The sequence below is a fragment of the Isoptericola sp. AK164 genome, assembly GCF_029643425.1.
Taxonomy (GTDB): Bacteria; Actinomycetota; Actinomycetes; order Actinomycetales; family Cellulomonadaceae; genus Isoptericola; species Isoptericola haloaureus.
Genome location: NZ_CP119106.1, coordinates 2,905,624 through 2,962,558, shown reverse-complemented (window position 1 = coordinate 2,962,558; position 56,935 = coordinate 2,905,624). Strand labels below are relative to the sequence as shown.

General features: G+C 72.9%; 53 protein-coding genes and 1 tRNA gene (2 of these 54 running past the window's edge). 35 read left to right on the top strand and 19 right to left on the bottom strand.

Annotated elements, in window-relative coordinates:
* From mshA to PO879_RS13610, 3 genes are all read left to right on the top strand, one after another.
* A protein-coding gene (gene mshA, locus PO879_RS13620) for a D-inositol-3-phosphate glycosyltransferase (RefSeq protein ID WP_278237548.1) crosses the window boundary here: on the top strand, window positions 1-1,251 show its 3' portion. The gene continues 39 nt to the left of window position 1, outside the view; 1,251 of the gene's 1,290 nt are visible here — the last part of the coding sequence; its start codon lies beyond the left edge, outside the window; the stop codon is at window positions 1,249-1,251.
* A 152-nt stretch (window positions 1,252-1,403) separates the two neighbouring features.
* The gene (locus PO879_RS13615) at window positions 1,404-1,838 is read left to right on the top strand and encodes a nitroreductase family deazaflavin-dependent oxidoreductase (protein ID WP_278235412.1); all 435 of its coding nucleotides are present in this window, start codon (window positions 1,404-1,406) and stop codon (window positions 1,836-1,838) included.
* 186 nt (window positions 1,839-2,024) lie between these two features.
* On the top strand, window positions 2,025-2,765 hold the full coding sequence (locus PO879_RS13610; protein WP_278235411.1) for a phosphoglyceromutase: 741 nt from the start codon (window positions 2,025-2,027) through the stop codon (window positions 2,763-2,765).
* Window positions 2,766-2,884: 119 nt separating this feature from the next.
* Here PO879_RS13610 and phoU read toward each other — a convergent pair whose 3' ends face one another.
* On the bottom strand, window positions 2,885-3,553 hold the full coding sequence (phoU, locus tag PO879_RS13605; protein ID WP_278235410.1) for a phosphate signaling complex protein PhoU: 669 nt from the start codon (window positions 3,551-3,553) through the stop codon (window positions 2,885-2,887).
* A gap of 158 nt (window positions 3,554-3,711) precedes the next feature.
* On the opposite strand from phoU, the gene PO879_RS13600 reads away from it, so the two are divergent.
* From PO879_RS13600 to pstB, 6 genes are all read left to right on the top strand, one after another.
* Window positions 3,712-5,028 carry an ATP-binding protein gene (locus PO879_RS13600; protein ID WP_278235409.1) on the top strand — a complete coding sequence of 439 codons (1,317 nt, stop codon included), beginning with the start codon at window positions 3,712-3,714 and terminating at the stop codon, window positions 5,026-5,028.
* Complete coding sequence (locus PO879_RS13595; RefSeq protein WP_278235408.1) at window positions 5,025-5,735, top strand: response regulator transcription factor; 711 nt, start codon at window positions 5,025-5,027, stop codon at window positions 5,733-5,735. The genes PO879_RS13600 and PO879_RS13595 overlap by 4 nt, the downstream gene beginning before the upstream one ends.
* A 275-nt stretch (window positions 5,736-6,010) precedes the next feature.
* Complete coding sequence (gene pstS / locus PO879_RS13590) at window positions 6,011-7,153, top strand: phosphate ABC transporter substrate-binding protein PstS (protein WP_278235407.1); 1,143 nt, start codon at window positions 6,011-6,013, stop codon at window positions 7,151-7,153.
* Between the two features lie 136 nt (window positions 7,154-7,289).
* A complete protein-coding gene (pstC, locus tag PO879_RS13585) occupies window positions 7,290-8,273 on the top strand; it encodes a phosphate ABC transporter permease subunit PstC (RefSeq protein ID WP_278235406.1) in 984 nt (327 codons plus the stop codon).
* A complete protein-coding gene (gene pstA, locus PO879_RS13580; RefSeq protein WP_278235405.1) occupies window positions 8,273-9,232 on the top strand; it encodes a phosphate ABC transporter permease PstA in 960 nt (319 codons plus the stop codon). The genes pstC and pstA overlap by 1 nt, the downstream gene beginning before the upstream one ends.
* A gap of 44 nt (window positions 9,233-9,276) precedes the next feature.
* A complete protein-coding gene (pstB, locus tag PO879_RS13575) occupies window positions 9,277-10,056 on the top strand; it encodes a phosphate ABC transporter ATP-binding protein PstB (RefSeq protein ID WP_278235404.1) in 780 nt (259 codons plus the stop codon).
* Between the two features lie 137 nt (window positions 10,057-10,193).
* On the opposite strand, the gene PO879_RS13570 is transcribed toward pstB, so the two are convergent.
* Entirely contained in the window at window positions 10,194-10,658 is a 465-nt protein-coding gene (locus PO879_RS13570; RefSeq protein ID WP_278235403.1) for a hypothetical protein, read from the bottom strand.
* A gap of 245 nt (window positions 10,659-10,903) precedes the next feature.
* Here PO879_RS13570 and PO879_RS13565 point away from each other — a divergent pair, with 245 nt between their 5' ends.
* The 3 genes from PO879_RS13565 to ispF are packed head-to-tail and all read left to right on the top strand — an operon-like array spanning window position 10,904 to window position 12,599.
* Window positions 10,904-11,386: a CarD family transcriptional regulator gene (locus tag PO879_RS13565; protein ID WP_171247024.1), complete on the top strand. Its 483-nt coding sequence runs from the start codon at window positions 10,904-10,906 to the stop codon at window positions 11,384-11,386.
* Window positions 11,383-12,120 carry a 2-C-methyl-D-erythritol 4-phosphate cytidylyltransferase gene (gene ispD / locus PO879_RS13560; RefSeq protein ID WP_278237547.1) on the top strand — a complete coding sequence of 246 codons (738 nt, stop codon included), beginning with the start codon at window positions 11,383-11,385 and terminating at the stop codon, window positions 12,118-12,120. Before PO879_RS13565 ends, ispD begins: the two co-directional genes overlap by 4 nt.
* Window positions 12,117-12,599: a 2-C-methyl-D-erythritol 2,4-cyclodiphosphate synthase gene (ispF, locus tag PO879_RS13555; protein ID WP_278235402.1), complete on the top strand. Its 483-nt coding sequence runs from the start codon at window positions 12,117-12,119 to the stop codon at window positions 12,597-12,599. Before ispD ends, ispF begins: the two co-directional genes overlap by 4 nt.
* Window positions 12,600-12,721: 122 nt before the next feature.
* Here the strand turns inward: ispF and PO879_RS13550 are convergent, their stop codons facing one another.
* Complete coding sequence (locus PO879_RS13550) at window positions 12,722-14,089, bottom strand: D-arabinono-1,4-lactone oxidase (RefSeq protein WP_278235401.1); 1,368 nt, start codon at window positions 14,087-14,089, stop codon at window positions 12,722-12,724.
* 45 nt (window positions 14,090-14,134) lie between these two features.
* Here PO879_RS13550 and PO879_RS13545 point away from each other — a divergent pair, with 45 nt between their 5' ends.
* Genes PO879_RS13545 through rlmB form a run of 3 tightly spaced genes read left to right on the top strand, consistent with a single transcriptional unit; the run spans window position 14,135 to window position 17,778 of the window.
* Window positions 14,135-15,319 carry an alanine racemase gene (locus PO879_RS13545; RefSeq protein ID WP_278235400.1) on the top strand — a complete coding sequence of 395 codons (1,185 nt, stop codon included), beginning with the start codon at window positions 14,135-14,137 and terminating at the stop codon, window positions 15,317-15,319.
* Between the two features lie 42 nt (window positions 15,320-15,361).
* On the top strand, window positions 15,362-16,792 hold the full coding sequence (gene cysS / locus PO879_RS13540) for a cysteine--tRNA ligase (protein WP_278235399.1): 1,431 nt from the start codon (window positions 15,362-15,364) through the stop codon (window positions 16,790-16,792).
* A complete protein-coding gene (rlmB, locus tag PO879_RS13535) occupies window positions 16,792-17,778 on the top strand; it encodes a 23S rRNA (guanosine(2251)-2'-O)-methyltransferase RlmB (protein ID WP_278237546.1) in 987 nt (328 codons plus the stop codon). Before cysS ends, rlmB begins: the two co-directional genes overlap by 1 nt.
* A 160-nt stretch (window positions 17,779-17,938) precedes the next feature.
* Here rlmB and PO879_RS13530 read toward each other — a convergent pair whose 3' ends face one another.
* From PO879_RS13530 to PO879_RS13515, 4 genes are all read right to left on the bottom strand, one after another.
* Window positions 17,939-19,225: a DUF4032 domain-containing protein gene (locus tag PO879_RS13530; RefSeq protein ID WP_278235398.1), complete on the bottom strand. Its 1,287-nt coding sequence runs from the start codon at window positions 19,223-19,225 to the stop codon at window positions 17,939-17,941.
* Window positions 19,226-19,387: 162 nt separating this feature from the next.
* Window positions 19,388-20,509 (bottom strand): sn-glycerol-3-phosphate ABC transporter ATP-binding protein UgpC, encoded by a 1,122-nt coding sequence (gene ugpC / locus PO879_RS13525; RefSeq protein ID WP_278235397.1) that lies wholly within the window; start codon window positions 20,507-20,509, stop codon window positions 19,388-19,390.
* A gap of 214 nt (window positions 20,510-20,723) precedes the next feature.
* Window positions 20,724-21,527 (bottom strand): trehalose-phosphatase, encoded by an 804-nt coding sequence (gene otsB / locus PO879_RS13520; protein WP_278235396.1) that lies wholly within the window; start codon window positions 21,525-21,527, stop codon window positions 20,724-20,726.
* 16 nt (window positions 21,528-21,543) lie between these two features.
* Complete coding sequence (locus tag PO879_RS13515; protein WP_278235395.1) at window positions 21,544-23,016, bottom strand: trehalose-6-phosphate synthase; 1,473 nt, start codon at window positions 23,014-23,016, stop codon at window positions 21,544-21,546.
* A gap of 154 nt (window positions 23,017-23,170) precedes the next feature.
* On the opposite strand from PO879_RS13515, the gene PO879_RS13510 reads away from it, so the two are divergent.
* The 3 genes from PO879_RS13510 to PO879_RS13500 all read left to right on the top strand — a co-directional run bounded on the left by PO879_RS13510 (window position 23,171) and on the right by PO879_RS13500 (window position 26,253).
* Window positions 23,171-25,048 (top strand): serine/threonine-protein kinase, encoded by a 1,878-nt coding sequence (locus PO879_RS13510; protein WP_278235394.1) that lies wholly within the window; start codon window positions 23,171-23,173, stop codon window positions 25,046-25,048.
* Between the two features lie 148 nt (window positions 25,049-25,196).
* Complete coding sequence (locus PO879_RS13505; RefSeq protein WP_278235393.1) at window positions 25,197-26,066, top strand: thioredoxin domain-containing protein; 870 nt, start codon at window positions 25,197-25,199, stop codon at window positions 26,064-26,066.
* Between the two features lie 111 nt (window positions 26,067-26,177).
* A tRNA-Thr gene (locus tag PO879_RS13500) sits at window positions 26,178-26,253 on the top strand.
* A 51-nt stretch (window positions 26,254-26,304) separates the two neighbouring features.
* Here the strand turns inward: PO879_RS13500 and PO879_RS13495 are convergent.
* Both PO879_RS13495 and PO879_RS13490 read right to left on the bottom strand, forming a co-directional pair.
* Window positions 26,305-27,138 carry an SGNH/GDSL hydrolase family protein gene (locus PO879_RS13495; RefSeq protein WP_278235392.1) on the bottom strand — a complete coding sequence of 278 codons (834 nt, stop codon included), beginning with the start codon at window positions 27,136-27,138 and terminating at the stop codon, window positions 26,305-26,307.
* A 35-nt stretch (window positions 27,139-27,173) separates the two neighbouring features.
* Complete coding sequence (locus PO879_RS13490) at window positions 27,174-27,836, bottom strand: uracil-DNA glycosylase (RefSeq protein WP_278237545.1); 663 nt, start codon at window positions 27,834-27,836, stop codon at window positions 27,174-27,176.
* A 202-nt stretch (window positions 27,837-28,038) separates the two neighbouring features.
* Between PO879_RS13490 and PO879_RS13485 the strand changes: the two genes are divergently transcribed.
* The 3 genes from PO879_RS13485 (at window position 28,039) to groL (ending at window position 31,023) form a co-directional block, all read left to right on the top strand.
* Window positions 28,039-28,344, top strand: coding sequence for a DUF3263 domain-containing protein (locus tag PO879_RS13485; RefSeq protein ID WP_278237544.1), 306 nt, complete (start codon window positions 28,039-28,041; stop codon window positions 28,342-28,344).
* Between the two features lie 81 nt (window positions 28,345-28,425).
* Window positions 28,426-29,085 carry a LytR C-terminal domain-containing protein gene (locus PO879_RS13480; RefSeq protein WP_278235391.1) on the top strand — a complete coding sequence of 220 codons (660 nt, stop codon included), beginning with the start codon at window positions 28,426-28,428 and terminating at the stop codon, window positions 29,083-29,085.
* Window positions 29,086-29,391: 306 nt separating this feature from the next.
* On the top strand, window positions 29,392-31,023 hold the full coding sequence (groL, locus tag PO879_RS13475) for a chaperonin GroEL (protein WP_278235390.1): 1,632 nt from the start codon (window positions 29,392-29,394) through the stop codon (window positions 31,021-31,023).
* 107 nt (window positions 31,024-31,130) lie between these two features.
* On the opposite strand, the gene PO879_RS13470 is transcribed toward groL, so the two are convergent.
* The 4 genes from PO879_RS13470 to PO879_RS13455 form a co-directional block, all read right to left on the bottom strand.
* Window positions 31,131-31,421 (bottom strand): WXG100 family type VII secretion target, encoded by a 291-nt coding sequence (locus tag PO879_RS13470; RefSeq protein ID WP_278235389.1) that lies wholly within the window; start codon window positions 31,419-31,421, stop codon window positions 31,131-31,133.
* Between the two features lie 210 nt (window positions 31,422-31,631).
* Window positions 31,632-32,360, bottom strand: a complete 729-nt coding sequence (locus tag PO879_RS13465) for a hypothetical protein (RefSeq protein WP_278235388.1) — start codon at window positions 32,358-32,360, stop codon at window positions 31,632-31,634.
* 103 nt (window positions 32,361-32,463) lie between these two features.
* Window positions 32,464-33,957: a HAMP domain-containing sensor histidine kinase gene (locus PO879_RS13460; protein WP_278235387.1), complete on the bottom strand. Its 1,494-nt coding sequence runs from the start codon at window positions 33,955-33,957 to the stop codon at window positions 32,464-32,466.
* Entirely contained in the window at window positions 33,954-34,700 is a 747-nt protein-coding gene (locus PO879_RS13455) for a response regulator transcription factor (protein ID WP_278235386.1), read from the bottom strand. Before PO879_RS13455 ends, PO879_RS13460 begins: the two co-directional genes overlap by 4 nt.
* Window positions 34,701-34,832: 132 nt before the next feature.
* Between PO879_RS13455 and PO879_RS13450 the strand changes: the two genes are divergently transcribed.
* Window positions 34,833-36,224, top strand: a complete 1,392-nt coding sequence (locus tag PO879_RS13450; RefSeq protein WP_278235385.1) for a hypothetical protein — start codon at window positions 34,833-34,835, stop codon at window positions 36,222-36,224.
* Window positions 36,225-36,312: 88 nt separating this feature from the next.
* Here PO879_RS13450 and PO879_RS13445 read toward each other — a convergent pair whose 3' ends face one another.
* Window positions 36,313-36,915, bottom strand: coding sequence for an NYN domain-containing protein (locus PO879_RS13445; protein WP_278235384.1), 603 nt, complete (start codon window positions 36,913-36,915; stop codon window positions 36,313-36,315).
* Window positions 36,916-36,985: 70 nt separating this feature from the next.
* Here PO879_RS13445 and PO879_RS13440 point away from each other — a divergent pair, with 70 nt between their 5' ends.
* A complete protein-coding gene (locus PO879_RS13440; RefSeq protein ID WP_278235383.1) occupies window positions 36,986-37,837 on the top strand; it encodes a type 1 glutamine amidotransferase in 852 nt (283 codons plus the stop codon).
* Between the two features lie 310 nt (window positions 37,838-38,147).
* On the opposite strand, the gene PO879_RS13435 is transcribed toward PO879_RS13440, so the two are convergent.
* The gene (locus tag PO879_RS13435; RefSeq protein ID WP_278235382.1) at window positions 38,148-38,888 is read right to left on the bottom strand and encodes a PspA/IM30 family protein; all 741 of its coding nucleotides are present in this window, start codon (window positions 38,886-38,888) and stop codon (window positions 38,148-38,150) included.
* Between the two features lie 79 nt (window positions 38,889-38,967).
* On the bottom strand, window positions 38,968-41,115 hold the full coding sequence (locus PO879_RS13430; protein WP_278235381.1) for a TPM domain-containing protein: 2,148 nt from the start codon (window positions 41,113-41,115) through the stop codon (window positions 38,968-38,970).
* A 157-nt stretch (window positions 41,116-41,272) separates the two neighbouring features.
* Between PO879_RS13430 and PO879_RS13425 the strand changes: the two genes are divergently transcribed.
* Window positions 41,273-42,052, top strand: a complete 780-nt coding sequence (locus PO879_RS13425; RefSeq protein WP_278235380.1) for a hypothetical protein — start codon at window positions 41,273-41,275, stop codon at window positions 42,050-42,052.
* Between the two features lie 18 nt (window positions 42,053-42,070).
* On the opposite strand, the gene PO879_RS13420 is transcribed toward PO879_RS13425, so the two are convergent.
* Window positions 42,071-43,324, bottom strand: coding sequence for an AI-2E family transporter (locus PO879_RS13420; RefSeq protein ID WP_278235379.1), 1,254 nt, complete (start codon window positions 43,322-43,324; stop codon window positions 42,071-42,073).
* Between the two features lie 138 nt (window positions 43,325-43,462).
* Window positions 43,463-45,142, bottom strand: coding sequence for a DNA repair helicase XPB (locus tag PO879_RS13415; RefSeq protein WP_278235378.1), 1,680 nt, complete (start codon window positions 45,140-45,142; stop codon window positions 43,463-43,465).
* Between the two features lie 217 nt (window positions 45,143-45,359).
* On the opposite strand from PO879_RS13415, the gene PO879_RS13410 reads away from it, so the two are divergent.
* Window positions 45,360-47,036 (top strand): tannase/feruloyl esterase family alpha/beta hydrolase, encoded by a 1,677-nt coding sequence (locus PO879_RS13410; protein WP_278235377.1) that lies wholly within the window; start codon window positions 45,360-45,362, stop codon window positions 47,034-47,036.
* Window positions 47,037-47,125: 89 nt separating this feature from the next.
* On the opposite strand, the gene PO879_RS13405 is transcribed toward PO879_RS13410, so the two are convergent.
* Entirely contained in the window at window positions 47,126-47,896 is a 771-nt protein-coding gene (locus tag PO879_RS13405) for an IclR family transcriptional regulator (protein ID WP_278235376.1), read from the bottom strand.
* A gap of 235 nt (window positions 47,897-48,131) precedes the next feature.
* Here PO879_RS13405 and PO879_RS13400 point away from each other — a divergent pair, with 235 nt between their 5' ends.
* The 10 genes in view from PO879_RS13400 to PO879_RS13355 are tightly spaced (at most 41 nt apart) and all read left to right on the top strand, a layout consistent with a single transcriptional unit that may run on beyond the window.
* Window positions 48,132-49,391 carry an ABC transporter substrate-binding protein gene (locus PO879_RS13400; RefSeq protein ID WP_278235375.1) on the top strand — a complete coding sequence of 420 codons (1,260 nt, stop codon included), beginning with the start codon at window positions 48,132-48,134 and terminating at the stop codon, window positions 49,389-49,391.
* 41 nt (window positions 49,392-49,432) lie between these two features.
* On the top strand, window positions 49,433-50,437 hold the full coding sequence (locus tag PO879_RS13395; protein WP_278235374.1) for a branched-chain amino acid ABC transporter permease: 1,005 nt from the start codon (window positions 49,433-49,435) through the stop codon (window positions 50,435-50,437).
* The gene (locus PO879_RS13390; protein WP_278235373.1) at window positions 50,434-51,504 is read left to right on the top strand and encodes a branched-chain amino acid ABC transporter permease; all 1,071 of its coding nucleotides are present in this window, start codon (window positions 50,434-50,436) and stop codon (window positions 51,502-51,504) included. Before PO879_RS13395 ends, PO879_RS13390 begins: the two co-directional genes overlap by 4 nt.
* Window positions 51,501-52,232: an ABC transporter ATP-binding protein gene (locus PO879_RS13385; protein ID WP_278235372.1), complete on the top strand. Its 732-nt coding sequence runs from the start codon at window positions 51,501-51,503 to the stop codon at window positions 52,230-52,232. The genes PO879_RS13390 and PO879_RS13385 overlap by 4 nt, the downstream gene beginning before the upstream one ends.
* Window positions 52,225-52,923: an ABC transporter ATP-binding protein gene (locus PO879_RS13380; RefSeq protein ID WP_278235371.1), complete on the top strand. Its 699-nt coding sequence runs from the start codon at window positions 52,225-52,227 to the stop codon at window positions 52,921-52,923. Before PO879_RS13385 ends, PO879_RS13380 begins: the two co-directional genes overlap by 8 nt.
* 1 nt (window position 52,924) lies before the next feature.
* A complete protein-coding gene (locus PO879_RS13375) occupies window positions 52,925-54,265 on the top strand; it encodes an MmgE/PrpD family protein (protein WP_278235370.1) in 1,341 nt (446 codons plus the stop codon).
* Window positions 54,262-54,939 (top strand): isochorismatase family protein, encoded by a 678-nt coding sequence (locus PO879_RS13370; RefSeq protein WP_278235369.1) that lies wholly within the window; start codon window positions 54,262-54,264, stop codon window positions 54,937-54,939. Before PO879_RS13375 ends, PO879_RS13370 begins: the two co-directional genes overlap by 4 nt.
* Window positions 54,936-55,877, top strand: a complete 942-nt coding sequence (locus PO879_RS13365) for a polysaccharide deacetylase family protein (RefSeq protein WP_278235368.1) — start codon at window positions 54,936-54,938, stop codon at window positions 55,875-55,877. The genes PO879_RS13370 and PO879_RS13365 overlap by 4 nt, the downstream gene beginning before the upstream one ends.
* Window positions 55,874-56,788, top strand: coding sequence for a hypothetical protein (locus tag PO879_RS13360; protein ID WP_278235367.1), 915 nt, complete (start codon window positions 55,874-55,876; stop codon window positions 56,786-56,788). Before PO879_RS13365 ends, PO879_RS13360 begins: the two co-directional genes overlap by 4 nt.
* Window positions 56,785-56,935 carry the 5' end (the start) of an MFS transporter gene (locus PO879_RS13355; protein WP_278235366.1) on the top strand. Its footprint extends 1,232 nt past the window's final position, so 151 of the gene's 1,383 nt are visible here — the first part of the coding sequence; the start codon lies at window positions 56,785-56,787; its stop codon lies beyond the right edge, outside the window. Before PO879_RS13360 ends, PO879_RS13355 begins: the two co-directional genes overlap by 4 nt.

Below are 56,935 nucleotides of genomic sequence, written 5' to 3'. Positions count from 1 at the left end.
ACCGGGGACGCCGGCGGGATGAACGTCTACGTCCTCGAGCTGTCCCGGGCCCTGGCCCGCCGCGGGGCCGAGGTGGAGATCTACACGCGCGCCACGTCGTCGGCGCAGCCCAAGGTGGTCCAGGCGGAGCCGGGCATCCGCGTCGTGCACGTCGCCGCGGGACCGTACGAGGGCCTGGACAAGAACGACCTGCCGGCGCAGCTGTGCTTCTTCAGCGCCGGGGTGCTGCGGGCCGAGGCGCACCGCCCCGCCGGCTGGTACGACGTCGTGCACTCGCACTACTGGCTGTCGGGGCAGGTGGGCTGGCTCGGCGCCGACCGCTGGGACGTGCCGCTGGTGCACACGATGCACACGATGGCGCGGGTCAAGAACGCCGCGCTGGCCCCGGGGGACACCCCCGAGCCGCACAGCCGCGTCATCGGCGAGGAGCAGGTCGTCGCCGAGTCCGACGCGCTGGTCGCCTCCACGACCGAGGAGGCCGAGGACCTGGTGGGCCACTACGGCGCCGACCCGGACCGCGTGCACGTCGTGGCCCCGGGCGTCGACCTGGCCACCTACGCCCCGCTGGAACCTGGTCCGGGGGAGACGACGGCGCAGGCGCGGCGGGCGCTGCGCGAGCGGCTCGGGCTGCCCACGGACCGTCCCGTGGTGCTGTTCGCGGGCCGTGTTCAGCTCCTCAAGGGTCCGGACGTGCTGGTGCGCGCCCTGGGCGTGATGGCCGACCACGCCGCGACCGTCGCCGACCCGGACGCCCTGCGCGACGGCGGGGGGTCGCGGGTGCCGACCCTGGCGGTGCTGGGCGGTGCCAGCGGACGTCCGACGGCGGTGCGCGAGCTGGAGGCGCTGGCCCACCAGATGGGCGTGACGGACCACGTCGTCGTGCGACCGCCGGTCTCGCGGGCGGAGCTGGCCGACTGGTACCGGGCGGCCGACGTCGTGGCGGTGCCGTCGCACAACGAGTCCTTCGGGCTGGTGGCGGCCGAGGCGCAGGCCTGCGGTACGCCGGTCGTGGCGGCGGCCGTGGGCGGGCTGCGGACCGTGGTGATCGACGACGTCTCCGGGGTGCTGGTCGACGACCACAGCCCGTGGACGTGGGCGGCCGAGCTCGGCGCGCTGCTGGGCGACGAGGCGCGGCGCGAGCGGCTCGCGGCCGGAGCCCGGCGGGCGAGCGAGCGGTTCTCCTGGGACCGTGCAGCGGCGGCGATGCTGGACGTGTACTCCCAGGCCGCGAAGGTCCGCCGCGCCCGCTGAGGGAGGCAACCCTCCGCCGAGGTAGGCAACCTCCCGGCGAGGTAGGCAACTCTCAGCCCAGGTAGGCAACGTTCTGCCGAGGTAGGCAACGTCGGGCCGTCGGGAGGGGCCCGGCGGGAATGCCCGCGCCCGGCACCGATGTTGCCCCGGGCATGGCGATCACCGGAGAGTACGTCCCCAGCCCGTCCGAGTTCGTGGCGAACCACGTCGAGACCTACGAGGCCTCGGGAGGCACCGAGGGCACCACGATGCGCGACAAGCCGGTCATCATCCTCACGACCGTCGGCGCGAAGTCCGGCAAGGTGCGCAAGATCCCGCTGATGCGGGTCGAGCACGACGGTGCCTACGCCGTCGTCGCCTCGATGGGCGGCGCCCCGCAGCACCCCGTGTGGTTCCACAACATCGTGGCGAACCCCCGCGTGGAGCTCCAGGACGGTCCGGAGAAGCACACCTACGTGGCCCGGGAGGTCACCGGCGACGAGAAGGCCGTCTGGTGGGAGCGGGCCGTCGAGGCGTGGCCCGACTACGCGGACTACCAGCGCAAGACCGACCGCGAGATCCCCGTCTTCGTCCTCGAGCGCGACTGACCGGACGACGGGCCGCGCTGTCATGACGTGCGGCCCGTCGTCGCGGGTGCGTCAAGACGGGCGGAGCCCGGCGGGGCGGACGTCAGAACACGCGTGGCGAACACCACGCCCTGTGGTGCGACCACATCCGGGTCCGCATCGCGGCCCGTGGTGCACACGGGCGCCCCGGCAGGGCAGGATGGGGCCATGACCTACACCCTCGTGCTGCTCCGCCACGGCGAGAGCGAGTGGAACGCGAAGAACCTCTTCACCGGCTGGGTCGACGTGCCCCTGTCGGAGAAGGGCACCGAGGAGGCGAAGCGTGGTGGTGAGCTCCTGAAGGACGCCGGCGTGACGCCGGACATCCTGCACACCTCGCTGCTGCGCCGCGCGATCATGACGGCGAACCTCGCCCTCGACACCGCCGACCGGCACTGGATCCCGGTCAAGCGCAGCTGGCGTCTCAACGAGCGTCACTACGGCGACCTGCAGGGCAAGGACAAGAAGCAGGTCCGCGACCAGTACGGCGAGGAGCAGTTCATGCTCTGGCGCCGTTCCTACGACGTGCCGCCGCCCGAGATCGAGCTGGGCTCGGAGTTCTCCCAGGACGCCGACGTGCGCTACGCCGGCGAGCCGATCCCGCGGACCGAGGCGCTCAAGCAGGTCCTCGAGCGGGCGCTGCCGTACTGGGAGTCGGCGATCGTGCCGGACCTGCAGGACGGCAAGACCGTCCTGGTCGCCGCGCACGGCAACTCGCTGCGCGCGCTGGTCAAGCACCTCGACGGCATCGACGACGAGACCATCGCCGGCCTCAACATCCCCACGGGCATCCCGCTGGTCTACGAGCTGGACCCGGAGACGCTGAAGCCGACCAACCCGGGCGGCACCTACCTCGACCCGGAGGCGGCCAAGGACGCGATCGCGGCCGTGGCCAGCCAGGGCAAGTAGCCGCTCGCCCGCCGGACGCACGAAGGGGCCCTTCCCACCGCGGGAAGGGCCCCTTCGTGCGTCCGGGCCGGTGCCGACCTCTCGGTCGGACGCCGGTCGGACGCCGGTCGGACGCCGGGTCAGACGTCGGCGGGAGCGTGCTGCTCCGCCTCGAAGTCGCCGGTCACCAGGTAGGTGATGCGGCGCGCGACCGACACGCCGTGGTCGCCGAACCGCTCGTAGTAGCGGGCCAGCAGCGTGACGTCGATCGTCTCCTGGGAGGTGCCGCTCCAGTCCGGCGACAGCGTCGCGGCGAAGGTGTCCTGGTGCAGGCGGTCGATGACGTCGTCGCCCCGCTCGATCTCCTCGGCCAGCGCGACGTCCCGCGTGGCGAGCAGCTCGCTGGTGCGACGGGCGACGAGCGCGGCCGACTGGTTGATCTCCACGAAGGTCTCGCGGGCCGCGTCCGGCACGGCGAGCGCCGGGTACCGGCCGCGCGCCACCTCGGCCACGTGCCGCGCCAGGTCGCCCATCCGCTCCAGCGTGGAGCTGATGCGCAGCGCGGTGATGACCACCCGCAGGTCGGTGGCGACCGGTGCCTGCTGGGCGAGCACGTGCACGCACCGCTCGTCCAGCTCGCGCTCGAGCCGGTCGATCTCGTGGTCGGAGGCGATGACGTCCTGTGCGAGCTGGTGCTCGCCGTCGAGCAGGGCCGCGCCGGCCCGCGTGATCGCGGACTCGACGAGCCGGCTCATCTCGACCAGACCGTCGCCGATCTGCTTCAGCTCGGCGTCGAAGATCTCTCGCATGGGTGTCCTCTCGAAAATCGGTGCTGACCAAGTTTCACAGGCGGCCCAGGCGGTCAGGTGAACTCGACGCGGTCACGAGGTGAACACTGGGCGACGCGTCAGGGAGCAATTGCCGCCGTGGCACGGCAGAGAGTCGTCCGCAACCTAGGCTGACACCTGTGGAAGGAATCATCCAGGGTGTGACGGCCGTCGTCGCCGGAGGTCTCGGCGTCGTGGTCGGAGTCGTCGCTGCCCTGGCCTTCCGCCTCTCCGACCGCGCCCAGCAGCGGGAGGCCGAGACGGACTCGGCCGAGCTCGACCAGGGCCTGGTGCGCGTGCTCTCCGTGCTGCGCTCCGCCGCCGTCGTGATCGACGACGACGACGAGGTCGTGCGGGCCTCCCCGCCCGCGTACGCCCTGGGGGTGGTGCGCAACGACGCGCTGGCGCACGCCGCCGTCGTGGACCTCGTGCACGAGGTGCGGCGCGACGGCGTCATCCGTGAGCGTGAGCTGGAGCTGCCCCGCGGCCCCATCGGGTCGGGGACGGTGCTGCTGCAGGTCCGCGCGGCGCCGCTGGGGATGGACAAGCTGCTGGTCCTCGCCGAGGACCGGACGGAGGCGCGTCGCGTGGAGGCGATCCGTCGCGACTTCGTCGTCAACGTCTCGCACGAGCTCAAGACGCCGGTCGGTGCGCTGGCGCTGCTGGCCGAGACGGTCCAGGACGCCGCCGACGACCCGGAGGCCGTGCGCCGGTTCACCGAGCGGATGCAGGCGGAGGCCACCCGGCTCTCGGCGCTGGTGCACGAGATCATCGAGCTCTCCCGGCTCCAGGTGGCCGGCGCGCTGCAGGAGATCCGTCCGGTCGCGGTGCGCGACGTCGTCGACGAGGCGGTCGACCGCGCCCAAACCAAGGCGCAGGCGAAGAACATCGCGATCACGGTGGGCGGGGGGACCGACAGCATCGTCTTCGGCGACCACAACCTGCTCGTCACCGCGGTCCGCAACCTGCTGGACAACGCCGTGTCGTACTCGGGGGAGAACACCCGCGTCGGCCTCGGCGTCCACGAGCGGGACGGCCTGGTCGAGATCGACGTCGTCGACCAGGGCGTCGGCATCTCCACGGAGGCCCAGCAGCGCGTGTTCGAGCGCTTCTACCGCGTGGACCCGGCCCGGTCGCGCGACACGGGCGGGACCGGCCTGGGCCTGAGCATCGTCAAGCACGTGGCTGCCGACCACGGCGGCGACGTGCGGGTCTGGTCCCAGCCCGGCAAGGGCTCCACCTTCACCTTGCGCATCCCGGCCGCGGACCTCGCGGCGGGTGCGCTGGACGCCTCGGCCTCGACCCCCGACGGGGGCCCGGCCGACGGCGGTCCGGACGACGGCGTCCCGTCCGACGATCCGGACGGCGACGTGTCCGCCGGGCCGCGAGACGGCCGGGGCGGACGCCCACAGCACGGTGCCGGAGACGGCCCGAGGAACGAGGAGGTAGGCGCGTGACGCGCATCCTGGTGGTCGAGGACGAGGAGTCGTACCGCGACCCGCTGACGTATCAGCTGACCCGCGAGGGTTACGACGTCGTCGCGACGTCGAACGGTCACGACGCGCTCGAGCGGTTCGACGACGGCGGGGCGGACCTGGTGCTGCTCGACCTGATGCTTCCCGGCCTCAGCGGCACGGAGGTCTGCCGCGAGCTGCGCCAGCGCGGCGAGGTGCCGATCATCATGCTCACGGCGAAGGACTCCGAGATCGACAAGGTCGTGGGGCTCGAGCTGGGGGCGGACGACTACGTCACCAAGCCGTACTCGTTCCGCGAGCTCCTCGCGCGCATGCGCGCGGTGATGCGTCGCCGTGGTCCCGCGGGGGACGTCGGCAGCAGCCCGGACGACGACGGCGAGTCCGTCCTCGAGGTCGGCCCGGTGCGCATGGACGTCGAGCGCCACACCGTGGCCGTGCGCGGCGACTCGGTCTCGCTGCCGCTGAAGGAGTTCGACCTGCTCGAGCTGCTGCTGCGCAACGCCGGTCGCGTGCTGACCCGCGGTCAGCTCATCGACCGCGTCTGGGGCGCCGACTACGTCGGTGACACCAAGACGCTGGACGTCCACGTCAAGCGCATCCGGTCCAAGATCGAGCCCGACCCCGGGGCGCCGAGCCTGCTGCTGACGGTGCGCGGGCTCGGCTACAAGTTCGCCGACACCGAGGGCTGAGCCGGAGCGAGCGTGCGAGTGCAGGCGCGGCTCGGTCGTCGGTCCTGTGGGCTGAGCCGGAGCGGGCGTGCGAGCGCAGGCGCGGCCCGACCCCTGGTCCGGCAGGGCCGTGCAGTGCGGGCGCACCGGCGTGACCGCACCGTGATCTGGACCTTGCTGAGGGTCCGATCGCTGTTCATCGTTCGTTCACCTGCTCCTGGCCGACGGGCCACCTGGCGTCCCTAACGTTCCCACCGAACGCCGGCACCCGCCGGTGCCACCAACGTGTGAACAGGATGGAACGACTCGTGAACCTCAGCCGATTCACCCGTGCCGGATCTGCCGTCGCCGTCGGCGCGCTGGCCTTCAGCCTCGCCGCCTGCGGCTCGGACCCGGAGCCCGCGGGCTCCTCCGGCGACGAGACCACCGAGGCGTCGGAGGAGTCCGGCGACGACATGGAGGGCGGCCTGTCGGGCACGGTCTCCGGCGGCGGCGCCTCCTCGCAGGAGGCCGCCATGAACGCCTGGCGCGCCGGCTTCCAGGAGGCCAACCCCGAGGCGACCGTGAACTACGACCCCGTCGGTTCCGGCGGCGGCCGCACCGGCTTCGGCGACGGCTCCTACAAGTTCGCCGGTTCGGACGCCCCGCTGGACGACGAGGAGATGGCCGCCGCGGAGTCCCAGTGCGGCGAGGGTGGCGTCATCGAGTTCCCGGGATACGTCTCCCCGGTCGCCGTCGCCTTCAACCTCGACGGTGTCGACTCGCTGAACATGGCCCCCGAGACGATCGCCAACGTCTTCCTCGGCGAGATCACCTCCTGGGACGACGAGGCGATTGCCGCGGACAACCCGGACGCCGACCTGCCGAGCACCGACATCACGGTCGTGCACCGTTCCGACGAGTCGGGCACCACCGAGAACTTCGAGGAGTACCTCTACGCCGCGGCACCGGACGTCTGGACGGCGGAGCCGTCCGGCGTGTGGCCGGTGGACGGCCAGGAGTCGGCGCAGGGCAACTCCGGCGTCGTGGGCGCGGTCCAGGCCGGCCAGGGCACCATCACCTACGCCGACGCCTCGCAGGTCGGCGACCTCGGCTCCGTCGCGGTCGGCGTCGGTGGGGAGTTCATCGAGTACTCCGCCGAGGCGGCGGCCGAGGTCGTGGCCCAGTCGCCGCGGACCGAGGGCACCAGCGAGTACGTCTACACGATCGAGCTCGAGCGTGACATCCCGGGTACCTACCCCATCGCTCTGGTCTCCTACTCGCTGGCCTGCACCACCTACGCCGACGAGCAGACCGCCGAGCTCGTCAAGGGCTTCCTGTCCTACCTCGTCTCCGAGGAGGGCCAGCAGGCCGCCTCGGAGGCCGCCGGCTCCGCGCCGCTGTCGGACACCATCCGCGAGGCCGTCCTGCCCGGCATCGAGTCGATCTCCGCGGGCTGATCCGAGTCGTCGACCGACCGGCCACCGGCGGTCGGTCGGGACGCTCACCGCAGCGTCCCGACCGGCCGCCGGTACCGGCCGTCCGGCGCCCGACACCGAGCCGAGTCCCGTGCCCGAGCACCAACGAGGGGTCCTTGTGAGTACCACCGTCAGTCCACCCGCCCAGGGTTCCCGGCGACGCCGCAGCGGCAACACCGACCGGGGTTTCAACCGCGTCTTCCGATGGATCGCCGTCGGGGCCGGAGCCACGATCCTGGCGGTCCTGGCCGCGGTCGCGCTCTTCCTGGTCTCCGAGGCCTGGCCGGCCATCATGGCCAGCCCCGAGGAGCTCGCCGAGGGCGTCCCGCGCTACCCGGAGGACACCTCCCTGCTGGCCTACCTCGGGCCGCTGATCTACGGGACGATCCTCGCCGCGGTGCTGGCGCTGTTCCTCGCGGTGCCGATCTCGATGGGCATCGCGCTGTTCATCTCGCACTACGCGCCGCGCCGGCTCTCCCAGCTCCTCGGTGCCCTGGTCGACCTGCTGGCCGCGATCCCCTCGGTGATCTACGGCCTGTGGGGCTTCTTCACGCTGGCGCCCGTGCTGACGCCGATCTGGATGTGGCTCAACGACAACCTCGGCTGGATCCCCCTCTGGGGCGGGAACGCCTCGCCGACGGGCCGGTCCATGGCCACGGTCGGCGTCGTCCTGGCGATCATGATCCTGCCGATCATCACCGCCGTCTCGCGCGAGGTCTTCCTGCAGACGCCGAAGCTGCACGAGGAGGCGGCGCTGGCCCTCGGCGCCACCCGCTGGGAGGTCGTCAAGACCGCCGTGCTGCCGTTCGGCCGCTCGGGCGTCATCTCCGCGTCGATGCTCGGCCTGGGCCGCGCGCTCGGCGAGACGATGGCGGTGCTGATGATCCTGTCGCCGGGATTCACGTACAGCCTCGACATCCTGGCCGCCGGCCAGCACCAGACCATCGCGGCCTACATCGCGGCCGACTTCCCGGAGTCGACCGGGCTCGGTGTCAACACGCTGATCGCCGCCGGCCTCGCCCTGTTCGTGATCACGCTGGCCGTCAACATGGCCGCGCGCTGGGTCGTGGCCCGCCGCAAGGACTTCTCGGGAGCCAACTGATGAGTGCCGCTACTGACCACACCTCCCCGGGCGGCAGCTCCGAGACCGCCCGGCTGCTCTCCACCGTCGACACGGGACGTCGTCGCACCGACCGTGCCATGCAGGTGCTGATCTACATCGCCTTCGCGCTGGCGATGATCCCGCTCGGCTGGCTGATCTTCACGGTCGTCGCCCAGGGTGGTGACCGGATCAGCATGGACTTCCTGATGCAGTCGATGCGCAACATCTTCGGCGGTGACCCGCGCGGCGGGATCTACCACGCGATCCTCGGCACCGTCGTCATCACGGCGCTGGCCACGGTCATCTCCGTGCCGATCGGCATCCTGACCGCGATCTACCTGGTGGAGTACGGCAAGGGCTGGCTGGCCCGCGCGGTGACGTTCTTCGTCGACGTCATGACGGGCATCCCGTCGATCGTCGCCGGTCTGTTCGCTTTCTCGCTCTTCGCGCTGATCTTCGGGCCCGCGGTCCGCATCGGGATCATGGGCGCGGTGGCCCTGTCGGTGCTGATGATCCCGGTCGTCGTGCGCTCCTGCGAGGAGATGCTCAAGCTCGTGCCGAACGAGCTCCGCGAGGCCTCCTACGCGCTGGGCGTCCCGAAGTGGCTGACCATCATCAAGGTGGTGCTGCGCACCTCGGTCGCCGGGCTGACCACCGGCGTGCTGCTCGCGGTCGCCCGCGTCATCGGTGAGACGGCCCCGCTGCTGGTCACCGTCGGCGTCACCGACTCGATCAACGCCAACCCGTTCGACGGCCGCATGATGACGCTGCCGGTGTTCGCCTATCGTCAGTACTCGCAGGGTGACGCACCCTGCCCCGGGGGAGACTCCGCGACCTGTGTCGCCGACATCGCCTCGCAGAACGCCTGGGGCGCGGCACTCGTGCTGATCGTCATGGTCCTGGCACTCAACCTGATCGGCCGCCTGATCACTCGCTGGTTCGCCCCCAAGCTGGGCTGACGCGCAGCCGACGATCAGCCACACTCACGAAGGAAGAAACGACGATGGCACAGCGCATCGACACCAAGGATCTGAACATCTACTACGGCGACTTCCTCGCCGTGCAGGACGTCAACATGACGATCGAGCCCAAGTCGGTCACGGCGCTCATCGGGCCGTCCGGCTGCGGCAAGTCGACCTTCCTGCGCACGCTCAACCGCATGCACGAGGTCATCCCGGGCGCCCGGGTCGAGGGCCGTGTCGAGATGGACGGCGTGGACCTGTACGGCCCGAACGTCGACCCGGTCGCCGTGCGCAAGAACGTCGGCATGGTCTTCCAGCGCCCCAACCCGTTCCCGACGATGTCCATCCGGGACAACGTCCTGGCCGGGGTGAAGCTGAACAACAAGCGCATCTCGAAGGCGGAGGCCGACGACCTCGTCGAGTCCTCGCTGCACGGCGCGAACCTGTGGAACGAGGTCAAGGACCGGCTCGACAAGCCGGGTTCGGGCCTCTCCGGCGGTCAGCAGCAGCGGCTGTGCATCGCCCGCGCGATCGCGATCAAGCCCCAGGTGCTGCTCATGGACGAGCCCTGCTCGGCGCTCGACCCGATCTCGACCATCGCGATCGAGGACCTGATCGGTGAGCTCAAGCAGGAGTACACGATCGTCATCGTGACCCACAACATGCAGCAGGCGGCGCGCGTGAGCGACCGGACCGGCTTCTTCAACATCGCGGGCACCGGCAAGCCGGGCAAGCTGATCGAGATGGACGACACGGCGACGATCTTCTCCGCGCCGGCCGAGAAGGCCACCGAGGACTACGTCTCCGGCCGCTTCGGGTGATCCGTCGTCCGGTCGCCCCGGCGGGGCGGCCGGACCCGCACGACGAAGGCCCCTGCGCTCCTGAGGGAGCGCAGGGGCCTTCGTGCTGCCTGACGGCGGCTGCCGGGGCGGGTGGGCCCGCCGGCCGACGCCGGGGCTCAGGGCAGGTAGTCGGCGTACTCCGGCAGCGTGCCGTCGAACACGGGCAGGTAGAACGGCTCGCTCTGGCCGGCGACCTCGAGGGTGGCCTCGAGGTTCCCGCCGGGGATCGTGGCGACCGGGCTGAGCAGGGTCTCCTCGCCGTCGGTGCCCAGGTAGACCGTCTCCTCGGCGGGCACCGCGACCGTGACGGGCGCCGCACCGCTGGCGGTCAGGGTGAACTCGACGTCCTCGCCGCTGTTGTTGGCCAGCGCGCCCAGCAGGTTGCCGTCGCCACCTTCCTCGGTGGCGATGACCAGCAGGTTCAGCCCGCGCACCTCCGGGTCGTCGAAGTCGACCCGGGTGCCGTCCGACGGAGCATAGGGCAGCTCGGTGGTGATCGGTGCGCAGGCGCCGAGCGTCAGCGCCCCGACGGCGACGCCGGCGGCGAGTGCGGTACGGGCGGTGCGGGCGGAGCGAGCCACGTGCTCTCCTTCTGCTGGAGCGGTGCGGCGGAGTCGGACCCGCTCGCACGAGGTGTCACAGGGTGCAGGACGCGACGCGCCCCGCCCCATCTTAGTGGGGCCCGGGGGCGCAGACCCAGCCGTCTCGCGTCACCGCTCTGACCTGCGAAAACAGGGTGTGGGGGAGTGTGGCGGGCGCCCGGGGGCCCACGGTGGGCGGCACCCTCCGTGATAGACTCGGCCACTGGGAAAGGGGACATCTGAAGATGACGTTCACAGTAGGCGAGACGGTTGTCTACCCTCATCACGGCGCCGCGCTGATCGAAGAGGTCAAGACCCGGAAGATCCGTGGCGAAGAGAAGATGTACCTCAAGCTCAAGGTCGCCCAGGGCGACCTGACGATCGAGGTCCCGGCGGACAACGTCGACCTCGTCGGGGTGCGTGACGTGGTGGACCAGGAGGGCCTGGACAAGGTGTTCGACGTGCTGCGCGCGCCGTACACCGAGGAGCCCACGAACTGGTCGCGCCGGTACAAGGCCAACCTGGAGAAGCTGGCGTCGGGCGACGTCATCAAGGTGGGCGAGGTCGTGCGCGACCTGTCCCGCCGCGACTCCGACCGTGGCCTGAGCGCCGGCGAGAAGCGCATGCTGGCCAAGGCCCGCCAGATCCTCGAGTCCGAGGTCGCCCTCGCCGAGGGCGTGGACGAGGAGAAGGCCGGCGCCATCATCGACGAGGTGCTCGCCTCCTGACGACCCTCGCGATCCTCACCGCGGCCGGTTCCGGCACGCGGCTCGGGCGGGAGATCCCCAAGGCGTTCGTCGACGTCGGTGGCGTGCCCATGATCGCCCTGGCGGCGCGTGGCCTCGCGGCCTCCGGCGTCGTCGACGCGGTGGTGATCACCGCGCCGCCCGGACGGTCCGCGGACATGGTCGCCGCCGTCGGCCCTCTCTCGGTCCCCTGCGACGTCGTCGAGGGCGGCGCCACCCGGCAGGCGTCCGTCGCGGCCGGTCTCGACCGCGCCGACGCCGCCACCGACGTCGTCCTCGTGCACGACGCCGCCCGCCCGCTCGCCCCGCCGGCGCTGGTCGAGCGGGTCGTCACCGCGGTGCGCAGCGGCCGGTCCGCCGTCGTCCCCGGTCTGCCCGTGACGGACACGATCAAGCGCGTGGTGCCCGACGGCGGCAGCCCGGCCGCACCCGGCGGGGAGTCCGCCCAGCCGGTCGAGCGCGTCGTCGACACCCTCGACCGGACGGCGCTGAGGGCCGTGCAGACCCCTCAGGGCTTCGACCGCGAGCTGCTGCAGCGCGCGCACGCCGAGGGGGCGGCCCGGGCGGCTGCCGAGCACCTGGCGGCGACCGACGACGCCGGGCTGGTCGAGGCGCTCGGCGTCCCGGTGCACATGGTGCGGGGCGACGCCGCCGCCCTGAAGATCACCACCGCGCACGACCTGGCGGTGGCCGAGCTGCTGCTGGAGGGCCGATGATCCTGCCGCGTACCGGGATCGGTGTCGACGTGCACGCCGTCGCCCCCGAGGGCTCCGACCGCGAGCTGTGGGTCGCCGGGCTGCGCTGGCCGGGGGAGCGGGGCCTGGAGGGGCACTCCGACGCCGACGTGGCCGCGCACGCCGCCGCCGACGCGCTCTTCTCGGCGGCCGGTCTCGGCGGGCTGGGCACGCACTTCGGCACCAGCGAGCCCGAGTGGGCCGGGGCGAGCGGCGCCGTGCTGCTCGCGGAGGCCGCGCGACGGGTGCGCGAGGCCGGGTTCGAGATCGGCAACGTCGCCGTCCAGGTCGTCGGCAACCGACCGAAGATCGAACCGCGGCGCACCGAGGCCGAGGCGGCGCTGAGCGAGGCCGCCGGGGCGCCGGTCGCCGTCAGCGCGACCACCACCGACGGGCTGGGCCTGACCGGCCGCGGCGAGGGGATCGCCGCGATCGCCACGGCCCTCGTCGTCCCCCGCTGACCCCGCCCCTGTCGTTGTGGGCATGAAATCTGCCGTCTGCGACGGGGTCGGGGCTGCAGATTTCACGCCCACAACGTCGGTGGGGTGCGTCGGTGGGGCGCGACCGCGGCGGCACGAGGCAGTCAGCCGGGGACGCCGAGCACCCGGTCGGTGTAGTCGTTGCGCAGCACCCCGCCCGGGTCGACGGCGGCCCGCACCCGCGCGACGTCGTCCAGCGGGTAGTGGTCGGCCAGGTCCGCTGCCGTGCGCGTGTGCAGCTTGCCCCAGTGCGGGCGCCCGCCGGCCGCGACGAAGATCTCCTCCGCCGCCCGGAAGTACCTCTCGCGCGGCATCCGGTGGTACTGGTGCACCGCCACGTAGGCGGTGTCCCGGCCCCGGGCGGTGGACAGCCACACGTCGTCCGCCGCCGTGCAGCGCACCTCGACCGGGAACGGCACCGGCTCGCCCGAGGCCCGCAGCCAGCGGTCCAGCTCGCGTAGCACCTCGGCCAGCGCGGCGCGCGGCAGGGCGTACTCCATCTCCGCGAACCGCACCCGTCGGCGCGTCACCATGACCCGGTCCGACGGCGCCACGTGGGTCCGGTCGCCGAGGACCGCCGCGCACGCGGCGTTGAGCCGGGGCACCGTGCCCGGAGCGGCGGCCGCCACCTGCATGACCCCGCCGAGGACCCCGTTGGCCAGCACCTCGTCGTCGAGGAAGGACCGTGCGGCGGCCCCGGCCGTCCGGAGCGCACCGGTCGGCCCGCGGCGGGAGGCCTCGTGCTCGGCCCGGTCGGCGGCGGAGACGCGGTCGTGGCTCCAGGTGAGCATCCGGTCGGTGCCCGGGAACCAGTAGGCGTCGAACCGGTCGTGGCCGTCGAACAGCGCGTCGATGCCGCCGACCACCTCGTCCCACGGGCGCACCCGCTCGGTCGAGCGCAGCAGATAGGCCGGCACGACCTCGAGCGTCACCGCCGACAGGATCCCGACCGAGCCCAGCCCGAGCCGCGCGACCTCGAACAGCTCGCGGTCGGGCGACCCCGGGGCGTCGCCGTCGGACACCGACCGCACCGACCCGTCCGGCAGCACCAGGCGCACCCCGCGCACCTGCGTGGCGAGCCCGCCGAGACGTGCGCCGGTGCCGTGCGTGCCGGTGGAGATCGCCCCCGCGATCGACTGGCGGTCGATGTCGCCGAGGTTGCGCATCGCCAGTCCCCACGACGCGAGCAGCCGGTTGAGCCGGTGCAGCCGCGTACCGGCGCCGACGGTGACGAGGGCGGTGCCGTCCGGCCGCCGCTGCAGGGACTCCAGCCCGCTGAGGTGGTCGAGTCCGAGCATCAGACCGTCGGTGACGGCGGCGTCCGTGAACGAGTGGCCGGCGCCGACCGCCCGGACGCGCAGCCCGTCCGCGGCGGCGCGGGCGACGAGGGCGCGCAGCTCGGCCTCGACCTGCGGTTCCGCGTGCCGGGCGGGTGCGGCGGCGTAGGTGCGACCCCAGGTGGTGAAGTTCACAGCGGACACTCTGCCACGGCCGGACGCCCGTGTACGGTGACGGCCATGAGGCTGACGGACCGGCTGTCCCGCGCCACCGCCGGGCTGCCCGGACCGCTCGCCGTCGTCGACCTGGACACCTTCGACGTCAACGCGGCCGACCTGCTGCGGCGGGCCGCCGGCACCCCCGTACGCGTGGCCGCGAAGTCCGTGCGCGTGCGCGCCCTCCTCGACCGCGCGGGGGAGGCCGGGTTCACCGGTGTCATGGCCTTCTCCCTCGCCGAGGCGCTCTGGCTGGTCGGCGGCGGCACCCGGGACGTCCTCGTCGGCTACCCGACCGTCGACACCGACGCCCTCGCCCGGTGGGCGGCCGACCCCGTCGCCCGTCGCGAGATCACCCTCATGGCCGACGACGTCGCCCAGGTCGCGCTCGCGTCCGCGGCCCTGCGCGACGCCCCCGCCGCCGGACCGGCGGGCTCGGTCTGCCTCGACGTCGACTGCTCGCTCCGGCTCGGCGTCGGGCGGTGGCGGGCGCACCTGGGCACCCGCCGCTCGCCGCTGCGGACGGCCGAGCAGGTCGCGGACCTGGCCGGCGCCGTCGAGTCCACCGACGGGCTGCGCGTGCGCGGGCTGATGTTCTACGAGGCCCAGGTCGCCGGGCTGCCCGACGAGAGCCCGGCGGTGCGGGCCGTGAAGCGGCTGTCGGTCCCCGACGTCGACCGTCGCCGACGTGACGTGCTCGCCGCCGTGCGGACCGCCGTCGGCCGGGACGTCGAGCTCGTCAACGCCGGGGGCACGGGGTCGCTGGAGTCCTCCGCCGCCGGCACCGGGGTCACCGAGGTGAGCGCCGGGTCGGGCCTGTTCGTCCCCGGCACGTTCGACCACTACCGGTCCTTCGAGGCGCGTCCGGCCGCGTTCTTCGGCCTCGACGTGGTGCGCACCCCCGGACCGGGCTGGGCGACGGCGTTCGGCGGCGGGTACGTCGCCTCCGGCCCCGCCGGGCCGTCCCGCCTGCCCCGGGTGGCCACGCCCGGCTGGGCGCTGACGCGCCGCGAGGGCGCCGGCGAGGTGCAGACGCCGCTGCGGCTCCGGCGCGGCGGGCGCGACCTGCGCGTCGGGGACCGGGTCTGGTTCCGGCACGCCAAGGCCGGCGAGCTGATGGAGCGGTTCGCGACGGTGCACCTCGTGCGCGGCGACGAGGTCGTCGGCACCGTCCCGACCTACCGCGGCGAAGGACAGGCCTTCGGCTGAGCCGGAGCAGGTCCTCGAGGACCTGACCGGTACCCTGGACCGGTGACCTTGCAGCTTTTCGACACCGCCACGCGCTCCGTGCGCGAGTTCGCACCTCGGACACCCGGCAAGGTCGGCATCTACCTCTGTGGCGCCACCGTCCAGTCGGCGCCCCACGTGGGCCACCTGCGCCCCGCCGTCGCCTTCGACGTGCTGCGCCGCTGGCTGACCCGGTCGGGGCTCGACGTGACCCTGATCCGGAACGTCACCGACATCGACGACAAGATCCTCGCCAAGGCCGAGGCCGCCGGCGTGGAGTGGTGGGCGCACGCCGCCACCTACGAGCGCGCGTTCACCGCCGCCTACGACGCCCTCGGCGTGCTGCCGCCCACCTACGAGCCCCGCGCCACCGGCCACGTGCCGCAGATGGTCGCGCTCATGCAGCGGCTCGTCGAGCGGGGGCACGCCTACAGCAGCAGCCCCGGCAACGTCTGGTTCGACGTCCGTTCCTGGCCCGCCTACGGCGAGCTGACCACCCAGCGGCTCGAGGACCTCAACCCCGAGGGCGGGGACGACGCCGTCACGTCCGAGAAGCGCGACCCGCACGACTTCGCGCTCTGGAAGGCCTCCCGCCCCGGCGAGCCCGAGACCGCCGCCTGGGACACGCCCTTCGGGCGCGGACGTCCCGGCTGGCACCTGGAGTGCTCGGCCATGGCGCACCGCTACCTCGGCGAGGCGTTCGACATCCACGGCGGCGGCCTCGACCTGCGCTTCCCGCACCACGAGAACGAGCAGGCGCAGTCCCGTGCCGCCGGGTACGGGTTCGCGGACCGCTGGATGCACTCCGCCTGGGTCACCCAGCAGGGCGTGAAGATGAGCAAGTCGCTCGGCAACGGGCTGCTCATGAGCGAGCTGCTCACCCAGGTCCCGGCCGCCGTCGTGCGCTACGCCCTCGTGGCCGTGCAGTACCGCTCCATGCTCGAGTGGAGCCCGGACACGCTCGACGAGGCCCGGGCCACGTGGGAGCGGCTGACCGGGTTCGTCGCCCGGGCGGGCGAGCGCGTCGGGGAGGTCCCGCGGGCGGAGGTCCTCGCCGCCGACCTGCCCGCCGGGTTCGTCACCGCGATGGACGACGACCTCAACGTGCCCGCGGCGCTCGCCGTCGTGCACGAGACGCTCAAGGCGGGCAACTCGGCGCTCGCCTCCTCCGACGACTCCGCGGCGCGCGACGCGCTCGTCGCGCTGCGGGGGATGCTGGACGTGCTCGGGCTCGACCCGGCCGACCCGCAGTGGGCCAGCGCCGCCGACACGCGCGTGGCCGACGCGCTCGACGCCGTCGTGCAGGCCGAGCTCGACGCACGCTCCGCGGCCCGGGCCGCCAAGGACTACGCCACGAGCGACGCGATCCGGGACCGCCTCGCGGCGGCCGGCGTCGTCGTGCAGGACTCACCGGACGGCGCCCGCTGGACGCTGGCCGACGCGAAGGGGGAATGATGGCGGGGAACTCGCAGCGACCCGGTGCCAAGCGCAAGGCGGGCACCAAGAAGGGCGCGCAGGTCGGCAGCGGCGGTCAGCGCCGCAAGGGCCTGCAGGGCAAGGGGCCGACGCCGAAGGCCGAGGAGCGCACGTACCACCCGGCGTACAAGCGCAAGGTCGCGGCCGAGAAACGTGCCGCGGCGCAGGCGCCCACGGGTGCCCGCAAGGGCGTGGCCCGGGGCACGCGCAAGGCTACCGGCGGCGCGGAGGTCGTGGCCGGCCGCAACGCCGTGCTCGAGGCGCTGCGCTCCCAGGTGCCGGTGACCGCCGTCCACCTGGCCGAGCGCATCGACCACGACGACCGCACCCGGGAGATCCTCGAGCTCGCCTCGATCCAGGGCGCCCAGGTGCTGGAGAGCTCGCGCGGCGCGCTCGACCAGCTCACCGAGGGGTCCGTGCACCAGGGTGTCGCCCTGGAGGTGCCGCCGTACGACTACGCGTCGGTGGACGACCTCCTGGACGCCGCGGCGCAGGCGGGCGAGCCGCCGCTGATCGTGGCGCTCGACTCGATCACCGACCCGCGCAACCTGGGGGCCGTGCTGCGGTCCGCCGGGGCGTTCGGTGCGCACGGCGTCCTGGTGCCGTCGCGGCGCACGGCCTCGGTGACGGCGTCGGCGTGGAAGGTGTCCGCCGGTGCCGCCGCACGGGTGCCGGTCGCCAAGGAGACCAACCTGTCGCGCACGCTCGCCGACCTGAAGAAGTCCGGCCTGTTCGTCGTCGGGCTCGACGCCGGCGGTGACGTCGCCGTGCGCGACCTGGCGTTCGCCACGGACCCGCTGGTGGTCGTGGTCGGGTCCGAGGGCAAGGGGCTCTCGCGCCTGGTGCGCGAGACGTGCGACGCCGTGGCGTCGATCCCGATCTCGTCGGACGTGGAGTCGCTCAACGCCGGTGTCGCGGCCGGGATCACGCTGTACGAGGTCGCACAGGCCCGCGCCGCGAAGTAGGCGACCTTCCGCCGAGGTAGGCAAGGTTCCCGCGAGGTAGGCAAGGTTCCCGCGAGGTAGGTAACGCCCCTCCGTCGGCCGGAGTGTGCCTACCTGGCTGAGATCTTGCCTACCTCGGCAGAAACTTGCCTACCTCGGCTGAGAGTTGCCTACCTCGCGATCAGTCGCGGTCGCCCGGCTCGGCCGCGGCGTAGTGGAAGTAGTCCGCCTCCGGCCCCTCGGGCTCGTCGCCCGGCTCCATGCCGAGGATCGCCTTCTCGTCCGGGCGGTAGCGCAGGACGTTCTTCACGTACGACGCCACCGTCTCCGGCATCGGGACGTCGTGCCCGGACTGCTCGGAGATGAACCAGCGGTGGTCGAGGATCTCGTGGTACAGCTGCGCCGGCTCGAGCTTGCGCCGCAGCTCGCGGGGGACCGCCCGGACCGTGGGGTGGAAGACGTTCTGCAGCCAGTCGTGGGCGACGAGCTGGGGGTCGTCCTCCTGCCGGTCCGTCGCCGCCTGGTACGAGTCCAGGTCGTTGAGCAGCCGCCGCGCCTGGTTGTCCTGCACGTCCAGCCCGGTCAGCTTCAGCAGCCGGCGGGAGTGGTGACCGGCGTCGACCACCTGGGGCTGGATGCGCACCGTCGTGCCGTCGATGTCCGTGGTGATGTCGAGCTCGCCGACGTCGAACCCGAGGGCGTTGAGCCGCTCGATGCGGGCGGCGACGCGCCACCGCTCGTCGGACGCGAAGGCCTCGACGCCGGTCAGGGCCTCCCACAGGTCGCGGTAGCGGTCGACCAGGGAGTTGCCGAAGGCCACCTCGTCGATCTCGCTGTCGAGCAGCTCGCCGGCCGCCAGGTCCATGAGCTCGCCGATGATGTTGACGCGGGCGATCTCGAGGTCGTGCTCGCGCTGGCCCCGCGTGAGCTCGCGGTGCAGGGCACCGGTCTCGGCGTCGACGAGGTAGGCGGCGAACTGCTCGGCGTCGCGGCGGAACAGCGTGTTGGACAGCGAGACGTCGCCCCAGAAGAAGCCCGCGAGGTGCAGGCGCACGATCAGGACGGCGAGCGCGTCGATGAGCCGGTTCGCGGTCTCGTCGCGCAGCCACTGGCTGAACACCGACCGGTACGGCAACGAGAACGCCAGGTGCTCGGTGACCAGGGCGGCCTCGAGCGGCTCACCGCTGTCGGAGGTCCGACCGGTGACGACCCCGACGGGGCGCACGGACGGGATCTCGAGCTTGCGCAGCTGTCGCAGCATCCCGTACTCGCGGAAGGCGACGTCCTGGCTGATCTCCTTGATCGCCAGCACGCGGCCGTCGAGCCGGACGAAGCGGACCACGTGCCGCGAGATGCCTCGCGGGAGCGCCGCGAGGACGTCGGACGGCCAGTCGATCAGCGGGAGGCGCCACGGCAGGTCCAGCAGCGCGGAGTTCGGGGTCGCGGAGGTGATCTTGAGCTGCTCCACGGCACCTCCAGGTCTGTTGCGGGTCGGGGACGTCGCCGCGTCGCGGCGGACCCTGAACGTTCCCCGCCACCAGCGACGAGGGACGGGCTGTCAGCCTAGACGACGACGGGGCGGGCCCGGCGCACCGGCCGGACCCGCCCCGTCGTGTCAGAGGTCAGCAGCTCACTTGCTGAGGCGAGCACCCGTCGACGGCGCGAAGACGTGCTCCTGGCCCTGCTTGATGGTGACGTGGATGGTGTCACCCTTCATCGGGACCTCGCGCGGGTCGATGCGCACGATGACCTGGTCCGAGGAACCGGAGTGCAGGTCGCCGGCCGAACCGTCCGACAGCAGCTCGCCGTAGACGAACGCGTCGGAGCCGAGCTCCTCGACGAGGTTGACCTTCACCTGGAAGGCGTCCTGCGAGTCGTCGTGCGCGATGTCGAGGGACTCGGGACGGAAGCCCACGACGACCTTGCCGTTGTCGGCGTCGGAGAGCTGGTCGAGCACGTCGCGCTCGAGCGCCACCGCGGCGTGACCGACGACCGCCTTGCCGTCGCGGACCTCGAAGGTGCCGATGTTCATCGCCGGGGAGCCGATGAAGCCCGCCACGAAGGTGTTCGCCGGGGTGTCGTACATCTCGCGCGGGGTGCCGACCTGCTGCAGCAGACCGTCCTTGAGCACCGCGATGCGGTCGCCCATGGTCAGGGCCTCGGTCTGGTCGTGCGTCACGTAGACGGTGGTGACGCCGAGGCGGCGCTGCAGCGAGGCGATCTGCGTACGGGTCTGGACACGCAGCTTGGCGTCCAGGTTCGACAGCGGCTCGTCCATGAGGAACACCTGCGGCTGACGCACGATGGCGCGGCCCATGGCGACACGCTGGCGCTGACCGCCGGAGAGCGCCTTCGGCTTGCGGTCGAGGTACTCGGTGAGATCGAGGATCTTGGCGGCTTCCTCGACGCGCTGGCGGATCTCCGCCTTCGGGGTGCCGGCGATCTTCAGCGCGAAGCCCATGTTGTCGGCGACCGACATGTGCGGGTACAGCGCGTAGTTCTGGAAGACCATCGCGATGTCGCGGTCCTTGGGCTGCACGTCGGTGACGTCGCGGTCACCGATGTAGATGTGCCCGCCGTTGACGTCCTCGAGGCCCGCCAGCATGCGCAGCGAGGTGGACTTGCCGCAGCCCGAGGGGCCGACGAGGACGAGGAACTCGCCGTCCTCGACCTGCAGGTTGAGCTGGTCCACGGCCGGGCGCTCCGTGCCCGGGTAGACGCGCGTCGCGTGGTCATAGGTGACCGAAGCCATGATGATTCCCTCCACCGGCAGGTACGTGCCGGACGATCCGTTGTGGTCGGGTGTGCTGCGTTCACGACTGGCGTGTCAGCGGCGACACATTGTGTTGTGTGCGCGGCTTCGCCGGACCGTTCCGGCGGCGTCGCGCGGATTGATAGTACACGGCCGTGACCCGGATCACGCCATCGTGCAGGTCACACGTCCGGCGTCTCGGTGCCCGGACGGGTCAGCGCGCCGCGAACGACGCGCGCAGCCGGTCCAGCACCGCGGCGACGTCGTCGGCCCCTGCGACGCGGTGCGGCGCGAGGGTGTCCCCGTCACCGACCTTGAGCGCCAGGTCCCCGGCCTCCAGCACGGCGAAGGCCTTCTCGTCGGTGGTGTCGTCCCCCGCGTACAGCACGCGCACGCGGTCGGTGCCGACGTCGTGCCCGACGACGTCGCGCAGCCGTTCCAGCGCCTCGCCCTTGGACGTGTGCAGCACCGCGATCTCGACGACGTCCTTGCCGTGCATGGCCTCCAGCCCGAGCCGGGCGGCGGCCGCGTCCGCGGCCTCGACCGCGGCCCCGGTGTCCTGCGGGCCGGCCAGGCGGGTGTGCAGGACGGCGGCGCTCGGCTTGTGCTGCACCCAGGCGCCCTCGCGGCCGGACACCGCCTCGTCCAGGGCGGCCCGCAGCGCGGTGAGCGTCTCGTGCTCCTCGGCCGTGAGCTCCAGGGGCACCGCCTCGAGCCCGTCGGGTGTCGCGTGCCCCGTCTGGGCGCCGTGGCTGCCCACCAGGTAGGAGCCGACCGGGGGAGCGGCGCGCAGCGCGAGGTCCTCCAGGTCCCGTCCGGAGACGAACGCCAGGCGCACCCGCTCCGCGGCCGTCGCCCCGAGGGCGTCGACGGCGTCCCGGGCGGCCGGGGTCATGCGCGAGGCCGTCGGGTCGTCCACCAGCGGGGCGAGCGTGCCGTCGAAGTCGAGGGCGACGAGCAGGGCCGCGCCGTCGTCGACGGCGAAGCGGTCGAGCGCGCCGAGCAGGGTCTCCGCCAAGTCCTGGTCGTGCCGATCAGACATAGGTGTCGCGGGCGGGGACGGCGGTGAGCACCCCGAGGAACGACTTCGACCACTTGGCGACGTCGTCGCCCATGACCTTGCGGCGCAGGTTCCGCATGCGGCGACGCTTCTCCTTGGCCGGCATCTCGGCCGCGGCGACGATGATGTTCTTCATCCCGTCGATGTCGTGGGGGTTGCACAGCAGCGGCCCGGGGGCGAGCTGGTCGGCGGCGCCCGTGAACTCGCTGAGCACCAGCACGCCGCCCAGGTCGGAGCGGGCCGCGATGTACTCCTTGGCGACGAGGTTCATGCCGTCGCGCAGCGAGGTGACGAGCATGACGTCGGCGGCCAGGTACAGCGCCGCCATCTCCTCGGGCGGGTAGGAGTGGTGCAGGTAGTGGATGGCCGAGTGGCCCAGCTCGCCGAACTCGCCGTTGACGCGGCCGACGAGGATCTCCACGTGCTGGCGCAGCTCCTGGTAGGCGCCGACGTTCTCCCGCGACGGGCTCGCGACCTGCACCAGCGTGGTGTTCGCGGCGTCGATGCGGCCGTCCTGGAGGATCTCGCCGTAGGCCTTGATCCGGTGCCGGATGCCCTTGGTGTAGTCGAGCCGGTCCACGCCCAGCATGACGACCTCGGGGTCGCCCAGGTCGGCGCGGATCTCCTTGGCCCGGGCCTGGATCTCCGGCTTGCGGGCGAGCTCGTCGAAGTGCTGGGTGTCGATCGAGATGGGGAACGAGGCCGCCCGGACGCGCCGGCCCGGCGTCGCGTCGTCGGACCCCATCGAGATGATCGAGCCGCGGGTCGGGTGGTCGGTGAGCCGGCGCACGGCGCGCACGAAGTTCGAGGCGTCCCCGCCGCGCTGGAAGCCGATGAGGTCCGCGCCGAGGAGGCCCTCGACGATGTTCTTGCGCCAGGGGAGCTGCTGGAAGAGCTCCACGGCGGGGAAGGGGATGTGGTCGAAGAACCCGATGCGCAGGTCGGGGCGCAGCTCGCGCAGCATCTTCGGCACGAGCTGGAGCTGGTAGTCGTGCACCCACACCACGCCGCCGCGCGCCGCCTGGGCGGCGGCGGCCTCGGCGAAGCGCTGGTTGACCTTGCGGTAGGCGTCCCACCACTGCCGGTGGTAGGTCGGCGGAGCGATGACGTCGTGGTACAGGGGCCAGAGGGTGTCGTTCGAGAACCCCTCGTAGTACTTGCTGATCTCGCTGGCCGACAGCGTCACCGGGACCAGCAGCATGCCGTCGGCCTCGAAGGGCTCGTGCGCCAGGTCCGGGGCGCCGGACCAGCCGACCCACGCGCCGTCGTTCTCCCGCATCACCGGCTCGAGGGCGGTGACCAGACCGCCGGGCGACCGCTTCCAGTCGAGGTTCCCGTGGTCGTCGACGGCGAAGTCCACGGGGAGCCGGTTCGCGACGACGACGAGGTCGTAGCCGGGCGACTCGGTGCTGCCGGTCGTGCTGCTGGACGATCCCTGACCTGTCAAAGGTGTTCTCTCCCAAGGTTGGTGGACGCCGACCCGATGCACAGGGTAGTGCGGAGTCCTGGGCGCACCTTATCCAGGCTCTCGCGGCGACGCGCGGGGTGAACCGCGGCGGGCCGGGGCGCGCGGCCGGTGGCGCGACGCTACGGTGTCCGTCATGGCTGTGGGTGACGACGCGGAGGTACTGACCCAGGAGACGGCCGCGCCCGGACCGGACGGTGGTCTGGCCCCGGGGACGGACGTCGGCGGGTACACCGTCGTCGCCGCGCTCGGCCGCGGTGCCATGGGCGCCGTCTACGAGGCCCGGGACGGCGCGGGCGAACGGGTGGCCCTGAAGGTCCTGCACGCCCACGTCGACGCCGATCCGGCCGGACGCCAGCGGCTGCGCCGCGAGGTCGCCGCCCTGCAGCGCCTGCGGCACCCGGCCGTGGCCCAGGTGCTCGACGCCGAGTTCGAGGGGCCGCACGCGTTCGTCGTCACCGAGCTCGTCGAGGGGCTCACCCTCGAGGAGGAGATCGACGCCCGCGGCCCGCTGGACGTGTCCGACCTGTTCTCCCTGGCCGACCAGCTCGCCGACGCCCTGGAGTCCGTGCACGCCGCCGGGGTCGTGCACCGGGACCTGAAGCCCTCCAACGTGATGGTCACGGGGGACGGGCCCAGCCTCATCGACTTCGGGATCTCGCAGAGTTCCGGCGACACCCGGACCACGATGACCGGCTTCGTCATGGGGACTCCCGGCTACATCGCCCCCGAGCTGCTCGACGGCGGCGACCCGGTCCCCGAGACGGACTGGTGGAGCTGGGCAGCCCTGCTCGCGTTCGCCGCGACGGGCCGGTCGCCGTTCGGGGTGCGGCCCACCGACGTCGTGCTGCAGCGGTCCCGGCAGGGTCGCGCGGACCTCGTCGGGGTGCCGGCCCGCACGGCCCGCGCGCTGGCGGGGGCCCTGCAGCCCGACCCGGCTCAGCGGTGGGGTCCGACCGACGTGGTGCGGGCGATCCGCCGCGACCTCGAGGAGGGGGCCGGGGAGGTCGTCGACATCGAGGCGGACCCGCAGGCCACGCAGCGGATCGTCGTCGCGGCCGGTGCCGCGACGGCGGCGACGGCGGCCGGCGCCCTCGGCAGCGCCGGCACGCCGGAGGAGGGGTCGCCCGGGGCGGGCTCGCCGACCGCGTCGCCCGCACCCGACGAGACCGCCGTCGTCGGCCCGCCCGTGCCGCCGGCGGAGGCGCCGGCCGGCACCGCGCAGACCATGACCTCCGAGGAGCGGGCCCGCGCCGGGGCGCAGGACGGCGCCACGCGCGCGATCCCGCTCGGCGAGGTGCGGTACCGGACGTACGAGGAGATCGCGGACGCGGCCGAGGACGTCGACCCCACCCCCGAGGAACCGCAGGGCCCCTACGTCCCGCCGGTCCACCGGCGGCGGTGGGGCACCGTGCTCGCGCTCGGGGTGCCGTTCGTGGTGCTCGCGGCCTTCTACCCGCTGGTGGCGTTCGGGGCCCTGTGCGGGGTGACCGTGCTGTGCCGGATCGTGGGGACGTCGTCCCAGCGGTTCCACGAGCGGCGCGAGCGGCGCGGGGTGCGGTCCTCCGACGGCTGGGTGGCCGGCCTGCTGCTGCCGTACCACGCCGTGATCGGCGCCCTCGGGGTCATCCCCGCGGCGGTGGTCGGCGGCTGCGTCGGCCTGCTGGCGATGATGGGCGGCTACTGGCTGTTCGGGGACGGCAACTGGATCGTGGCGCCACTGGAGGACGTCGAGTCCCGGTCCGTCGGCGGACGCAACGCTCCCATCGTCTTCGCCGGGGTGCTCGCGGGGGCCATGCTGCTCGCCGTCGTGGCGACCTGGTTCGGACCGGCCGGTCGCACCGCCCGCGACGGCGCCCGGCGGCTGCTCAACAACCTCGCTCCCGGGCTGGTGGGGGCCGTCGTCGTGATCGCGATCTGCCTGGTCGGCTCGTGGGTGCTGTACTCCGAGCTGCTCACCGACCCCGTCGAGATCGTCTGGTGGCCGATGAACGGGCCGCCGTCACTGTTCTGAGACCTGTTTCCCAGGTTCCGTCCAGGTTCTCTCCCTAGCGTCGTGGCGCGGGCAGTGCCCGCGAGCGCCCCGGTCACCCTCCCGGCCGCACCGGTAGGCTGGCCGCCGGATCGCCCCGCCCGTCACGACCCGAAGGACCCGCACCGAGATGTCCAACAAGCAGAACAAGGCGCAGCGCCGTGACGAGGCCCGTGCCCAGGCGCTCGCCATCCAGCAGCAGCAGGCGCAGCGCGACCGCCGCAACCGGCTGATCGTCTTCGGCGCGCTCGGCGTGGCCGTCGCGGCGCTGGTCGCCGTCGCCGTCTTCATCCTCATGAACGAGGCGGAGCGGACGGCCGTGGACGACGTCCCGCTCGCCGAGGTCGAGAACGTGCCCGCGACGGCGCTCGAGGGCGGCGGCATCCCCGTCGGCGCGGATCTCGTGGCCGGCGGCGAGAACGAGGGCGTGCCCGTCGTCGACGAGTACCTCGACTACATGTGCCCCATCTGCGGCCAGTTCGAGGACATCAACGGCGCCGACGTCGAGACCATGCTCACCGAGGGTGACGCGACCGTCGTCTTCCACCCGGTGTCGATCCTGGACCGGATGTCCAGCGGGTCGGACTTCTCGACGCGCTCGGCCTCGGCGGCGTACTGGGTGGCCGACCGCGCGCCGGAGTCCTTCTACGCCTTCAACGAGGCGCTGTTCGCCAACCAGCCGTCGGAGAACACCTCCGGGCTGAGCGACGACGAGATGGCCGCGATCGCCGAGCAGGCCGGCGTCCCGGCCGACGTCGCCGCCGGCATCGCCGACGGGACGGCCCGCGCCACCTTCGGCCAGTACGTGTTCTCGCTGACGAACGAGGCCTCGGCGAACGAGGACCTGTGGAACGCCAACGGCGGCTTCGGCACGCCGACCATCCTGGTGGACGGCGAGCGCTTCGAGACCTGGAACCAGCCCGGTGCGCTGCTCGCGGCGGTGCAGGGCGGCGGTGCCGCGGGCGACACGGCGACCGAGGACGAGTCCGCCGACGAGTAACCCCTTCGCTGTGGGTATGAAATATGCAGCCTGAGCGCGAGCCGGGCTGCATATTTCATGCCCACAGCGCTTCGGCGGGGCCGTCGTGCTCGGTACGATGGGTCCCGCCCCGCCGCCTTAGCTCAGCTGGTAGAGCTCCCGTCTTGTAAACGGAAGGTCGTCGGTTCGAACCCGACAGGCGGCTCCACCCCTCCCCGCGCCACGCGGGTCCCCGTCCCGGACGGGTCCTGCGCCGGGCTCAGCGCTCCGACGGGGGCCACGGCAGCGGCGTCGGCCACTTCGGCGTCCGGCCGTCGCCGCTGGACGTCCCGCGCAGCCGCCGCTGCACCCACGGCATCACGTGCGCCCGCGCCCACTGGGCGTCCTCCCGGGCGCGCTCGCGCAGGCGCCGCGCCGTGGCCGCCGGCAGCACGTCGTCGAAGGTGTCGTCGTCCGGCGCGAGGCCGAGCCCGACCAGGGCGGCGTTCGCCACGCGGCGGTGCCCCTCGTCGGTCAGGTGGATGCGGTCGTCGGACCACAGGCGCCAGTCGTGCAGCGCGCCGAGGCCCCAGTTGTCCAGCACGTACGCGCCGTGGCGCCGCGCGATCGACCAGATCGTGGCGTTGTACTGCCCGACCCGTCCGCTGGTGAGGCTCAGGGCGCCGCCGGCCCGGAAGCCGGTGCCCATCAGCACGTCCGCCCCGGACGCGCGCAGGCGGGCCACGGCGTCCTCCAGGGTCGCCGTCAGGCCGTCGATGTCCGCCTGAGGGCGCAGGATGTCGTTGCCGCCGCCGACGATCGAGACGAGGTCCGGCTGCATCGCGAGGGCGACGTCGAGCTGCTCGTCGACGATCTGGCGCAGCTTCTTGCCGCGGATCGCGAGGTTGGCGTACTCCAGACCCTCGTCGCCCCGGCGCTCGGCCAGGTGGTCGGCGAGCCGGTCCGTCCAGCCGCGCTGCACCGCGGTCGTCTCGGTGCCGGCGGGGGCGCGGGTGCCGTCGTCGTACGGGTACGGGTCCCACAGGCCCTCGGAGAACGAGTCGCCGATCGCGACGTAGCGGGACCACGGGGGGATGCTGTCGTGCGAAGCCACGCGACCATTCTGCACCCGTTCGTGCCGACGGTTGCTCAGGGCAGTCGCCAGTCCACGGGTGTCCCGCCCTGCTGCTCGAGCAGGGCGTTGACGCGCGAGAACGGCTTCGAGCCGAAGAACCCGCGGTAGGCCGCCAGCGGGCTGGGGTGCGCCGACTCCACGGTCGGGGTGCCGCCGAGCCAGGGTGTGAGCGACGCCGCATCGCGGCCCCACAGGATGGCCACCAGGGGGCCGCCGCGGGCCACCAGCGCCTTGATCGCCGCCTCGGTGACCTGTTCCCAGCCCTGGCCCCGGTGCGATGCCGGCCGGCCCGGCTGCACCGTCAGCACCCGGTTGAGCATCATCACGCCCTGGTCCGCCCACGGGCTCAGGTCGCCGGTGCTCGGTGCCGGTGCGCCGACGTCGTCGGCGAGCTCGGTGAAGATGTTGACCAGCGACTTCGGCAGCGGTCGCACGTCCGGCTGGACCGAGAACGACAGTCCCATGGGGTGGCCGGGCGTGGGGTACGGGTCCTGGCCCACCACCAGCACCCTGACGTCCGCGAGCGGGCGCCGGAACGCCGCGAAGACGTCGCCCGGGGCCGGCAGGTACTGGCGGCCGGCGGCGACCTCGGCGCGCAGGAAGTCGCCCATGGCGTGGATCTGCGGCTCGACGTCGGCCAGGGCGGCGGCCCAGTCGGGCGCCATGACCTGGTCCAGCGGCGGGCGGCCCGACGGCGGGGCCCCGGGGGCGGGGGTGCCCGACGGCGGCGCCGCGGGGGGCGCGGGCGGTGCGGTGGCGGCAGGGTCCGGCGTCGTCTCCACGACGGCGACGCTAGCAGGGCCCGGGGGAGGGGCGACGCGCGGGCCGGGCTCCCCGGGACGGCGTCCGAAGTGCCCCATACTGGGGCGCATGAGCGAGATGCTGGTCCACGAGGTCGACTCCACGCAGGCTCCGTCGTCGGACGCCGCCGAGGCGCTGTCCGACCGCGACCGCGAGATCCTCGCCTTCGAGAAGCAGTGGTGGAAGTACGCCGGCTCCAAGGAGCAGGCGGTGCGCGAGCTGTTCGACCTGTCCGCGACGCGCTACTACCAGGTGCTCAACGCGCTGATCGACACCCCCGAGGCGCTCGCCCACGACCCGATGCTGGTCAAGCGGCTGCGCCGCATGCGGTCGACCCGTCAGCGCGCCCGCAGCTCGCGTCGCCTCGACGGCACGCGGGGCTGATGCCACGGCGCTGAACAGGTTTGGCACCGTGCTGAACAAGCTCTGTACTCGTGCCCATCTCGACCCGCTACCCTGTGCGGCGTGACGAAGAGCCACTACCCGTACCCGCCCGACGAGTTCGACGTCCGCGGTCCCGAGGGGTCGCCCGTGGGCGTGCACCGCGAGCCCCGCAGCGGGTGGAGCTCTGCCTGGCCGTTCCTGCTGGTCGCCGTCGTCTTCGCCGGGCTGGCGGTCGGCATCGTGTCCTTCCTGTCCGACGGCCGGGGCACCGACAACCCGCCGGCCGCGCAGCAGGAGTCGGCCGCGCCGGAGACCTCCGCCAGCCCGGAGGCGTCCGAGGGCGACGGCGGCGAGGCCTCCGGCGACGGGTCGACCGAGGGGTCCGGTGAGGGCGAGTCCACCGAGGAGCCCACCGAGGAGCCCACGGAGGAGCCGACGGAGGAACCGGCCCCCGAGCCGAACTACGACGCGTTCGTGCGGGTGCTCAACGCGGCCGGCACCCCGGGCCTGGCCGGCGCCAACGCCGACGTCCTCGCCGGTGAGGGGTACACCAACGTCTCGCCGGAGGACTACCCGGAGGGCCAGACGCCGCCCGAGGTCGACACGATCTGGTACGCGACGGCCGAGGACGAGGACACGGCGCTCGCGGTGGCGAGCTCCTTCGGCATCCCCGCCGAGAACGTCACGGAGGTCGCCGTGGCCAGCGGTGACGTGCTCGCCATCCTGCACGAGATGCCGTAGCACCCACGCGTCCCCCGCGGGGGAGCGGAGGCCGGTGCCCGACGACGCCCCACGCGTCGCGGGTGCCGGCCTTCGTCGTCCGCGGTCCACGGCGCTGTGCGCCGCGGGCGAACATCTTGCACTCTCGGGGCGAGAGTGCCAATAATGTCTTAGCACTCTCGACTGTCGAGTGACAGTCGACCCGGAGTGACCCACTCGGTCGAACGGTGAGGCTCGCCTCCGCGCGTGATGTGAACGCACGGGGACGGGTCGTCCGTCGCGGGCACCGGCAGACCACTGACACGCCACAGCGGAGGATCAATCCCCATGGCCAAGATGATTGCGTTCGACGAGGAAGCTCGTCGGAGCATGGAGCGCGGGCTCAACCAGCTCGCCGACACCGTCAAGGTGACGCTCGGCCCCAAGGGTCGCAACGTCGTCCTGGACAAGAAGTGGGGCGCCCCCACGATCACGAACGACGGTGTCTCCATCGCCAAGGAGATCGAGCTCGAGGACGCCTACGAGAAGATCGGCGCCGAGCTCGTCAAGGAGGTCGCCAAGAAGACCGACGACGTCGCGGGTGACGGCACCACCACCGCCACCGTGCTGGCCCAGGCGCTCGTGCGCGAGGGTCTGCGCGTCGTCGCCGCCGGTGCCAACCCGATCGCCGTCAAGCGCGGCATCGAGAAGGCGACCGCCGCGGTGACCGAGCAGCTGCTCAACGCCGCCACCGAGGTCGAGACCAAGGAGCAGATCGCGGCCACGGCCGGTATCTCCGCGGGCGACCCGGCGATCGGCGAGCTCATCGCCGAGGCCCTCGACAAGGTCGGCAAGGAGGGCGTCGTCACCGTCGAGGAGTCGAACACCTTCGGCCTCGAGCTCGAGCTCACCGAGGGCATGCGCTTCGACAAGGGCTTCCTCGCCCGCTACTTCGAGACGGACCCGGAGCGCCAGGAGGCCGTCCTCGAGGACCCGTACGTCCTGATCGTCGAGTCGAAGATCTCGAACGTCAAGGACCTGCTGCCGCTGCTCGACCAGGTCATGAAGACCAACCGGTCGCTGCTGATCATCGCCGAGGACGTCGAGGGCGAGGCCCTGGCGACCCTGGTGCTGAACAAGATCCGCGGCACCTTCAAGTCCGTCGCCGTCAAGGCCCCGGGCTTCGGCGACCGCCGCAAGGCCATGCTGCAGGACATCGCGATCCTGACCGGCGGCCAGGTCATCACCGAGACCGTCGGCCTCAAGCTGGAGAACGCCACGCTCGAGGAGCTCGGCCAGGCGCGCAAGGTCGTCGTCACCAAGGACGAGACCACGATCGTCGAGGGTGCCGGCGACGCCGACCTCATCGAGGGTCGCGTCCAGCAGATCCGCTCCGAGATCGACAAGTCGGACTCCGACTACGACCGCGAGAAGCTCCAGGAGCGCCTCGCCAAGCTGGCCGGCGGCGTGGCCGTCATCAAGGCCGGCGCGGCCACCGAGGTCGAGCTCAAGGAGCGCAAGCACCGCATCGAGGACGCCGTCCGCAACGCGAAGGCTGCCGTCGAGGAGGGCATCGTCGCCGGTGGTGGCGTCGCGCTGCTGCAGGCCGGTGCCGTGGCGTTCGAGAAGCTGGAGCTGGACGGCGACGAGGCGACCGGTTCGCAGATCGTCAACGCGGCGATCTCGGCCCCGCTGAAGCAGATCGCCATCAACGCCGGCCTCGAGGGCGGCGTCGTCGCGGAGAAGGTCAAGAACCTCCCCTCGGGCCACGGCCTGAACGCCGCGACCGGCGAGTACGAGGACCTGCTGGCCGCGGGCGTCAACGACCCGGTCAAGGTCACGCGCTCGGCGCTGCAGAACGCCGCGTCCATCGCCGCGCTGTTCCTCACCACCGAGGCGGTCGTCGCCGACAAGCCGGAGCCCGCCGCGGCGCCGGCCGGTGACGGCGGCATGGGCGACATGGGCGGCATGGGCTTCTGATCCCGACGCGCCCGGCGCGGTCCTGACCGCGTCTCGCTGCACGACGGCGGCCGGTCACCTCTGCGGAGGTGGCCGGCCGCCGTCGTGCGTGGGGGCGCTGGTGCGGGTCAGCGGGTCGCGAAGAGGCGGGTCGCCTGGCTCTCCGCGTCGGAGTAGGTCTGCGACGCCGCCTGCAGAGCGGTGGTGACCGAGTCCAGGGCGGTCTCGACCTGGGTCTGGGCGGACTGCCACTGCGTCATCACGCCGGCGAACGACGTCGCCGCGCTGCCGTGCCAGCTCGCCTGGAGATCCTGCAGGTGACGCATCATCGCCCCGACCTCGGCGCGGATCGCCCCGACGGAACCGTTCACCGCCGCGCTCGCCTGCGCCACCCGATCGCTGTCGACCTCGTATCGCACGTGCTGCTCCTTCGTCGTGGGTCCCGGTGGACCGGGCTGCTCACGACGCTAGGCGGGTGCGTGCGGGCGCGCCGCCGTCGTCCACAGCCTGTGGACGACGGCCTACCTCGCCGAGGGGTTGCCTACCTCGGCCCGGAGTTGCCTACCTCGCCGAGGGGTTGCCTACCTCGGCCCGGAGTTGCCTACCTCGGCGAGCGGCGGCTGCTGGGGCTACTGGCGGGCCGGCCCCGCGGGGGTCTGGGCCTCGAGCCGACGACGCTCCTTGACCAGCCGGTGGAGCTCCGCGTCGAGGTTCTGCCGGGCCGGCTCCTCCCACGTCAGCCCCAGCGGGCTGACGAAGAGCTGCGGCCGCCCGAGCAGCTTCGAGATCACCTTGATCCGCGCGTCGAGGTAGTCCGGGAGCGGGATGTGCGCGTACTCGGCGCGGATCGCCGCCACGTACTCCTTGTAGCGCTGCGGCTCCGCGGCCAGCATGCCGAGGTCGGCGTCGTTGAGCACCGCCGAGTCGAAGTCCCCCGGCAGCGCCTTGTGGCGGGCCATGGTCTCGACCAGCTCGGCGACGCGATCGGCCCGCGGGGCGGGCACTCCGAGCCCGGTGAGCTGGTCGCGTGCCAGCTCGGCGCTCAGCGTGGTCTGCTCGCCGCCGCGCGTCGCGTAGGCGATCTTGCGGTCGGCGTCGAACACGGCGCCGTGGTACCAGGCCGCGAGGCGGACCAGGTCCGGCTCGTGCGTCTCGTGCGCGAGCTCGTCGACCCGGTGCAGGACGGCGGCGAGATGGCGCAGGTTGTGGAAGTGGCGATCCGTCTCCGACCATCGGTCGATGAGCTCGGTCCCGACCGCTCGGACGTCGTCCTCCGAGGCGGTGGCGCCGGCTCCGTGACACGTCCGGACGAACGCGGAGAGGAACCACTGTGGTGCGTCGGCGTGGAGCACGCCCATCGCTATCAAGACCTTCACCTAGGGGCCGGATGTTGTGACCAGCCGTAGTTCCAGATTACGCCGCCCCGCCGACGTTGCCGTCGGGCGACCCGGAACCAGGCCGTCACGCATCGTAGCCGCCCGCGCGCGGAAGCTGAACCCGCACGGTCAGACCGCCGCCGGGCGTCTCGTGCACCGAGGTGCTGCCGCCGTGGGCCCCCAGGATCGCGGCCACGATCGCCAGGCCGAGGCCCGAGCCCCCGGACTCCCGGTTGCGCGAGGAGTCCGCCCGGTAGAACCGTTCGAAGATCTTGTCCGCCTGCTCCGCGGAGACCCCCGGTCCGTGGTCGCGGACCTCGACCACGGCGTCGCCCTCGGGCGACGTGCCCACGGCCAGCTCCGCCGGCGAGCCGGCCGGCGTGTGCCGGGCGACGTTGCCCACCAGGTTGGTCAGCACCTGCCGCAGCCGGTCGGCGTCACCCGTGACCGGCAGGGACGACGGCGGGGGCTCGCCGGGCCGCAGTCCGGTCACGTGGACGGTGCGTCCCGGGTCCAGGGCGTGCAGGTCCTGGGCGGTGTCCCGGGCCAGGGCGGCCAGGTCCACGGGCTCCCGGCGCAGCGGACGGCCCTCGTCCAGCCGGGCGAGCACCAGCAGGTCGTTCACCAGCGAGCCCATCCGGCGTGCCGAGTCCTCGATCCGGCCCATGGTGTCCTCGACCTTGTCGGGCGAGTCCAGGGCGCCCATCCGGTAGAGCTCGCCGTACCCCTTGACCGTGGCCAGCGGCGTGCGCAGCTCGTGGCTGGCGTCCGAGACGAACCGACGCATGCGCTGCTCCGAGGCCTCCTGGGCGGCGAACGCCGCCTCGATCTGGGTGAGCATCGCGTTCAACGACAGCGAGAGCGACCCGACCTCGGTGCTGGCGGGCTGGTCCTCCGGCACGCGCTGCGACAGGTCGCCCTCGGCGATCGCGGCCGCCGTCGCCTCGATGCGGCGCAGCGGCCGGAAGGCGCGCTGCACCAGCCACAGCGCCAGGGCCCCGCCGAGCAGCACGATGCCGAGACCGATCCACAGCAGCGAACGGCCCAGGTACTCGCTCGTCTCCTCGACGTCCGCCATCGGCAGCGCGACGTAGGCGGCGCCCTGCACCTCCGCGCCGCGGAACGGGCTGCACGGGATCGACACGACGCGCCACTGGGACGGGTCGCCGCCGCCGGAGGAGCCCACCGTGAACGGCTTGATCCCGCGGGCCACGACGGTGTCCAGCGACTCGTCGGGGATCTCCGGTTCGCCGAAGCGGTCGAGGGTCTCCTCCCAGCCCACCGGGCCGCCGTCGAGCCCGTTGCAGCTGCGCAGCGTCACCGCGTAGTCGCTGGGGATGCGCTGGCCGCCCTCGGCCGGGTTCAGCGTCGTCAGGCGCGCCACGCTCTGGGCGGACTGGGTGAGCTGGTTGTCCAGCTCGTCGACGAGGTAGTTCGACACCACCGTCCGGGTCGTCAGCCCGGCCAGCACGAGCCCGGCGCCGAGCAGCAGGACGATGATCGCCACCAGACGGACGCGCAGGGGCGTGCGCGCGACCCAGCTCCAGCGGCGCTCGCCGTCGGGACGCGGGTCCGTCATCGCGGCGGGGTCCGCAGCAGGTAGCCCACGCCCCGCTTGGTGTGGATGAGGGCCGGGAGGTCGACGTCGGCGCCGTCGGGTCCCGGGACCGTCACGTGGTCGATCTTGCGGCGCAGGTACGAGATGTAGGACTCGACGATGTTGGCGTCCCCGCCCCAGTCGTACTGCCAGACGTGGTCGAGGATCTGCGCCTTGGACAGCACCCGGCCGGCGTTGAGCATGAGGTAGCGCAGCAGCTTGAACTCGGTGGGGGAGAGGTCGATCTCGACCCCGGCACGGTGCACCTCGTGGGAGTCCTCGTCGAGCTCCAGGTCCCCCACGCGCAGCACGGCGTCGTCCTCGGGCTCGCCGCCGGCCGTGCGGCGCAGGACGGCACGGATGCGCGCCACGACCTCCTCGAGGCTGAACGGCTTGGTCACGTAGTCGTCGCCGCCGACCGTCAGCCCCTGGACCTTGTCCTGGGTGTCGTCGCGCGCGGTCAGGAACAGCACCGGGGTGTGCCGTCCGGTGGCGCGCATGCGTCGGGTGACGGTGAACCCGTCCATGTCGGGCAGCATCACGTCGAGCACCACCAGGTCCGGCTCGGTGTCCCGCACCAGCTGCAACGCACCGGCCCCGTCCTCGGCGGCGTGCACCTCGAAGCCGGCGAAGCGCAGCGAGGTGGACAGCAGCTCGCGGATGTTGGGCTCGTCGTCGACGACGACGAGGCGTGCCTCGGGTGCGTTGGCGTCGGTGGTGGCCATGTCTCCAGTGTGCGCCGTGGGGCTGGAAGTTTCCTGAACGCCGGCCCGGTCCGCGGTGCGGGCAGCGCGCGCCGCACGGTGCCCGACGTCGGTAGGCTCGTCCCGGCAGCCACCACCAGGGAGGACACCCTCGTGACCCAGCAGTCCCCGCCCGAGCAGCCCGTCCGTCCCGTCGGCCGCGGACCCGTCGTCCGCCGCTGGGTCGCCGGCTCGATGGTCGTGATCACCACGTTGCTGGTGGTGGCTTCCTGCCTCGCCCTGTGGGCCCACCGCACGGTGCTCGACACCGACCAGTTCATGGACACCGTCGAGCCCGCCCTCGACGACCCGGCGTTCTACGACGCCCTGGCCGACACCGTCTCCGACGAGGTGCTGCTCGCGCTCGACCTCGACACCCGGGTCGCGGAGCGTCTCGACCAGCTCGACGCCGCGCTCGTGGCAGCCCTGGCGGCCCGTGTCGACGTCGAACCCGGTCCGCTGCTGGAGGCGCTGGGCGGGCAGGTCGAGCGGCCGTCGCTCGCCGCCCTGACCCCGTTGATCGTCGAACCGCTCGAGGAGCGGGTCGACTCCGCCGTGGACCGCGCCCTCACCTCCGACGCCGTCGCGGACCGGGTGCCGCAGCTCGTCGAGCGTGCGCACGCCGGGGTGGTCGCCGTGGCCCGGGCCGACGTCGACGAACGACCGAACGTCTACCTGACCGACGACGCGGTCATGCTCAACACGCTGCCGTTGGTCGCCGACGCGCTGCGCGAGTCGCTCGGGGAGGCGGGGGCCGTCGTCGGCGACATCCCCGTGCCGGACGCGGTGTCCGAGCGGGCGCCGGAGGCGCGGGAGCAGCTCGTCGAGGCGCTCGGCCGGCAGCTCCCCGAGGGCTTCGGCCAGGTGGAGCTGATGGACCGGGAGACCTTCGACGGGGTCCAGGGCGCGGTGACGCTCGTGGACCGGGCCGTGTGGGCGCTGGTGGCGCTGACGGTGCTGGCGATCGTGGCCACGGTGTGGGTCGCGCCGGACCGGCGCCGCGGCGCCGTCCAGCTCGCCCTCGGGGTGCTCGCCGGCGTCGTCGTGGTCACGGCGCTCGTCGCCCAGCTGCGCACCCTGGTGGTGGACGTGGCGCGCACTGCGGACGGCGAGCGGGTCGCGACCACCCTCTACGAGGCCGTCGCGGGGGAGATCCACGAGATCTTCTGGCTCGTGGGTGTCGTCGCGGTCGTGACCGTCGTGGTCGGCGTGCTGCTCGGTCGTCCGCGCTGGCTGGTCGCTGCGGGCCGCCGCTGGCCGTGGGTGGCCACGGTCACCGCCCAGGACGGCCGGCTCGCCCGCTGGGTCGGCGCGCACGCCGACGCGCTGCGCGTCGCCGTGCTGGTCGCGGCCGTCCTCGTCGTGGTCCTGACCGGCTTCCTGTGGGTGGTGCTCGTGCTGACCGTCCTGGGCGCGATCGCGGCGCTGTGGGCGATCACGATCGCCCAGCGGTCCGCGGCGCTGCCCGGCGAGCGCCGGCGGGACGTGCCCGCCGACGTCGCGTAGCGCGACGACGCGGCCCCCGGTCCGGGGGACCTGGGCGGCCCGGGGGACAAGGGCGGCCCGGGGGGCCGCGGGTCCGGTCGGACGCCGGTCAGAGGAAGCGCAGCGGGTCGAACTCGTCGATCGGGATGATCCGCACACGCGGCAGCGGGCTCGTGAACGCGTCCACGTCGCCCTCCAGGTCGAAGATCTCCAGGCCGGAGGTGGTCAGCCCCGCGAGCTGCATGTTGACGAACTCGCGGAACGCCAGCAGGCCGACCCGCCGGTCCTCGTCGAGGAGCCGCTCGATCTGCGGCAGGAAGTCGCCGTCGTGGCTGGCCAGCAGCACGTCCGCGTCGCGGTCGGCGATGGCCTCCAGGGTGCGCTGGATACCGACGTCGACGACCTTCTCGTCCCCGCTGGCGGCCAGCGGGATCGGACGGTAGCCCATCGCCAGCAGCGCCTGGACGAACGACATCGGCATCTGGCCGTTGGTGGCGTTGAGGAAGAACAGGGGGACGACGTCCTGCCCCCAGACGCGCTGGGCGAACCCGGTGATCCGGTCCCAGCGGGGCCGCTCCTCGGGGTTCGGACGACGGTTGAGGACGTTCATGCCGAGGGTGGCGTCGATGTTCTCGCCGTCCACCAGCAGGTAGGTGGTGCGCGCGGTGCCGCGCGCCGGCACGGTGGTCGGCTCGGAGAAGGGGGAGGCCATGGGCACAGCGTACGCGCGGGGGCGTGACGGGGGGTGACCGACGGGCGCGTGCGGAGTAGTCTCGTCGCTCGTGTCCGAGTTCGAGTTCTCCGCGGTGCCTCGAGTCACCGTCCTGCAGCACAGCTCCGACGTCCCCGTCGACCGGTGGCGGTCGGCGCTCGGCGACACCCGCGTGGTCCGGCTGTTCGCCGGCGAGCCCGTCCCGACGCTCGCCGAGTGCGGCGACGGTCTCGTGGTGCTGGGCGGCCAGATGAACGCCTACGCCGACGACGAGGCCCCCTGGCTGCCCGGCGTCCGGTCGCTCCTGGCCGAGGCCGTCGCCGCCGACCTGCCCACTCTCGGGGTCTGCCTCGGGGCGCAGCTCCTGGCCGTGGCCGGCGGGGGCACCGTGACCGTGGCCGCCCCGCCCGGGCGCGAGGCCGGCGTCGTCCCCGTCTACTGGCGCACCGAGGCCCTCGCCGACCCCGTCGTCGCCCCGCTCGCGCGGGCCGCCGGCGCCGAGGACACCGAGGACCTCGACGGTCGGGGCGCCGCGACGTCGTTCGTGCAGATGCACGCCGACGCCGTGATCGAGCCGCCGCAGGACGCGCAGTGGCTGGCGTGGTCGGAGATGTACCCCTACCAGGCGTTCCGGTGGGGGTCGGCGCTCGGCGTGCAGTTCCACCCCGAGGCCGGCCCGACGACGGCGGTGCGCTGGGCGCTCGCGCACGTCGACGTGGAGACGGCTGCCGTGCACGCGCAGATGGTCGAGCACGACGTCGAGCTCGCGCGCTCGGGGGCGATGCTGGCCGAGGCGTTCCTGGGCCAGGTGGCCGCCGGCGTCGGACGGGGCGCCGACGCGCGGGCAGACGACGCGGGCGACGACGTCGGGCACGAGGACGAGCGGGCCGTCGAGACGCCGACCGACGCCGAGGCCGCCTGACGCCCTCCCGCGAGGTAGGCAACTTTCCGCCGAGGTAGGCACGTTCCCCGCGAGGTAGGCGACTTACCCGCGAGGTAGGCCATTCGCTCGTGAGGTAGGCAAGGTCGCCGCGCTCTACCTCGCCAGAAGGTTGCCTACCTGGGCGAGGAGTTGCCTACCTCGCCGGGAGGTTGCCTACCTGGGCGAGGAGTTGCCTACCTCGCCGGGAGGTTGCCTACCTGGGCGAGGAGTTGCCTACCTCGCCGGGAGGTTGCCTACCTGGGCGAGGAGATGCCTACCTCGCGGGGATCGGGGCGGGTGCACCAGCGCCTCAGGACTCGATCTGTCCCGGCTGCGGGGACCCGGACTTCAGGGCCGCGAGCCGGGCCTCGAGCTCGAGGTCCTCCATCGACCCCTCCAGCTCGGCGAACTGCGAGTCCAGCGACGACGCCGCGATCTCCGCCTGCCCCATGGCCTGCGCCTCCTCGCGCCGGACGGCCTCCTCGAAGCGGTTGAGCTCGCTGGTCGGGTCCATGACGTTGATCGAGCTGATCGCACCCTGCACGGTCTGCTGCGCCTCGGCCGCCTTCTGCCGCGCGACGAGCTGGTCGCGCTTGGACTTGAGGTCGACCAGCTTGTCCTTCATCTGCGCCAGGCCGGTCTTGAGCTTCTCGACCGTGACCCGCTGCTGCTCGATCATCGGCCGGGCGGTGGTGACCTCGTTCTCGGCGTCGAGCTGCTTGCGCAGCGCGATCTTCGCGAGCTGGTCGAACTTGTCGGCGTTCGGGGTGTCGCCGGCCGCACGCCGCTCGTCGGCCTTGCGCGAGGCCGCCAGCGCCTTGGCGCCCCACTCCTGCACCGACTGGGTGTCCTCGTGGTAGTCCTGCTCGGCCATGCGCAGGTTGCCGATGGTCTGGGCGATCGCCTGCTCGGCCTCGGCGATGTTGTTCGTGTAGTCGCGGATGAGCTGGTCGAGCATCTTCTGCGGGTCCTCGGCGCGGTCGATGAGCGCGTTGATGTTCGCCTTCGCGAGCTGGCCGATCCGGCCGAGGATGCTCTGCTTCTGGTTCATGAGGTGCCTTTCTGGTGCCAAGTTGCCCGTCACTACGTCCGACGACGGCGGTGCCCCGGACGTTCCCGACGGCCGGGGATCAGAACCGGCCTCCGGCTCCGCCGCCACCGAAGCCTCCGCCGAAGCCACCGCGGCCGCCGCCACCGAAGCCGCCGCCGAAGCCGCCGCCGAACCCGCCGGTCGAGCCGAAGCGGCCTCGCCGCCGCCCGCCGCGCATCATCGAGTCGATGAGGATGCCGCCGAGGATCATGCCGCCGACGTCGGCACCCCGGCGTGGCCCGCCGCTGCCGTAGCGCATGTCCCACCCGGTGGTGTCCTGCTGGGCCATCTGCGCGGCCTGCTGCCCGTAGCGCTCGGCCTGCTGGGCGGCGGCCAGGGCCGCCTGCGGGTCGGTGCGCTGCAGCGACCGGGCCTCGGCGACGAGCCGGTCGGCCTCGGCCAGCCGGGTGCGGGCGTCGGGTCCGACGGCGCCACGCCGGGTGGTGATGTAGTCCCGCGTGGAGCGCAGGTGGGACTCGGTGCGCCCGAGGACGTCGCGCAGCAGGGCGCGGGCGCGGGCGTCGGACTCGGCCTGCTGCCGTGACGGGGCGAGGGCGTCGTCGAGGGCGGCCTCGGCCGCGGCGAGCCGGGTGAGGGCGGCCAGGGGGTCTCCGCCGGCCTTCGCGTCCCGGGCCTGGTCCGCGGCCTCGCGGGCCTCGGCGGCGGCGGACCGGACCCGCTCGTCGCCGGGGGCCAGCCGGTCGGCGTCGACGACGTCCTGGGTGATGGAGGCGATCCCCGTCTCGAGGCGGGTGCCGGCGTCGGCGAGGACGTCCCCGGCGCTTGCGACGGACTCGAGCAGGGTCATGGCCTGGCCGAGCGCGTTCTGGGCGGCCCGCGCGTCGGTGACGGCGACGGCCCGCTTGCGCCGCCGCAGCGCCTCGCGGCCGGAGGCGACGATCTCGCGGGCGTTGGCCACCAGCGACTCGGCCTGGTCGGGGTTGGTGCTGATCGAGGCCAGTGCCGAGGCCGGATAGGTCGCGGCCAGCCCCGCGAGGGTGCGACGGGCGATCTCGATGCGCGCGGTGATCTCCCCGGCGCGCCGCTCGGCGTCGTCGAGGATCTCCGGCGCGCGGGCCCGGATGCGCCGCAGCTCGTCGAAGGCGTCGGTCTGGGCGTCCAGGGAGGCGGCGGCGGTCTCGCAGCGGGTGATGATCGCCGCCAGCTCCTCGTGCTCGCCGAACGTGTCGTCCGGTGTCTCCTCGAGGACCTGGCGGGCGTGGAAGGCCGCGGCGACCTCCTGACGTGCGGCCTCCAGAGCGGCGCTGAACTCGCGGGTCTCCTCGACGCCGAACTCGGCCTCGGCGAACGCGAGCTCCTGCTCGGAGGTCTTGACCGCGTCGTCGACCGCCACCAGTGCGCTGCCGGCCCGCTGCCGCATCTCCTCCAGGCCGAGACCGGCGAAGCGCTCCGGGTCGGGTCCCGCGGCGCGACCCCGACCGGGGCGCGTCGCGGCGGAGGCGGCGTTCCGACGTCGGCGTGCCGCCGCGGCGGCCCCGCGCCGGGTGAGGTCGGCGTCCTTCTGCCGGGCGCGGCGCACGAGGAAGAACCCGCCGACGACGACCACGGCGCCGATCGCGACCCACACGAGGATCCCGGGGACGCCGCCGCCGTCGGCGCCGGCGTCCGTCCCGGCGGCGGCCCCGCTGGAGGCGCCGCCGGACCCGGTGACGGCGAGCAGGGTGTCGACGGCGGCGACGGTGGCACCGGCCCAGTCGTCGGCGCGCAGCGCGTCGACGGCGGCGTCGCGGACGGCGTCGAGCTGCTGCTCGCTCAGGTCGATGTTGTTGTCCCAGCTCATGCCGTACAGCCGGTCCTCGGTCGCGACGGCGAGCAGGACGTCCTCGGTGCCGAGCCGGGCATTGTTCGCGGTGGCGTCCGCCCACTCGCGGCCGTCGAGACCGTCGAACCGGTCGACGTAGACGACGAACAGCTGGTACGGCGTCTCCGTGGCGAGCTCGTCCAGGGAGCTCTGCACGGCGGCGGCACCGGTCTCGTCCAGCACGCCGGCGACGTCGGTGACGTCTCCGTCGAGCTCGGAGAGCGGAGCCTCGGCGGTCACGGGGCCGACGGCGTGGGCGGGCCCGGTGGCGACCGCCCCGAGGGCGGCGACCGCGGCGGCGAGCGTCAGGACGGCGACGGCCGGTGAGACCGGGCGTCGCCGTCCGGTCCGGAGAGAGGGGATCACGATCTGCATCGTTGCGCGACCCCTGGTGCGATGCAATCGCGGGGCGGGTGACGTTCGCCCCGGCGGCGCGGTCGTGACGTGGGCGTGACCTGGTGCTGCTTCGATGGGGGGCGGGTCGTTCCGTGGACCCGTCGATCGACGAGGGAAGAGCTGAGACGTGCTGAGAACCGCAACCACCGCCCTGCTGGGCGCCGGGGCCGTGACGCTGGTGCTGACCGGCTGCGGAGCCGACGAGGGGGCCGACGTCGTCGACCTGGCGGCGCTGTCGCTCCGGATGGACGAGGCGCAGGCCGAGCAGGGGTCGGTGCACGTCGAGACCACCTTCGCCGGGGAGCTCGCCGAGCGGACCGGGATGACCGAGTCCGCGCAGAGCGGGGACGTGATCGTCGGTGAGGGCCTCGAGGACTCCGCCTTCGCGATGTCGATCGGCGCGGTGGGGACCGAGCTGGAGATGATCCTGCTCGAGGGCACCGTGTACGTCGACATGAGCGCCCTCAGCGGCGGCGAGGTCGACTGGGTCGCGATGTCGGCGGACGAGGTCGCCCAGGACCCGACGTTCGCCGGGACCATGGACTCGATGCTCGCGATGGACCCCGCCGGGCAGGCGGAGATGATGGCCGACGCCGTGACGGCGTTCGCGCACGGGGGCACCGAGGAGCTCGACGGGCGGACGGTGGACGTGTACACGATGACGCTCGACCCGACACGTCTCGAGGCCGCGGCCGGAGCCGCGCCGGCGGCCGTCGACCAGATGGACGACATGACGGCGGAGTTCCGCGTCACCGAGGACGGCCTGCCGCTGGCGGTGGACACGACGGTGGAGATCGACGGTCAGGAGCTCGTGACTGCGACCACCTTCTCGGGCTGGGGCGAGCCGGTCGAGATCGAGGCGCCGCCCGCCGACCGGGTCACCGACTACGGCGAGCTGATGGGCTGAGCCGGGCCGGTCCGGACGTCACTCGACGCCGTCGGCCCGGCGCTCGGCGACCGTGCGCGCGGCCTCCCGCGCGGCGTGCAGGTTGCGCGACCGGCGTGACCCCTTCGGCGGCTGCCGGTCCGGGTCCCGCAGCATGTCGGAGTCGACCAGCTCGTGCCGCGTCAGGTAGGTGTTGGCGATCGCCTGGATGGTCGCAGCCACCGGCAGTGCCAGGAACGCCCCCAGCGCACCGAACACCGCCCCGAACGCGAGCACGACGACGAAGCTGACGGCGGGGTTCATCTCCAGCGCCCGTGCGGAGATCTTCGGTGAGAAGTACAGGTTCTCCAGCTGCTGGTAGGCGATGATGAAGGCCAGCACGGCGAGGGCCTGGGGCACGCCCTGCGAGGTCAGTGCGACGGCGACGGGCAGCGCGCCGCCGATGTACGTGCCGATGGTGGGGATGAACTGCGAGACCAGTCCGGTGAACAGGGCCAGCGGGAGCGCGTAGGGCGTGCCGAGGATGATGAGGAACACCGCGGTGAACGCCGCCGACAGCGCCGCGAGCACGACGCGGGAGCTGATGAAGTCCGAGACCTTCACCTGCGTGATCTCCCACATCCGCAGCACCTCGGTCTGCCGGTCCGGGCTGAGCCACCGGCACACGGCGGCGCGGAACTGCGGCCCGGCCGCCATGAGGTAGTAGGTGACGAGCCCGATCGTCAGCGCGGCGAACACGAACCCGACGACGGTGGTGCCGACGGCGAGGGTGCCGGACGCGACGTCGGAGCCGTACTCCTCGACGAGCTGCTGCAGGAGGTCGTCGGAGGACGGCAGCTCGACGTCGAGGTTGGCCTGCAGGCGTTCCTGGGCCGCCACGTAGACGTCGGGCAGGGTGCCGACGAGCTGGATCAGCTGCTGGATGAACAGGTTGCCGAACAGTGCCAGGATCCCGATCCCGAGGAGGACGGACCCGAAGAACGCGGCGGCGGCCGCGACACCGCGCCGCCAGCCGTGCCGCACGAGCCACACGACGACCGGTTCGAGGGCGAGGGCGACGAAGCCTGCGATGAGCAGATAGACGAAGAGGGTGTTGAGCTGCTGGATCGCCCCCCAGACCCAGACGGCGGCGAACACGGCGGCGGCGCCCATGACGAGCACGCGCGGCACCCAGCGCGGCGGACGCCGGTCGTCGTGCTGGAGCGGGCGGTCGTCGTCGTGCGGCGGTGCTGCCGGCGAACCGGTCTCTGCCGCGTCCGGTTCCGTCTCCGGGGCGGCGTCGTCATCGGCCATGCCAGCACCGTATGGCCCCGCGCCCGACGGCGCCCGCCCCCGCCCGTTGTGGGCATGAAATCTGCAGTTCTGAACCGGTTCAGAACTGCAGATTTCACGCCCACAACGTCGAAGGCCTCGTTCCTCGGCCCTGACCCGCTACGGCACGGTGTCCAGGTCCTCGGCGTCGACGATGCGGTAGGCGTAGCCCTGCTCGGCCAGGAACCGCTGGCGGTGCGCCGCGAAGTCCTGGTCGACGGTGTCCCGGGCGACGACGGCGTAGAAGTGCGCCGTGCGGCCGTCCTGCTTGGGGCGCATGACCCGGCCGAGGCGCTGGGCCTCCTCCTGCCGGGAGCCGAACGACCCGGAGACCTGGATCGCCACCGACGCCTCGGGCAGGTCGATGGAGAAGTTCGCGACCTTGCTCACCACGAGCCGGGAGATCTCGCCGGCCCGGAACGCCGCGAACAGCTTCTGGCGCTCGCGGACGGTGGTCGACCCGGTGATCAGCGGGGAGTCCAGGTGCTCGGCGAGCTCCTCGAGCTGGTCGATGTACTGGCCGATCACCAGCACCTGGTCGTCGGGGTGGTCGGCGACGATCTGCTCGACGACGCGGTTCTTGCCCGGGGCGCACGCGGCGAGCCGGTACTTGTCCTCCGGCTCGGCCGTCGCGTACAGCATCCGCTCGTGCTCGGGCAGGGTGAGCCGCACCTCGACGCAGTCGGCGGGCGCGATGTAGCCCTGCGCCTCGATGTCCTTCCACGGCGCGTCGTACCGCTTGGGGCCGATGAGGGAGAACACCTCGTCCTCGCGGCCGTCCTCGCGCACGAGCGTCGCCGTCAGGCCGAGCCGACGCCGGGCCTGCAGGTCGGCGGTCATGCGGAAGATCGGGGCGGGCAGCAGGTGCACCTCGTCGTAGACGATGAGGCCCCAGTCGCGGGCGTCGAGCAGCTCCAGGTGGGTGTAGACGCCCTTCCGCTTGGTCGTCAGCACCTGGTAGGTCGCGATGGTGACCGGGCGGATCTCCTTGCGCGAGCCCGAGTACTCGCCGATCTCGTCCTCGGTGAGCGAGGTCCGGCGCACCAGCTCGTCGCGCCACTGGCGCGCGGAGACGGTGTTGGTCACCAGGATCAGCGTGGTGGTCTTCGCCTCGGCCATCGCCCCGGCCCCGACGATCGTCTTGCCGGCACCGCAGGGCAGCACGACGACGCCGGACCCGCCGTGGAAGAACCCGTCGACGGCCTGCTGCTGGTAGGGCCGCGGCGTCCAGTCGGAGGCCTCCTCGCCCGGGTAGACCGGCGTCGTGGTGGTCCGCAGGTCGATCGCGTGCGCCTCGCCGTCGACGTACCCGGCGAGGTCCTCGGCGGGCCAGCCGAGCTTGACCAGGGCCTGCTTGAGGTTGCCGCGCTCGGAGGGGTGCACGACCACGGAGCTGCCGTCGACCCGCTCGCCCACGAGCCCGGTGGTCCGCTTGGACTTCAGCACCTCGGCCAGCACCGCGGCGTCGGTGGACTCCAGCACGAGCCCGTGCGTGGGGTGGGAGTGCAGGGTCAGGCGGCCGTAGCGGCCCATCGTCTCGGCGACGTCGACCAGCAGCGAGTGCGGGACGGGGTAGCGCGAGTACGCGATGAGGGTGTCGACGACCTGCTCGGCGTCGTGGCCGGCGGCGCGCGCGTTCCACAGGCCGAGGTTCGTCAGCCGGTAGGTGTGCACGTGCTCGGGGGCGCGCTCGAGCTCGGCGAACGGCGCGATGGCGCGGCGCGCCTCCTCGGCGCGCGCGTGGTCGACCTCGAGCAGGATCGACTTGTCGCTCTGGACGATCAGGGGGCCGTCGGGCATGCGTGTCCTTCCGCGGGCTGGACGCCGGGCAGGCGTCCAGGATGCCAACGTCGCGCGGCGCCGTCGTGTTCCTGCGCGTCCGCCGCGATGCCGGATCTGTTCCACCAGGGGGAACAAAGCGACAAGTTTACCGACTGGTAACCATCGATCTGAGATGCCGACCTACTGTCGTGAACCCACGAGGGGACTGTTCCGTTCATCGAAACAAAGGGTCATCATGACGAACCATCCCCGATCTCGCCTGCGCCACGGCGCACGCCTCGTCGCCGCGCTGGCCGCGATGCTGGCGCTCGCCGCGCCGCTCGCCCCCGCGACGGCCACCGATGCGGCCGACACGGTCGACGTGACGCTCGCCGCCGCCGACTGCACCGCCATGGCCGGCACCACCATCACCGCCCCCGACGACGCCGAGGAGTCCGGCACGCTGTCCGCCGACGTCGAGACCGCCGAGGTCGTCGACGGGTCCTGCGCGCTGAGCGGGACGGCCGGCGGCACCGTCGGCTTCACCCTGCAGCTGCCGCTGGAGGACTGGAACGGCCGCTACTTCCAGACGGGCTGCGGCGGCTTCTGCGGCTACGTGCCCATCGCGGACTGCGCCGAGCCGCTCGCCGACGGGTTCGCCGTCGGGGCCGAGAACACCGGGCACGTCGGCTCCAGCGCCGACGCGTTCCTCGACGACGCCCAGGCCGAGGCGGACTGGGGCTACCGGTCCCCGCACGTGCTCGCCGTCGTCGCCAAGGCCACCCTCGCCGAGCTGTACGGCACGCCGCCGTCGTCCTCGTACTTCATGGGCTGCTCCACAGGCGGTCGCCAGGCCCTCAGCGAGGCCCAGCGCTACCCGGAGGACTTCGACGGGATCGTCGCCGGCGCCCCCGCGCTCTACCAGAACTACCTGGCGGTGCTCTCCCAGGGGCACTTCGAGACCGCCAACCGGGACGCCGACGGGGGCCTGATCCTCGACACGACCGACGTGGGCCTGGTGTCCGACGCCGTGCTGGCGTCCTGCGACCTCGACGACGGCCGGGCCGACGGCGTCGTGGGGGACCCGCTGTCCTGCGCCTTCGACCCGGCGACCCTGCTGTGCGCCGACGGCGGGGACGGCACGGACTGCCTGACCGCCACCCAGGTCGAGACCCTCGAGGCGCTCTACAGCGCGCCCACCACCGACGACGGCGAGCTGCTCTACCCCGACGGCCTCGCCCTCGGCTCGGAGGCCGGCTGGCCGTTCATGACCGTGGCCACGAGCGAGGGCTCGATGTCCATCAGCGGCGACTACGCCCAGAACGTGCTGCGCTACCTGGCCTTCCCCGAGGACCCGGGCGCCGCGTACTCCCTGGGTGACTTCGACCCGTCGACCGAGGCCGACCTGCTGCACACCCAGGCCGCGGTCTACAACGCCGACGACGTCGACCTGTCGGCGTTCCGCGAGCGCGGCGGCAAGCTCATCCTCTGGCACGGCTGGGCCGACCCGCTCATCACGCCGTACGGCACCCTCGACTACTACGAGCGCGTGGTCGACGCCGACGGCGGGGCGCGCGTGACCGACTCCTACCTGCGCACCTTCATGCTGCCGGGCGTCTACCACTGCAGCGGCGGCCCCGGGCAGGACGAGGTCGACTGGATGTCCGCGATCTCCGCCTGGGTCGAGGACGACGTCGCCCCCGAGTCCGTCACCGCGACCGGCAACGGCGCGACCCGCGTGGTCGAGCGGTACGAGTCCGGCGGCGTCGAGACGGTCGACTGGATCGGTGCGCCGCAGGCCCCGGCCCCGGGCGCGTCCGGCGACGCCCCGGGCCGCACCGGGCAGAACCCCGGCCACGGCGGGACCGCGCCCGGCCGGGCCGGCACGGCCCCCGGGCTCACCGTGGCCGCCGCGGGACGTCACGACGGCTGAGGCGCGTGACGACCGGCGGGCCCGCCCTCGGGCGGTCCCGCCGGACGACGCCCCGGGATCCCGCACGGGATCCCGGGGCGCCGTCCTGCTCAGCCGCGCTGGGCGGCGACGAGCCGCTGCGTCGCCGACTCCGCCGCCTCGACGACGAGGTCGGCCAGGCGCGGCACCTCGCGCTCGTCGAAGCGCGAGTCGAGGTAGGCCACGGACAGGGAGCCGACGGCGGCACCGGTGACGTCGTGGATCGGCGCGGCCACGCTGCTCGAGTGCGGCACGCGCTCGGACGCCGTGTAGGCCCAGCCGCGCTCGCGGATCTCGGCCAGGCGCTCGCGGATGGCGTCCGGGTCGGTGACGGTGCGGGGGGTGAACTGCGGCAGCGGCACCTGGAGGACCAGGTCGACATCCTCCTCGGGCAGGAAGGCCAGGATGCTCAGCCCGCTCGCGCCGTTCGTCAGCGGCTGGTGCTCGCCGAGCGTGATGGCGATCCGGATGTGCTGGGCGCTCTCCACCTGGCCGACGTAGGTCCGGGTGTGCCCGGTGCGCTGGGTGACGGTGGTCGTCTCGCCGGTGGCGTGGCTGAGGTGGGCGATCACCGGGCGTGCCGCGGTGAGCAGCTCGTTGCCGGCGTCCGCACCGCGGCCCAGCGCCACCGCCGTGGGGCCGAGCGCGTACAGCCGGCGGTTCTCGTCGTAGCGGACGAGGCCCGTCTCCACCAGCGCCTGCAGGATGCGGTGCACGACGGCCTTGCCCAGCCCCAGCCGCCGGGCCAGCTCCGTGACACCCAGCCAGCGCTGCTGCCCCGTGAACGCCAGCAGCACCTGTGCGACGCGGTGCGTCGTCGACGAACGGTGGTCCTCGGGCACGTGATCCTCCTTGGTCGTGGTGTTGCCGACCCTAGCAGCTGGTGTTCCATTGATCGGAACGTGTAGGCGCATGGAAACCAAGACTTAACAGCCTAGAAACCAACCAAGTGGTTGGTGGAGCCTAGATTGGGCGAGCAATCACGCCAGAACTTTGATGCGAGCCGAGACGCCTCGGATCGTGTGGCGGATCGACAAATGTTCCGTTTCTCGGAACAAGCCCACCCCAGGAGGAGACATGAAGCGCAGCCTGCGGAACTGGTCCGTGGTCGGACTGGCCGGAGCGACGCTCGCACTGAGCGGGTGCGCCGGCTCGGCCGTCAGCGCGGCCGGCGGCGACGCGGAGGCCACCACCGAGGACGTGGCCGAGATCCACATCGGCGCCCTGCACCCGCTCACCGGGTCCAACGCCGCGGACGGCCAGCAGATGGCCGCTGCGGCCCAGATGGCCGTCGACGCCGTCAACGAGGCCGGGGGCATCGAGTCGCTCGGCGGGGCCGAGCTCGTCCTCGACTCGGCGGACACCCAGGGCGAGGCCGAGACGGGACAGAGCGAGGCCACCCGCCTCATCGAGGAGGGGGCCGTCGCGCTGCTCGGCACCTTCCAGAGCGGCACCAGCGCGAACGTCGCGTCGGTGGCGGAACGCAACCAGGTGCCGTTCGTCATGGACGTCTCCGCCCTCGACGAGATCCTCGAGCAGGGCTACACCTACTCGTTCCGCCTCCAGCCCAGCGCCAGCCAGATGGGCACCCAGGGAGCCGAGTCGCTGCTGTCGCTCGTGGAGGACTCCGGCGCCGAGGTGGACCAGGTCGCCTACCTGTACGAGCAGGGCAACTACGGTGCCGCGGCCTACGAGACCTTCCTCGCCGAGGCCGAGGAGGCCGGGCTGACCGTCGACCCGGTGATCCAGTACGACCCCGCCGCGGTCAACGACATGACCACCCAGATCACGCAGGTCGCCGCCTCGGACGCCGACGCGCTCGTGGTGACCGGCTACTACCGCGACTCCCTGCTCGTGGCGCAGGCGGTCGACATCGTCGAGCCGGACCTGCAGGCCGTGTACGGCGTCGCCAACGGCGCCTACGACCAGCCCGACTTCGTCAACGACGCCCCGAACGGCGGCGACGGCTACTTCGACGCCAACTACCACTGGGACGTCACCAACGCCGACTCCCAGGCGCTGGCCGAGGCGTTCGAGGCCGAGCACGGCGAGCCGATCCGCAGCTCCGCCGTCCTGTCCTACGACGCCGTGATGGTCATCGCCGAGGCGCTCGAGCGCGCCGGGTCCACCGACACCACCGCCGTGCGCGACGCCGTCACCGAGACCGGGTACGCGCCGCTGATGGTCGCCGACGGACCCGTCACCTTCGACGAGACCGGCCAGAACACCAACGCCGCCGTCGTGGTGATGCAGATCCAGGACGGCGACATCGTCCAGGTCTTCCCGCAGGAGTTCGCCGAGACGGACTACGTCTTCCCCGCTCCGCCGACCGAGTGACCGCGCTCCCCGCGCCCGTCCACGACTCCTGAGGAGGTCCCATGGCCACGAGCCTGCAGAACGCGCCGGAGACCACCGGCTCGGCCGCGCGGCGGCCCACCCTGTCCGAACGCCAGAAGGTCGCGATCGTCACGGTCTCGGTCCTGGCGGTCGTGACCGCGGTCGCCGCGCTCCGCGCCGGGAGCAGCACCGTGCTGGTCCAGGCACTCGTCACCGGCGTGCTCACCGGTGGCATCTACAGCCTCGTGGCCATGGGCCTCACGCTCATCTACGGGGTCCTGCACATCATCAACTTCGCCAACGGCGCCCTCGTGGCGCTGGCGATGTACCTGACGTTCGTCACCGTCGACACGATGGGCGTCCACCCCTACACCGCCCTGCTGGTCGTCGTCCCCGCGATGGGGGTGCTCGGCGCCCTGCTGCAGACGTCGCTGCTCAACCCGGTCATGCGGGCGCCGATCCAGATCCAGCTCCTGGTCACCATCGGCCTCGCGCTGGCGATCGAGAACGTCCTGCTCCTGGTCTTCGGGCCCACCCCGCGCTCCGTCCAGCTGCCCGGCAACGTCGGGGTCAGCATCCTCGGCGCCACCGTCGAGCTGTCGCGGATCTACGCGTTCGTCGGCGCGCTGGTGCTCGTGGCGATCCTGTCGCTCGTGCTGCAGAGGACGGCGATCGGCACCTCGATCCGCGCCGTCGCCGCCAACCCCGAGGGCGCCCGGCTGGTCGGCATCAACACCAAGTCGATCTACTCGGTGACCTTCGCGCTCGGCGCCATGGCCGCCGGAGCCGCCGGCGTGCTCGTCGCCCCCTTCACGACGATCGAGCCCACCAGCGGGGCGATCTTCAACCTCACGGCGTTCGTCGTCGTCGTCCTCGGCGGGATGGGCAACATCCCCGGCGCCCTGGTCGGCGGGCTCGTCGTCGGGCTCACCGAGCAGCTGGCGGGTCTGATCCTGCCGGACGAGAGCCCGCTGCTGGCCGTGTTCGTCGTCTTCCTCATCGTCCTGTTCATCCGCCCCAAGGGTGTCTTCGGGAGGGCCTCGTGACCACCACCGCAACCCCACGCACCTCGACCTCCGCCGGCGGCGGGCTGACCGGCCGCCTCACCACGGACACCGGGTCGCAGCGCTCGCGCGGCGACTACGTCGTCCTCGCCGTGTTCGTCGCCGTCGCCGCGGCCGTGCCGTTCGTCCTGTCCGCCTCGGACATGGCCATCGCCAACCGCGTCCTGATCTTCGCGATCATGGGTGTGGGCTGGAACATCATGGCCGGGTTCGGGGGCATGTTCTCCTTCGGCCACGCCGCCTACTTCGGCATCGGGGCCTACGCGACCGCCTACGGCGTCGTCGTCCTGGGCCTCAGCCCCTGGCTCGGGATGCTCCTCGGCATCGCGATCTCCGTCGCGGCCGGTGTCGGCATCTCCTACCTGGCGCTGCGGTACAAGCTCACCGGCGCCTACTACACGATGTCGACGTTCGCGTTCGCCGAGGCGCTGCGCCTCTTCGTCATCGGCAACGACGCGCTGAACCGCACGGTCGGCTTCACGATCCCCGTGCAGCAGGGCTCGTCCCTCGTGGACTTCCAGTTCCCGGCGGGCTCGCCCTGGTACTACTGGATCGGGCTGGGCCTGCTCGGCATGTGCCTGCTGGCCTCCATCCTCTTCGTCCGGTCCCGGCCCGGCCGCTTCACCATCGCCGCCCGGGACGACGACGTGGCCGCCGCCGCGCTCGGCATCGACGTGCTGCGGCACAAGCTGTTCGCCGTGGCCGTCTCGGCCGCGATCACCGCCGTCGCCGGCACGTACTACGTGCAGTACTACATGTTCGTCGACCCGGAGATCGCCTTCGGCGCCGCCGCCTCGAACGACGCCATCATCACCGCGGTCGTGGGCGGCACGGGCACCATCTGGGGCCCGATCGTCGGCGCGATCATCATGGCGCCGCTGTCGGACGTCGTCACCGGGTTCCTGCGCACACCGCCGCCCGGGTTCGAGTGGCTCGCCGGCCACGGCGGCCTCGACATCATCCTCTACGCCGTGATCCTCGTCGCGGTCGTGATCCTGCTCCCCAAGGGCGTGTACGGCACGCTCGTGTCCCGTCGGAGGAAGTCGTGACCGCTGTTCTCGAGGCCACCGGCATCAGCAAGTCCTTCCGCGGCCTGCAGGCCCTGCGCGGGGTCGACATCTCCGTCGAGGAGGGGCAGATCCTGGGCGTCATCGGCGCCAACGGCGCCGGCAAGACGACCCTGTTCAACTGCATCACCGGCAACTTCCCGCCGACGTCCGGCACGGTCCGGCTCGACGGCGCGGACGTCACCGGGCAGCCCGCGCACAAGCTCGCGCACCGCGGCATGGTCCGTACGTTCCAGCTCATGCGGCCGTTCCACACCATGACCGTGCTGGAGAACGTGGAGATCGCGGCGATGAGCCGCGGCGCGCGCGGCGGCACGGCCCGCCGGGAAGCCGGCGAGACCGTCGAGCGGACCGGGCTGGGGGAGTGGGCCGACCAGCTGTCCGGCTCGCTGCCCGCCGCGATGCAGAAGCGTCTCGAGCTGGCCCGCGCGCTCGCCATGCGTCCTCGGGTCCTCCTGCTCGACGAGGTGCTCGCCGGGCTCGTCCCGGCCGAGCGCGCTCCCGTGCTGGACCTGCTGGAGAACCTCCGTGACACCGAAGGGATGACGATGGTCTTCATCGAGCACATCATGGCCGCGGTCCGGCGGCTGTCCGACCACGTCGTGATGATGGACTCCGGTGCCGTGCTGGCCACCGGCTCGGCCGACGAGGTCCTCACCGACCCGCAGGTCGTCGAGGCCTACCTGGGCAAGGAGGCCTCCGATGCTTGAGCTCACGGGTGTCCGCAGCGGCTACCACGGCCTGGAGATCCTCCACGAGGTGAACCTGACGGTGCAGCCGGGCGAGATCGTCGCGATCGTCGGCGCGAACGGCGCCGGTAAGTCCACCACGCTGCGCACGATCGTCGGCGAGGTGAAGCTCCAGGGCGGGTCGGTCACCTTCAAGGACCAGCCCGTCGTGGGTGGGCGCAGCCACGAGCTCGCCCGCCGCGGGCTCATGCTCGTGCCCGAGCACCGGGCGCTGTTCGGGTCACTGACGGTCGACGAGAACCTCACCATGGGCGCCCGCGCGCGCAAGGGGCGCTGGGGGTTCGAGAAGGACTGGATCCTCGACCTCTTCCCCATCCTGCGCGAGCGGCGCACGCAGCTCGCCGAGACCATGTCGGGCGGTCAGCAGCAGATGCTCGCCATCGCCCGGGCGCTCATGGGGTCGCCGGACCTCCTGCTGCTCGACGAGCCGTCCACCGGGCTGTCGCCGAAGCTGACCTGGACGGTGTTCGACGCCGTCAAGGCGATCCGCGACCGCGGGGTCAGCGTGCTGATCGTCGAGCAGAACGCCTCCCAGGTGCTGTCGTTCGCCGACCGGGCCTACGTGCTCGAGTCGGGGTCGGTCGTGCTCGAGGGGTCCGGTGCCGACCTGGCGGACGACGCGCGCGTCCAGGCCGCCTACCTCGGGGGCTGACATGACGCTCAGCGGACTGGCGTCCTGGGCCGCCGCGCTGCGGCTCGACGACGTCGCCCCGGACGCGCGGGCCGCCCTGGAGGACGTGCTGGCGAACCTGCTGGCCGTCACCGCGGGCGGGCACGGGACACCGGCGATGCGCCGGCTCGTGGACGTCTGGGACCCCGCTCCCGGACCGTGCACGCTCGTCGGTGTCCCCGCGGCAGGGGTCTCCGTCGAGGCCGCCGCGTGGCTGAACTCGGCCGCGGCCGTGCGGACCGAGCTCGACGACGGCAACCGCTTCGCGGCCGGTCACCCGGCCGCGCTGAGCCTCTTCGGCGTGCTGGCGCAGGCCGAGGCGACGGGGGCGAGCGGCAGCAAGCTGCTCGAGGCGCTCGTCGTGGCGTACGAGGTCTCCGCGCGGATCGGTCGGGCCACCACCCTCGCGGCCGACGTGCACACCCACGGCACGCTCGGTGCACCGGGGACGGCGGCCGGGTGCGCGGTGCTGGCCGACGCCGGTGCCGACGTCGTCGAACGGGCCGTGCGCACCGCGCTCGGCGGGCTCGTCGCGACCTCCTGGACCCCGGTGCTCGCCGGCTCGGACGTCCGTGACACCTGGGCGGGCACCGGAGCGGTCGCCGGCCTGGCCGCCGCCCGCGTCGCGCGCGCCGGCTGGGCGGCACCCGGCACCGGGATGCCGCCGGCCGTCGGCGAGCTGGACCCGGAACAGCTGGTGCCCGTCGGCACCGACCTGCTCCTCGCCCACGGCTACCTGAAGCAGCACGCGGCCTGCGCGTACACGCACGCCCCCGCGGACGCCGCGCTCGCGGTGCGCGAGCGGCTGGCCGCCGCCGGACGCGACCTCGACGACGTCGCGTCGATCACCGTCGCCACGGCCCCGGCCGGGGTGCGGCTCGCCGCCCGGCGGTGGAGCACCCCGCACGGTGCGCACTTCTCCACCCCGTTCGCCGTCGCCAGCGCCCTCGTGCACGGCGACGTGGCCCCGCACCGGTCCGACCCCCTCCGGGCGCCCGCCGTGTCCGGGGTCGCCGACCGGGTCGAGCTGGAGACGCTGGAACCCGGCGACCCCGGCGCCCGTCCGGCGCGCGTCCGGCTCACGCTGGACGACGGCACGGTCCTCGAGGCCGCCGTCGACCACCCGGCCGGGGACCGCGACCTGACCCCCTTCGACGCCGCCGACCGGCGACGTCTGCTCACCCAGGCGCTCGCCGCCGGGGCGTCGCGCGTCACCGCGGACGACGTCACCGACGTCGTGCGCTCGCTCGCCGACGCACCGCGGTGCGACGAGCCGCTCGCGAGGCTGCGGCCCCGCCCGACCACGAGGAGGAACCACCCATGACGGACTGGAACGCGGAGGTCGAGACCATCCGCCGCCGGCGCGCCGAGCGCACGAAGGTCGGACCGGGCGAGCGTCCCGCGGTCGTCGTCGTCGACTTCCAGCGCGCCTTCACCGAGCACGAGAACATCGGTCCGGGCACCGCCGTCGCACTCGAGCACACCCAGCGGCTGCTCACGGCGGCCCGCGCCGCGGACGTCCCGGTGATCTACCTGGTGATGATCCTCGACGACCTGGACGACCGGATGCTCGCCCAGCGGGTGCGCTCGTCGCTGACCGAGCGCTGCCTGCGCGGCGACCCGTGGACGGAGATCAGCCCCGTCGTGCCGCCGGCCCCGCAGGACCACGTCGTGGAGAAGACCGTCGCGTCCGGCTTCTGGCGCACCCGCCTGGACGACCTGCTCGCCGAGCTCGGGGTCGACGAGCTGGTGATGACCGGCACGTCGACCAGCGGCTGCGTGCGCGCCACCGTCGTCGACGCGGCCTACCGCAGCCTGCGCGTGAGCGTCGTCGAGGAGTGCTGCGACGACTTCCGCGTGCTGTCCGGCGAGACCAGCCTGTGGGACATGCAGGACCGGTTCGGCGACGTCGTCTCCCTGGACGAGACGCTCGAGCGGTTCGCCGCCCGGGCGGCGGGACCGGGCCGGACGGCCGACGACGCGGCGGTGCACGCGTGACGCCCGCGGCCCGGCTGACCACCGACGACCGGCTCGTCTACGCCCCGCTGCCCCTGCGCCCGCGGGTCACCTGGCCCGGCGGCAAGGGCGTGGCCGTGTGGCACGCCCCGAACGTCGAGCACTACGACTACGTCCCGCCGGGCGGCGGCAGCCCCCAGGGCCGGGTCGCCGCGCCGGACGTGCAGCACTACATGCACCGCGCGGCCGGCAACCGGGTGGCGCTGTGGCGGATGCTGCGCGCCGTGGACCGCTACGAGATCCCGTCCACGGTGTCGCTGAGCCTGACGCTGCTGGAGGACGACCCGGACGTGCGCGACGCGATGCGCGAGCGCGACTGGGAGGTCATGAGCCACGGCATCTCCAACCTGCGGCCGATCTACGACCTGTCGTGGTCCGAGGAGGACGCCTTCCTCGCGCAGTCGCAGCGGCTGGCCGAGACGTACTACGGCACGCGGTTGCGGGGCATGCTCGGCCCGAAGATCTCCGGCACCGACGCCACGCCCGACCTCATGGTCGCGCACGGCATGACGTACCACGCCGACTGGATCCACGACGAGCAGCCGCGGCCGCTGGCCACCCGCGACGGCGGTCGGCTGGTGTCGATGCCGTACAGCTACATGCTGAACGACGTCCCGATGCTGCACGCCAAGAACCTGTCGCCCGAGGACTTCGTGGCCCTCGTGCTGGCCCAGGTCGACCGGCTCGCCCGGGACGCCGAGCGGGACGGCCAGGCGAGGGTGGCCTGCCTGGCCACGCACCCCTTCCTGCTGGGCCAGCCCCACATGCTGCGGTACCTGGAGGAGATCTTCGACCGGCTGCGCGGCGACGACCGGCTGTGGCTGACGCGCGCCGGCGACATCGCCGACCACTACCTGACCCACCACTACGACACCCAGCTCGCCCACGCGCGGGCCCTGGCCGAGGAGGTGGCCGCGTGAGCCTCGTGACGAACCCGGACGACGCCGTCGTCCACGCCCCGACCCTGCCCCGGAGCAACGACCCGCGGCGCGACCCGTGGGCGCCCCGGCAGGACGCCCGGCTGGTCGTGAGCGTGCTGCTGCACGCCCCGGCCTACCAGGACGTCGTGCCGGCCGGCACCACCACTCCGCAGTCGATGCCCGGCGGCGTCGGCCGCGACACGTCCGAACCGCGGCACGGGCAGGTGGCCCGGCTCTCGCAGTGGGACTTCGGGCTCACCGTCGGTGTCTGGCGGCTGCTCGACGCCGCGGCCGACGCCGGCGTCCCGGTGGCCGTCGCGCTCGACGAGCGGGGGGTGCGGCGCATGCCGGGCCTCGGGCGGCTCGTGGGGGAGCGGGCGGCCGAGGTCGTCGCGCGCGGCCGGGCCGCGAACGTGCTCACCCCGCCCGACGCCGACCTGGCCGCCGAGACGGCCGCCGTGCGCGCGAGCGTGGACGCGGTCGCCGCTGCCACCGGGCGGGAGGTCACCGGCTGGTTCTCCCCGGAGCGCGCCGAGACGCCGCGGACCACCCGCGCCCTGCGCGACGCCGGGCTGCGCTGGTTCGGCGACTGGCCCGTCGACGAGCGACCGGTGGCCCTCGACGGGGACGCGACGGGGCTGACCGCCCTGCCGTTCTCGCTGGAGACCGAGGACGTGTTCGCCCTGTACACGCGCGGCGTGACCGCCGACGCGTACGAGCGGATCCTGCACGCCACGATCGACCAGCTCCTGGCCGACGCCGACGTGCTCGGACCGCGGTTCCTCGGGCTGAGCTGGTTCGGCTGGGTGCTCGGCCAGGCCTGCTTCGCCGACGTGGCCGAGCGGGTGCTGCGTCGTCTCGCGGCCGAGCCCGGGGTCGTCGTCGTCCCGCCGGGGGACGTCGCCCCGTGACCACGACGACGGCGGCGCAGCTCCCGCGGCCGATGAGCTGGGCCCTGGGCTCGGGCACGATCCTGCAGGGCCTGAACTCGGCGGTCCTGGCCGTCGCGCTGGTCTCCATCGGTGCCGACCTGGGCACCGGGCCGGCGACGGCGTGGA

Bases quoted from the DNA above. Each gene is read 5' to 3' on its own strand.
- PO879_RS13615 (WP_278235412.1), top strand. From the start codon at position 1,404: ATGGCGATCACCGGAGAGTACGTCCCCAGCCCGTCCGAGTTCGTGGCG.
- PO879_RS13610 (WP_278235411.1), top strand. From the start codon at position 2,025: ATGACCTACACCCTCGTGCTGCTCCGCCACGGCGAGAGCGAGTGGAAC.
- phoU (WP_278235410.1), bottom strand. From the start codon at position 3,553: ATGCGAGAGATCTTCGACGCCGAGCTGAAGCAGATCGGCGACGGTCTG.
- pstS (WP_278235407.1), top strand. From the start codon at position 6,011: ATGGAACGACTCGTGAACCTCAGCCGATTCACCCGTGCCGGATCTGCC.
- pstA (WP_278235405.1), top strand. From the start codon at position 8,273: ATGAGTGCCGCTACTGACCACACCTCCCCGGGCGGCAGCTCCGAGACC.
- pstB (WP_278235404.1), top strand. From the start codon at position 9,277: ATGGCACAGCGCATCGACACCAAGGATCTGAACATCTACTACGGCGAC.
- PO879_RS13565 (WP_171247024.1), top strand. From the start codon at position 10,904: ATGACGTTCACAGTAGGCGAGACGGTTGTCTACCCTCATCACGGCGCC.
- ispF (WP_278235402.1), top strand. From the start codon at position 12,117: ATGATCCTGCCGCGTACCGGGATCGGTGTCGACGTGCACGCCGTCGCC.
- PO879_RS13545 (WP_278235400.1), top strand. From the start codon at position 14,135: ATGAGGCTGACGGACCGGCTGTCCCGCGCCACCGCCGGGCTGCCCGGA.
- rlmB (WP_278237546.1), top strand. From the start codon at position 16,792: ATGGCGGGGAACTCGCAGCGACCCGGTGCCAAGCGCAAGGCGGGCACC.
- ugpC (WP_278235397.1), bottom strand. From the start codon at position 20,509: ATGGCTTCGGTCACCTATGACCACGCGACGCGCGTCTACCCGGGCACG.
- PO879_RS13510 (WP_278235394.1), top strand. From the start codon at position 23,171: ATGGCTGTGGGTGACGACGCGGAGGTACTGACCCAGGAGACGGCCGCG.
- PO879_RS13505 (WP_278235393.1), top strand. From the start codon at position 25,197: ATGTCCAACAAGCAGAACAAGGCGCAGCGCCGTGACGAGGCCCGTGCC.
- PO879_RS13485 (WP_278237544.1), top strand. From the start codon at position 28,039: ATGCTGGTCCACGAGGTCGACTCCACGCAGGCTCCGTCGTCGGACGCC.
- groL (WP_278235390.1), top strand. From the start codon at position 29,392: ATGGCCAAGATGATTGCGTTCGACGAGGAAGCTCGTCGGAGCATGGAG.
- PO879_RS13465 (WP_278235388.1), bottom strand. From the start codon at position 32,360: ATGGGCGTGCTCCACGCCGACGCACCACAGTGGTTCCTCTCCGCGTTC.
- PO879_RS13460 (WP_278235387.1), bottom strand. From the start codon at position 33,957: ATGACGGACCCGCGTCCCGACGGCGAGCGCCGCTGGAGCTGGGTCGCG.
- PO879_RS13455 (WP_278235386.1), bottom strand. From the start codon at position 34,700: ATGGCCACCACCGACGCCAACGCACCCGAGGCACGCCTCGTCGTCGTC.
- PO879_RS13445 (WP_278235384.1), bottom strand. From the start codon at position 36,915: ATGGCCTCCCCCTTCTCCGAGCCGACCACCGTGCCGGCGCGCGGCACC.
- PO879_RS13435 (WP_278235382.1), bottom strand. From the start codon at position 38,888: ATGAACCAGAAGCAGAGCATCCTCGGCCGGATCGGCCAGCTCGCGAAG.
- PO879_RS13420 (WP_278235379.1), bottom strand. From the start codon at position 43,324: ATGGCCGATGACGACGCCGCCCCGGAGACGGAACCGGACGCGGCAGAG.
- PO879_RS13415 (WP_278235378.1), bottom strand. From the start codon at position 45,142: ATGCCCGACGGCCCCCTGATCGTCCAGAGCGACAAGTCGATCCTGCTC.
- PO879_RS13410 (WP_278235377.1), top strand. From the start codon at position 45,360: ATGACGAACCATCCCCGATCTCGCCTGCGCCACGGCGCACGCCTCGTC.
- PO879_RS13400 (WP_278235375.1), top strand. From the start codon at position 48,132: ATGAAGCGCAGCCTGCGGAACTGGTCCGTGGTCGGACTGGCCGGAGCG.
- PO879_RS13395 (WP_278235374.1), top strand. From the start codon at position 49,433: ATGGCCACGAGCCTGCAGAACGCGCCGGAGACCACCGGCTCGGCCGCG.
- PO879_RS13380 (WP_278235371.1), top strand. From the start codon at position 52,225: ATGCTTGAGCTCACGGGTGTCCGCAGCGGCTACCACGGCCTGGAGATC.
- PO879_RS13375 (WP_278235370.1), top strand. From the start codon at position 52,925: ATGACGCTCAGCGGACTGGCGTCCTGGGCCGCCGCGCTGCGGCTCGAC.
- PO879_RS13370 (WP_278235369.1), top strand. From the start codon at position 54,262: ATGACGGACTGGAACGCGGAGGTCGAGACCATCCGCCGCCGGCGCGCC.